Below are 54,573 nucleotides of genomic sequence, written 5' to 3' on the forward strand. Positions count from 1 at the left end.
GCAGGAGGTAGATCGTGGCGGTGTGGCCGTCGGCGGTGGGCTCCAGGACGAGCACGCCGTCCTGCGTCTGGTCGCCGGTGAGGTACGCGTACTCGGTGGAGGCGCGGAAGGAGTACTCGGTGTCGTTCGACCGGGTCTTCAGGTTGCCGGCCGGGATCACCAGGCGCTCGCCCGGGAAGCGCGCGGACAGCGCGGCGCGGCGGGCGGCGGTGTGGGCGGCCTGGGCGATCGGGGCGAGGCCGTGCAGCTCGGTGTCGGCCCAGCCGGACTTCATGCTGTCGGCGAGCTCGTCGGAGACGCCCCGGTAGAGGCCGTTCTTGCGCTGCTTGATCGCCTGCTCTTCGGACTCCTCCGGGGTCTCCGGGTTCTCCGTCGTGAGCTCCTCGGCCACGGGTCTGCCTCCTCTTGGTACGACACTGAACCTTCACCATCGTACGGGCGTGCGGTCAGGTGCCAAGAGGCCTTAGACCCATGACAGCTTTTGCTGACGGCCGTCACTCGAAACGGCCGTCACTCGAAGCGGGCGGCGAGCAGCACCACGTCCTCGCCGTCGGCCCCGCCCGTGTCCAGGCCCTCGGGCAGCACGGTGCGCAGCACGTGGTCGGCGACCGCGCCCGGATCGGACCGGTCCGCCTTGGGCACGCTCGCCGCGGCGGCGTGCAGCCGGGCGAAGGCCCGGTCCATGGCGTCGCCCGTCCGCCGCAGCAGCCCGTCGGTGTAGAGAAGCACCGTTTCTCCGGGGGCGGGCGACAGCTCGACGCTCGGCGCCTCCCAGCAGGACAGCATGCCGAGCGGTGCGGACAGCGAGGTCTCCACGTACTCGGTGCGCTGCTCGCCGATGACCAGCGGTGGGGTGTGTCCGGCCCCGGCGAGCACGATCCGGCGGGCGGCCGGTTCGCAGAAGGCGAAGAGCGCGGTGGCCGATCGGGCGGGCTCGGTGAGGCGGAGCAGCAGTTCCAGGTCGGAGAGGACGGCGACCGGGTCCTCGCCCTCCATCACGGCGTACGCGCGGAGGCTGGCGCGCAGCCGGCCCATGGCGGCCAGCGCGCTCGGCCCGCTGCCCGTGACGGAGCCGACGGCCAGGCCGAGGGCACCGTCGGGCAGCGGCAGCGCGTCGTACCAGTCGCCGCCGCCGCGCGGGCCGGTGCGGTGCCGGGCGGCGAGCTGCACGCCGGGGACCCGGGGGAGCCGGCTGGGCAGCAGCTCCTCGGCGACGGTGGCGACCCGGACGCGGGCCCGCTCGACCTCCAGGAGACGGGCCAGCTGCTCGGTGGCGAAGCGGCCGTACAGCCCGATGAGGTGGCGCTGCCGCTCGGTGGGCTCGGCCGGCTCGTCGTACAGCCAGACGACGGCGCCGAGCCTGCCGGCCTCCTCGGTGGCGAGCGGCAGGGCGTAGCTGGCGGCGTAGCCGAGGCGGGCGGCGACCTCGCGGTGGCGCGGGTCGAGGTCCTCCTCGGAGCGCAGATCGGGGTGGGCGACGGGGCGGGGCAGCGCGCCCTCGGGGAGCGGGTCGAGTCCGTCGAGGATCCGGCCGTACGAGGTGACGCTGCGCGGGACGGTCTCGATGGTGCCGAGCTCGGCGTGGGCGAGACCGAGGCCGACGGTGAGGGCGGGGCCCTGTCCGTCGGCGGGTTCGAGGACGGCCATGCCGCGGCGGGCGCCGACGAGGGCGGCTCCGGCGCGCAGTACCTCGCGCAGTGCGCCGTCGAGCGAGGCGGTCCTGATCAGGGACTCGGTGAGTTCGTGGAGGAGGGTGAGATCGGAGACCCAGCCGGCCAGCCGGTCCTGGAGGGCCACGGCGGAGGCGGGCGGGGGGAGCGGCGCGCCGAAGGGTGCCGCGGTGTGGGCCGCCGTGGGGGCGGCAGTGTGCGGGGGAGAGGGAACAGTGGAATCGATTCCGGCCACTTTCGGCGCACGCGGTGTACTCATGGCATTCCGCTTTCCGACCTGCGCGTTTCATGCAATAGCATCGCAAACCCCCAAGTCGTTCTGCGCCGCTACCCATCGATCCACATCTACACGCACATGTGGATCGATGTCCAGCATTGTCACCACGGGATTTCTGGTGTCCGTGGGATGCGGCGAGAGGGTTGAAGACTAGGGGAAGTTGGCCGAAAATTGACCTCGGTGTGCACCATTTGCGGTCGACTGGCGTCGTTTGAAAGCGCGTCATTTCGAGCGTGACGGGTACGTAATCGGTGACGGGCAGGGGCAGTTGGAGACGCCCCTGAATACGGACGCGGAACCCGAGCGTCCTCATCACCGCAGGCCGCACCCCTACCCCGAGTGGCGGGGAACGTGTTCCGGCAGGATCGCCGCCCGGACGCCCGCCGCACGCAGAGAGCGCCCGCAGGCAGCGCCCGTACGGGCCGGGCGAAGGCTCGTCGGCGCCAGGACGCGCAGTGAGTACGCGAGTGATACGCACGGTGAAAGCAACGCCACGTAGGGTGACATCCCTGTGATGCGTGGATTCGGCGTTCAACGGAAAGGAACGAGCGCTCATGCGCGAGATCCTCGGAAGGCGACGCAGGCTCCGGTTCGGACGCGGTGAGCGCGGGGCGGGCGCGGAGGCCATGCAGGGCATGCAGGGCACGCAGGGCACGGTGGATGTGCGGGCCTCGGCGCTGCTGTTCGGCACCGAGTGGGGCTGGCCGGTGGTGCCCGGCGTGGGCCTGCGGGTGGACGATGCGGCGCACGAGTCGGTGCAGGTCGAGCCGGTGCGGGCCGCCGAGGCGGTGCGGGCCGAGCCGGTGCGGGCCGAGGCGGTGCGGGTCGAGCCGGCCGCCGGAGAAGCCACCGGTGTCGTACGGAGCAGGGTGCCGTGGTGGGCCCGCGGGGCGCGGGCGGGCGCACGCGGGCGTACGCGGGAGCGCGCGCGGAACGGCGGGCTGTGGGCGGCGGTGGCCACCGGCTCCCTGTCGGGGGCCCTCACCGCGCCGCCGCCCGGGATGGTGTCCGGGGCGGCGTCCGGGGCCGGGCCGCTGTCCGCCGTGGTGGGCTGCGCGTGTCCCGACCCCCAGTGCGTCGTGCCCGGCGCGCACCCCCTCGACCCGGGCCTGCTCGCGGCCACCACCGACCCGCGCATGATCCGCTGGTGGTGGACCCGGCGCCCCGAGGCCCCGGTCCTCCTCGCCACCGGCGGCCGCGCCCCCTGCGCGGTCAGCCTCCCGGCCGTCGCCGGCGCCCACGCGCTCGCCGCGCTGGACGCGCAGGGCATGCGCCTCGGCCCGGTGGTGGCCACGCCCACCCGCTGGGCGATCCTCGTCGCCCCGTACAGCCTCGAACGGCTCGGCGAACTCCTCTACACCAAGGACAGCGTGCCCGCCTCGCTGCGCTTCCACGGCGACGGCGGCTATCTGCCGCTGCCGCCCTCGACCACCGGGACCGGCCAGGTGCGCTGGGAGCGCGCGCCGCTGGCGGGCTCGGCCCGGCCGTGGCTGCCGGACGTGGAGGCGGTCGTGGACGCGCTGGTCGAGGCGAGCACGAGCATGCCGGGGGGCGGCAGCCGGCTCGCGTACTGAGCCTCAAGCCTCGCGTACTGAGTCTCACGCGGTCGCCCAGGGCGGGCGTTCACCCGAACGGGTGTGGAACGGCCCGCCATCCAGGAGAAACGCGCGCGTGGCCGGACGGGAGCACACCGGCCGCGGATATCTTCGCGGGCAGGATCCGTTCCCGAGCGGGATCCGTTCCCGAGGAGCGAGCATGGGGCGCAAGAGTGGGCGCAGGACTCCGGCACGTATCGGTCCCGCGCGCCTGCGCGCCCTGGGGCTCGGCGCCGCCGTCCTGATCGCGGTCCTGGTGCCGGTCGCGGCGTCGGCGGGACCGGCGGGTGACGACGGTGCCGGGGTGCGCGGGGACGGGGACGCGAAGCCGACGGGGCTGCTCCGGGACCTGGGCCTCGACCTGGCTCCGTCCCGTACCGAGGCCGCGGCGGATCCCTCCGTCACCCGCTGCGGGCCCGAACTCGCCTCGCCCGACGGCGTGGAGGCCCAGACCTGTGTGGTGGCCGAGGGCCCGGACGTCTGGGCGCGTACGTACTACCGCAACGCGACGGGCCAGGAGCTCGACGCCGTCCTCACCCTGATGGCGCCCGGCGGGCGGACCGTCCAGGTGCGCTGCTCCATCGCGGCCCGGGACGAGCCGGGGACGTGCGAGACGCCGAGGGAGCGGAGCCGCGGCGCGGCCGACGCGTACACGGCGGTCGCGGAGTTCGCGGGAACGGGCGAGAACGGCAATGCGCCGTTGCTGCTGCGCTCGGGGAGCAACGCGGCGGAGCCGGAGAGCAGTTGATCACTTCTTGATCCGCAGAATACGGATCAAGATCTTCCGGATCAGGGGCGGTGTCGGTTACGGCATCCGTGTCCGGGCATGAGAACGCCCGGTCGCTGGCGACGGGGGATGCACCAGCGACCGGGCTTCAAGAACGGTAACAAGAGATTGGCCGTTCGCAAATTCGATCTCGGTTATTCGGACAGGGATTTCGCCCTTCCGAGGAGGGGTTGTGGCGGACATCACCGACTGGTCGGTCTGTCAGTCACGGATACCACCCCGGGTATCAGCTGAGCGTCACCTGACGGTTGGTGAGACCGCCGCGCGCCCGGCGCTCCTCCGTGGTGAGCGGAGCGTCCGAGGCGAGGGCCGTCGCGAGCCGCTCGGCGAACTCGGCGGCCGGCTTCTCGCAGTCCTCCGCCGTCATCGTGGTGGGCAGGTCCCACACCGGCACCATGAGCCCGTGGGCCCGGAAGGAGCCGACGAGACGGGTGTCCGGGCCGAGCGAGGAGGCGCCGGCGGCCTGCAGCCGGGCGAGCGCGTCGAGCAGCTTCTCCTCCGGGTGCGGCATGACCCAGCGCAGGTGGTTCTTGTCCGGCGTCTCGCACCAGTAGGCGGAGTCCACGCCGGTCAGCTTCACGGTCGGGATGGCGGCGGCGTTGGCCCGCTCCAGGGAGGCGGCGACCTCGGGGTTGGAATTGTCCGCGGACTCCGGAATCCAGAATTCGAATCCCGAGTGCACGACAGGCGAAAAATCGCCGTCGGCGTCGAGCAGATCCTGAAGTCGCGGACCCTCCGCCGGTACGCGGCGGGGCTCGACCGGCGTGCCCGGCTCGGCCACCAGGGCGCGCTCCAGCGTGTCGGCCAGGTCGCGGGCGAGGTCGCCGGAGGACGAGTCGTTCTGCAGCGCGAGCAGCACCGAGCCGTCGTCGCGGCGCAGCGCGGGCCAGGCCATCGGGAGCACGGTCGCGAGCGTCACCGACGGCACGCCCTCGGGCAGCCCGGCCTTGAGCGTCAGCGGGACGGTCGCGGCGGGCACCAGCTCGCGCAGGGCGACCCAGTCGCACTCGCCCGGCAGCCCCTCGAAGGGCCGCTGGACCAGCTCGGTCGCGGCGTGCGAGGCGGCCCGCCCGTGACACGCCTTGTAGCGGCGGCCGGAACCGCAGGGGCACGGCTCGCGCGCACCGACGACCGGGATCTCCCCGTTCGTGACCTGTGCCTGGCCGGTGCTGCCGGCCTTGCCGGGCTTCGTCTGGGGGCGCTTCTTGGCCATGGTGTGGCTTTCTCCCGATCGCGGCGGTGCTGTCTCGGCGCGAGCCTAGCCGTACGGGGAGCGCGACGCGGGTATGCCGGTGCGGCGTCCCCCGGGAGGGGCGGGAGCGGGGCGCCTGTCCCCTCGTTGCCGCTACATGCTGTCGCTACGTGCTGCTGCCCGCCCCGTACACCCGGCCGTACCCGCCGTGGCCGTACACCCGGCCGTACACGCCGTGGCCGTACATCCGGCCGTACACACCTTGGCCGTACGCACCCTGGCGTACACCCCGGCCGACATTCCAGGTCGTCATTCCAGGTCGTCGTACGCGTCGAGGAAACCGAATCCGGAGCCGCCGCCGACCCGGGCGGCGAAGTCCTCGCCGCGGTGGCCGCCGGTGACCTGCACCCAGACGGTGACCTCGCCGGTCGCGCTGTCCCGTACGCCCCAGTCCTGGGCGAGCGCGCTGATGATGTTCAGCCCGCGGCCGCCGCGCGCGGTGACCGACGGGGTGGCCGGAACCGGACGGGTGGGACCGCCGCCGTCCGTGACCTCCACCGTGAGTCCGCCGGACCGGTCGATGCTCCAGGCCGCTCGCACGTCTCCGTCGCCCACGTCCGCACAACCCAGCGGTCTGCCGTGCCGACAGGCATTGCTCAACAATTCGGAAAGGATCAGTACCGCGTCGTCGACGACCGATTCGGCCATTCCGCTGCGGCTCAACTGCTCCCGCATCCGGTGTCGCGCCGCACCCACGCCCGCAGGGCCATGGGGTACGGCCATGCTCGACGACGTGGGCACCTCCTGTGCCACCACCAACGCCACCCCCGAGACCTCCTTTGCCCCACGCCACGTGGTGAATGCCCCAATGGCCTGGACCGGAAACCGGCCAGTACGCCTCCGGTGACGCACTCGTGACGATCGCGTACGTCCCGAACGCGCCGGTGCACACCCCGCACCCGTGGGGAGGCTGGGGCAAAAGGGGTGTAACCGCACGGTTTCGGGGGTGGAGCCGGCGGGGTCAGGCGCGGCCGAGGTGGGCGAGGACCTGCTTGGGCCGGTTGGTGATGATCGCGTCCACGCCGAGCCGTACGCAGAGCTCCACGTCCTCCGGATCGTCCACGGTCCACACATGGACCTGGTGACCGGCGTTCTGGAGCCGCAGGATCACCGCCGGGTTGTGCCGCACGATCCGGACCGAGGGCCCGGCGATCCGCGCGCCGGCCGGCAGCCCGCCGACCCGCAGCCGCGGGGTGACGAACTGGGAGAGCGAGACGGTCGGCATGGTCGGCGAGGCGGTGGCGATGCGGTGCAGCGAACGCGCCGAGAAGCTCATGACGCGGACCGGGGAGTCCTCGGGCGTGGCCGGCTCGGCGAGGCCGAAGCGGCCGAGGAGCTGGAGCAGCTTCTCCTCCACCTGCCCCGCCCAGCGGGTGGGGTGCTTGGTCTCGATGGCGAGCTCGATCCGGCGGCCGGCGTCGGAGACGAGCTCCAGGAGGCGTTCCAGGGTGAGTACGGAGGTGGCCTCGGGGTCGCCCCAGTCAGGGCTCTCGCCCGCCTCGTCACGGCCCTTCCAGGTGCCGAAGTCGAGTGCGGCGAGGTCGGCGAGCTCCAGGGCGGAGACGGCGCCCTTGCCGTTGGAGGTGCGGTTGACGCGCCGGTCGTGGACGCAGACGAGGTGCCCGTCGGCGGTGAGCCGGACGTCGCACTCCAGGGCGTCGGCGCCGTCCTCGATGGCCTTCATGTAGGCGGCCAGCGTGTGTTCGGGGGCGTCCTCGGAGGCGCCGCGGTGGGCGACCACCTGGACGGGGCGGCGGCTGTTCGGCGGCTGCGGTGCGTGGGTCACCGCGACATGGTACGGGTGTCCGTTTGGCCCGAAGTAAACAATGGGGTGCGGACGCACAGCTCCGGCTTACAGTGGCCTGACGTGCTGTGGGAAAAGCTGTTCGCAGCACCATCGTCACCACCACCACCATTCCACCGCGACGGCCTGCGCAGTGAACGAGGAGAGAGCTGTGAGCACCGAGAACGAGGACGAGGGCACGGCGGCTCCGGCACCGGCTCCGGCAGCTCCGGCGGCTCCGGAAGCGGCTCCCGCACCGGCTCCGGCCGCTCCGGCACCGGCACCGGCTCCGGCCGCTCCGGCAGCGGCGGAGGCTGAGACCGCTGCCGCCCCGTCCGCCCCCGCGGCGCCTGCCACGCCTCCCGCCACGCCTCCCACCGCGCCTCCTCCGGTTCCGGCGTACACCGGAGCGGCTGCGGCAGCGGGAGCGCAGGGCGCCCAGGGCGCCGACGGCTGGCCGCCGGTCCCGCCGGTGACCCCCGCCTGGGGTGCGCCGCCGGTGCCGCCGGGCCCGGAGGCACCGCGCAAGCGCACCGGCGGACTGGTCGCGGCCGTCCTCGTCGCGGCGCTCGTCGCCGGCGGGGTCGGCGGCGGCATCGGCTACTGGGCCGCGTCCCAGCGGGACGGCGACACGACCGACTCGACCACCGTCTCCTCGGGCGACGCCCCGTCCTCCTTCAAGCGGGACCCCGGCACGGTCGCCGCGGTCGCGGCGAAGGCGCTGCCCAGCGTCGTCACCATCCAGGCCAAGTCCGGCGGTTCGGAGGGCGAGGGCGGCACGGGCACCGGCTTCGTCTACGACAAGGAAGGCCACATCGTCACCAACAACCACGTGGTGGCGTCGGCGGCGGAGGGCGGCACGCTGTCCGCGACCTTCTCCAACGGCAAGACGTACGACGCGGAGGTCGTCGGCCGTGCCGAGGGCTACGACGTGGCGGTCATCAAGCTGAAGAACGCGCCGTCGAACCTGACGCCGCTGCCGCTCGGCGACTCCGACAAGGTCGCGGTCGGCGACTCGACGATCGCGATCGGCGCGCCCTTCGGCCTGTCGAACACGGTCACCACGGGCATCATCAGCGCCAAGAACCGCCCGGTCGCCTCGGGCGACGGCGGCGGTGGCAAGAACTCGTACATGAGCGCCCTGCAGACCGACGCCTCGATCAACCCGGGCAACTCCGGTGGCCCGCTGCTCGACGCGAGCGGCGCGGTGATCGGCATCAACTCCGCGATCCAGTCGGCGGGCAGCGGCTTCGGCCAGTCCCAGGCCGGTTCGATCGGCCTCGGCTTCGCGATCCCGGTCAACCAGGCGAAGAACGTGGCCGAGCAGCTGATCAAGACGGGCAAGCCCGTCTACCCGGTCATCGGCGCCACGGTGAACATGCAGGACCGCGGCGAGGGCGCCGTCATCGCCGACTCGGGCTCCGGCGGCACCCCCTCCCTCACCCCCGACGGCCCCGCCGCCAAGGCCGGCCTGAAGCCGGGCGACGTCATCACGGGCTTCGGCGACCGCCAGATCGACAGCGGCCCGACCCTGATCAGCGAGATCTGGACCCACAAGCCCGGCGACTCGGTCAAGATCACCTACGAACGCAACGGCAAGCCCGCCACGACCACGGTCACCCTGGGCGAACGCACGGGCGACAGCTGACCTAGAGCTCCTCCACAGCACCAGGTCCGCCTCCCGAGCGGAGGCGGACCTGGCGGCACGCTCACGGGCTGGCAGTGCGGTTGAAGCTGGTGATGTTGAGCTTGATGCCCTTCACGGTCTTGAGCGTCGTGGGGAACTCCCCCTGGGCCGTCTGGCCGGGCTGCACGTTCGTCTCCAGTTCGGTGCCGTCCGCCAGCCGGGTACCGGCGGCGTCGACGGCCTCCCAGTCCCACGCGTAGTCGGACTTCTCGCTGCTGTTGTTCCTGATCGTCCAGACGACCCAGACGTTGGTCAGCCCGGCCACCGAGCGGTCGTCCAACTGGAAGCTGATCAGATCCGCCCGCTCGCCCTGCGGGGTCTCTGCGGCGGTGGTCGTACTCGGCGCGGGGGTCGTGTCCTGGTCGCCATCCCCCGCCGCGATGATGACGGTCACCACCACGACGATGGCGATCACTGCGGCCAGAGCGCCTGCGCACCCCCACAGACAGCCGCGCCCCCACCGCGTCTTCCGCGGCGGTTCCGGCGGAGACGGGTGTTGCCCGGGAACCGGTGGGCCGTAGCCCGGACTTCCCCACTGCGGCCTGCCCCCGGACGGCTCACTCGTCGGCATGTCGACCTCCTCCGCAATGGCTATCGCCAGGCTAGAAAGCGGGGCGAAACGCCGCGAACGGAGAGCAGCCACTCAGGCGACGCCCTCACCCGCCCGCCCGCCGTCGGCCGGACCCGCGCGAGCTCGTGGTCAACCTGTGGTCGGGCTTCCGTGCCCGCGCCGTCCAGCCGGTAGGCTGTAGCCCGCTCCCCGCCAGGTGAGGCGGGGCGAGGGTGGGTTGCCCGAGCGGCCTAAGGGAACGGTCTTGAAAACCGTCGAGGCAGCGATGTCTCCGTGGGTTCAAATCCCACACCCACCGCCAGGTCAGAGAAGCAGCAGGTCAGAGGGTGGGCCCCGAATCCCGGGGCCCGCCCTCTGCGTGCACCTTGTCTCACCCTGACTCGCCCGTATCCCGGTCCTGACCAGTGCGTGCGGGCCAGGGGCGGGCCAGGATCGGCGACTCAGCCGCCGTTGAGCCCCTGCTCGATGAGCGCGTTCGCCTTGTCCTGCTGCCCTCGCAGGATCTTGGCGTAGAACCGGAAGAGAACCGTGAGGCTGTGCCCCGCTCGCCGGGCGACTTCCACCGGATCCACTCCGGAGTTGATCCACAGGGACACCCCCGCGTGCCGCAGCGAGTACGGCACATCCGCAAGGGGCGTCTTGGCCTCTTTCGCCGAGAGTGCCTTGAGGCGGGCCGCGTCCCAGAGCGCGCAGTACTCGGTGGATGTGACACGTCCCTTCTCGACCGCCCGGAAGAGACGGCCGTCGTCCGCCACCCCGTACCGCTCGATGTGCCCCCGGAGCATCGTCGTGAGGACCGGAGGAATCGGTACCGGGCGGGTGGCCTTTCGCGCTCGCCTCTTCAGGCCGCGCTCGTCGTACGACTTCCCGTCGTCCGTCCAGCCGGACCCGACTTCGGGACGGCTTCCGGCGAGGACGAGTTCGCCCCACCCGGATTCCGGCAGCGTGCAGTCGGCCTCGCGCAAGGCCGCGATCTCCGAGGGGCGCATGGCGGCGTAGTAGAGGCACCCGAAGAACGCGGCCAGGTGCTCGCCGCGGTCGCTGATCTGCCTCACGGCCCCGATGAGGGCGGTGACCTGCTCTGGGTTGGGGACGTACCGGAAGTCGACTTCGTCGTCCTTCACCGGGGCCGCCCAGTCCACGCCACCCAGCGGGTTCGCGGGGAGGATCGTGCGCTCAACGGCGTACCGCAGCACGTTGCTCAGCACCATGCGCTTCCGGTTCACCGTGTTGTCGGCCGCAGGCTTCCCATCGAGCTTCCGGGAAATGGCGTCCAGGGCCGCGCGCAGCCGGTCCGACCGGGCGACCTCGGTCACCTTGTACGTGTGCTCAGAGATCCAGGCGAGCGCCTTGGCGACGTCGGCCGGCGGCTCCTCGACCTGGTGTCGCATGTGCAGGGTGCCCTCCGCGTCCCTCACCGCACGGAAGGCCCACCCATAGAGCGCCTTCCGCAGCACGGCGGCTTCCGGAGCCCCGCGTGAGCTGGACGCGAAGACCGGCGTGATGGTGGCCAAGGTCTCGGCGATGCTCGCGCGGTGCTTGGCCGCCGCGTTCGGCCACTTCATGAGCACGTACGCGGTGGCGTGCTCGTACCAGGTGGGCGTGGTCAGAACTTCAAGCTCAGAGACCGGCAGCCCGGTCTCCTCGTCGAACTGCTCGCGCTTGCGCAGCGCGGCCATCAGCTCGTTCTGGCGCCCTTCCGCCTGCGTCTTGAGCTTGAAGCTTCGGGAGTGTCGCTGCTCGCCGACCCGCCACCGCAGTTCGAACGGCTTCGGCCGGTTGCGTTGCCGGATAGCCCAGAATTCCACGTCGTACGTGAGCATGTCTCTCCAGATAGGTGAGGGGGCCCACCGGCGGTGGGCCCCCTCGATACGGGGTGGATCAGGCGGCGGCTTCCTCGCACTGGGACAGCCAGGCGTCCAGGTCCGAACGCCGAACGCGGAGCTGTCCGTTGGGGAGCTTGATCAGGCGCGGCCCCTTACTGCGGGCGCGCATCCGGTAGAAGGCGGCTCGGCTCATGTCGAGCTCGGCCAGAACCTCGGGGAGCTTGAGCATCGGCTGACGTGCCACGGGACTCCTCAGAGAAAGTTGGCGTGACATTGCTCTGAGTCGCGACTCATCGCGACTCAGAGCCGGGTTTCGGGGTCTTGAGTCGCGATGAGTCGCGACTCTCAGGAATGTGGCTCCGACGCGTTGAGCGTGATCCCGGCGTAGGTGGCGACCTGCCGGCCGTACGCATCGCGGGGCCGGGTGCGGTGGAGCTGGGGGACGACGGAGAGCAGGTTGCGGCCGAAGAGCTGCTTGGTGCCGATGGACTTCACGCCGTTGTCCTCGGCCCACTCCCGCCATGCGGCCCAGAGGATGTCCACGGGGACTTCGCGGGTGGGGCCGGTGGTGCAGCGCTCGCGGACGAACGCGGACGTGGGCGAAGCGGTGTCCTGCATGGTCATGACCGCGTCCTGCGAGGAAGCCGGTTCGGTGATCCGGCCGGTGCGCTGGAGGCGGATGAGGCCGTCGAGGGCCCAGTTGATGATGCCGGGCATCTCGGCGGCGAGCTTCTCCGTCAGGCCGGTGTCTTCCTTGCCGAGCCAGGAGACGGTCATGTTGAGGACGATGAAGCGGCGGGCGATGACGCCGGAGGAGTCGCCGAAGTTCGGCAGTTCGTTGGTGAGGACCATGAGCCGGGTGGGCAGCTTGCCCGTCCAGGGCTCGCGGTACTTCCGGTCGATGTCGATGGTGTCCTCGCCGGAGATGGTCAGCAGCCGCTCGACCACCTGCCCGCCGTCGCCGGACAGTCGGGCGTCGGAGATGACGGCGAGCGGCTTGCCGATGAGGGTGGAGAGCCCGAAGTTTGTGCCGAGACCGGCGAGGGTCGGCCCGGCCAGGTTCTCCTTGCCGACCAGTTCCTTCAGGATGCGGGCGATGGTGCCCTTTCCGGAGCGGGACGGGCCCTTCATCAGGAGAATCTTCTGCTGGTCGGTGCGGCCGGAGAGCACGTAGCCGAACCACTCCTGAAGGGCGGCGATGGACTCGGGGTCGTCCGGCCAGATCCCCGCCAGGAACGCCTCCCAGGCGGGGGCGGTCGCGTCGGGGTCGTAGTCGTACGGCACGGACACCAGGTTGAAGAACCCGGGCCCGTGGGGCAGCAACTCGCGGTCCCGGATGCGCAGCAGCCCGTTGCGGCACGCCACGATCGGGCTTGTGTCGTGCTTGCCGCGCTCGTGGTCGATCCACGCGGGGGCGTCGGTGTCAGTGGGCAGGAAGGTGATGGCGCTCAGCGCGTCGAGCAGGTTGCTGATTTTCGTCTTCGTCGGCGCCCACTCCCGCACCTCCCGCACCCCGGCTTTGTCGACGCCGGCGCAGAACGTGGCGTGCTCCAGGCGCTCGTAGAGTCCGGCGCGCATCTGCTGCTCGTCGTACTCCCGCCAACAAGTGCCCGTCCACTGCATCCACGACCCGCGCCACCGGCGCAGCCGCAGGCGGCCGTCCCCGGTATGCCAGTCGGGCACGATCCGCCGGGCGACGGCGAGCGGGTTGGACGGCGCGGGCAGTTCCTCCTCGGCGCTCACGCGGCGGTCCTCCCCTCGGACTGGAGCGGGCACGGGGTGCGGTGAGCGGTGTGAGCAGCGACCAGCGCGGCCACGGCGCGCTCGCCGCGCGCGGTCTCGTAGCGGCCACACGAGCAGAACGACGACGCGCTCGGCGACCCGCCCCGCGAGGTGGGGGCGGAGATCCGGAGCAACCCGACCACGCGGGGCCCGGTGGCTGGCTGCGGGTCAGAACCAGAAAGGACGCCTTCGGCGACGCCCTTCGGGGCGCCCACCGCCCGCAGCGGCCGGGGTCGGTTCGCGGCGGTCACGTCGTCGCTCCCAGGGCGAGGCCGTTGGCGACGGCGCGGCGCGCGTACGGCTCGGGTACGCCGACGCAGACGGCCGCGTCCACGAGGTGCTCGCCGAGCGTCTCCAGGCCGCACGGGCCGGGGCAGGCGGTGTGCTGCTTGGCGAGGAACGCGGCGGCCCCGTAGGCGGCCGTCCCGGCGCCCTGGTCGGGGTGGACCCTGATGTTGTCCAGGCCCCGGCTCAGGCCGGTCAGGACGTAGCGCTCGGTGTGGCGGCAGCCGGTGGCCACCGACCGGTCCCACCGGGCGCGGGTGGTCGAAGAGTCCACCCCCGCGCGGGGCCGGGTGGTTTCTTCCCTCTCCACCAGCGCGCGGACGACGGGCGGCAGGAGGGTCATGGTGCCGGTGCCGGGGCCGAGCCATCGGGCGTACTGCATCCGGGACTTGATGTCGATGCTGTCCCGGACGTGGTTGGCGGAGCGCATCACGCCCCGGTAGACCCAGTGCTCGCCGCGCGTCGTGGGCACGGTGCGGGTCGGCGGCAGGGTGGCGCGGGCCCAGTCGACGGCGTCGGCGTCGTCGAGGTCGACCACGGTCACTCCGGCGCCGCCGGGGTGGTAGGCGACGGCCCCGGCGCGGCGCCATGCGGCCGCCCATGGGCCGGAGGCGAGCACGGTGGGGTCGAGGGTGGCGGCGGCCCAGCCGTGGCACGGGCGCGGGCACAGGCACGGGCCGGGGGTCTTCATGTTCGGCCGCCCGCCGCATGCGTTGTCGGCGCAGTCGGGGCAGTTGCCGAACGGGCGCTTGTCGGCGCTCAGCGGCAGCACCGGCAGCCCGCCGGTCGCGAGTGTGAGCGCGAGGTCGAGCAGGGGGCCGGGCCGGGCGTCTCGCCGGACCGGGGTGGCATGGGTCATGCTGGATGTCTCCAGTTCTCTTGGGAGTGCTGGCAGATGAGGGCGGCCCCGGTTCTTGGCGGAATGGGGGGCCGCCCTTGGCGTTGCTAGAACGGCGGCTCGTCGCTGTAGCCGTTGCCCCACGGGTCGACGTGGGGCCGGTGGCGGCGCGGGACCTTGGGGAGCGGGAGCAGGACCCAGGAGCGGTCCTCGTTCCAGCAGGGGCACGGGTCCCACTCGGTGCCGGCGTACTCGCCGGTCTCGGAGTCGCCGTAGTCGTAGGCGTGTCCGCCCTCGCCCCGGCACTCGGCGCAGTTCGGGCGGGGCGTGTCGGTCAGGATCAGGGCCGGGCGGGGCCACGTGGTCCAGCGGATGCGGAGTCGGGGCACGGGGTCTCTTTCTGGTTGCTAGTCGCGGGGGAAGGTGACGGCCATGGCGCAGCCGCTCATGCGCTTGCCGGCGGCGGCGTGGGCGTCCTCGTGGGCGGCGTCCTTGACCTGGTCGCACACCAGGACGCCGGTGGGGGTCAGGGTCCAGCCGCTGCGCTCGTCGAAACCGCTGTCGACGGCGCACTCGATGGCCTCGCCGGGGCTGTCGTAGTGCGGGGTGAAACCCTCGTCGTGGGCGCTGTTGCCGCACAGGTCGCACACGGCGACGTAGCAGGAGACGCGTCGGGTGGCCAAGGCTGCTCCTACAGGTTGCGGACGGCGTCGAGGACGGCGTTGGCGAGCTGGTTGATGGGCTCGGCGGCGCCGGTGGAGGCGAGGAAGAAGCCGAACATGACGGCGATGAACGCGGAGCCGTAGCTGAGGCTGTTGGAGCGCAGGAGGAAGAACAGGACGAGTCCGAAGAGGAAGACCAGGGATATGGTCACGGCCATGCTGGTTACTCCTTGGCGGTTGGTCGGGGTGGCTGGGTAGGCTGCGCGGGTCTCGGGTGCTGACAAGCTCGGGGCATGGCCGACGGCTGCGTCCGCCTGGCTCCAGCTAGGAGCGGGGTACGTCTGATGACGGGCGCCGTCGGCCGCTTTCGTGTCCGGGGTCAGCGGGTGCCGGCGTGGTGGACGGCGCGGCTGTGGTTGTGCAGGCGGCGGCCGATCCGCAGGCGCTTGCCGCGGCCCTTGCAGCGGCGGCAGGGCTTGTCGCGCTTGGGGCGGTCCTTGCGGTCGAGGACGACCTTGTAGCCGAGTCCGCGGCACTTGCGGCAGTCAGCGAACGGCGACGCCATGCACAACAGTGCGTAACCGGCGAGGGCGAGCAGGACGAGCAGGCTAGCGAGGGCCATGGAGGGGCCTCCTTGCGTCTCAGGGGCGGTTTCCAGGGGTTTTCGCAGGTGGGCCGCTAGACGCTAGTGCGCAGGTCAGCGGCTCGATTGGGTGCTAGCGGGAGTGCTAGACCTAGCAGGCACGGGTGCTAGGTCTAGCAGTGCTGCTGAGTCAGGCCGCGTCCCGTTCCGCCTTACGCTGCGTGATGGCTGCGGTGATGGCGGAGCGGTCGACGCCGCGCCGGTTGGCGCCCTTGCCGTCGTCGGTGGTGCCCCAGACCTGGCCCGGCTTGATGCCGAACGGCTTGAGAGCGGCGGTGACGTTCTCGCCCTTCCACCCGGCGTAGGTGTCGGGGCGCCGCTCGGCCAGACGGGCGGCGATCCGCTCGCACCACACCGCCTTCTCGTCCTCGGCGATGGTGTCGAGGACGTCGGCGAGGATGTCGGTCCCGGCGGCCTTGTCGGGGCCCTTGCCGATGGCGTGGCCGGTGATGTTGCCGTACTCCTCGCGGACCTGGCGGGCGCGGGCTACGACCTGCTCGGCGGCGACGGCGTCGACGAACGCGGACGCGACGATGCGGGGGTCGTCTCCCTCGCCGGCCATCCAGCAGATGCCGCGGTCGGAGCGGGAGAACATCGTGGCCCGGTATCCGGCCTTGTAGGCGCCGGTGCCGAGGACCATGTCGTTGGCGGTGTGGCCCATGACCTTCAGGCAGAACCGCAGGACGGCGTTGGCGGAGATGCCGGTCGGCAGGGACTTGGCGTCGGGGCGCTGGGTGCCGAACATGCCGACGATGCCGAGCGCGGGACCGCGCTTGGTGATGTCGACGCAGATCTCCTCGATCTCGGCCCCGTACTTGTCGTGCTCGAAGGGGACCTGGCACTCGTCGAACCCGGCGATGATCGGGTGCAGCCCGAGGCTCTTGTCGTTCGCCAGCTCGGGGGTGACCTTCGACTCCGGGCAGCGGGAGCGGGGCAGGGACTTGATGACCTTCGCCCGGCGCCGCAGCTCCTCGCGCAGCTCTCGCAGGGAGGCGACGACGTATTCGATGTCCTCGTCGTCCTCGCCGGCGCGGTAGCGGTGGCAGACCGGCTCCAGGGCGCCGAAGTCGCCGGTGCCCTTGAAGTCGTACGCGTGGATCTCCGCGCGCGGGTCTAGGGCGGCGATCAGCAGGAGCAGCCGCATGAGGAAGGTCTTGCCCATGCGGGGGATGGAGCCGACAACGACCGAGGCGAACATGAGCGTCACCGACACGTCCCGCATGCGCTGGTCGTTGCCGAAGACGACCGGCTTGAACAGGTCGACCGTGCCCGTCTTCAGTAGCGGCCAGGCGGGCTTGGTGGTCTCGTTCATCGGCTTGTCCCCGACCCACAGGATCAGGCGGCCCTCGTGCTCGGCCGGGTCGGGCGAGGGCCACACGCAGCCGGTCTTGCGGCGCAGACCGGACGCGAGGGGCTTGCGGGCATCCATGATGTCCTCGGGCGTCACGCCGTAGGGAAGGTCGAGGTCGGCGCGGTATCCGGGCCCGTCCCGCACGATCTCCGAGACGAACCGCAGGCCGTTCATGTCGCCGCCCTTCTTGATGGCGGCGGAGATCTTCGCGTTGCCGATCGAGTCCAGACCGCGCAGCACGATCGACCCGGTGAGCTTCTGGACCTCGGTCTTCAGCACCGCCGGACCCACGACCGGGGCATCCGGCTGCTGACCGGCCAGGCCGAGCAGCAGCACCCCGCCGGCGGCGAACGCGTACAGGAACGCGGGGGCCATGACGTAGAGCCAGAGGCCGAAGCCGGTGCCGAACACGGCGGCCACGACGGTGACCAGACCGCGCAGCCGCACGCGCCCGGCCCGCAGCCGGGACAAGCGCATGTACTCCTCGACGTCCTCGGTCCGCACCGCGTAGTCCCGCAGCGGGGCCGCTTCGCGGTCCCACACCCACCGGTTCGTGGAGGCGACGAACCGGCAGGCTCCGCGCGGCGCCATCAGGGCCAGCCGCCCGGCATACACCGGGATCCGCACCCCGTGGAACAGGGCGGCGTAGCCGAGGTTCGCCCCGGTGTGGCGGGCGGTCGCAAGGAAGTCGCGCCGGTTGGTGAGCCACCCGGCGAGCACGGGCTTGCGCTTCTCGATCGTGACCTTCGGGTCGGGCAGGTTCGGGTTGTCGACGGCCACGGGGGCGGTGGGCGTCTCGTCGTCGGGCTCGATGTCGGGGACAGGACGCAGGTGCGCGGCCGTGGGCGTCTCGGTCATGCTGGTCTCCTGCTGCTGCTCGATACGGGGTAGTGGTGCAGAGGCCCGGGGCGGCCGGTGTGCTTGGCGGCTGTCGGCCACCCCGGGACACAGCTACTTGCGGTCCTTCTTGGCGTTCTTCTCGGCGCGGTCGCGGGCGCCGTCGACGATCCGCTCGAACTTCCGCTCCAGGTCGGAACGGTCGGCGTTCTCACCGGCCAGGCACCGCTTGGCCATACGGGCCACGGTCCAGCCGAGCCGGGCGGTCTCGCCGGCGGTGAGCTTGGGGAAGTCCTGCTCGGAGGTCTTCTTGTTGCTGGCCACGACGGGACCCCTTTCCGGGGCCGGGACTGTCCCGACTCCCCGCCCGCCCCAACCCGATGGGTGGGGCGGACAGGCAGGCGTCAGTCCTGCGTGTAGTCGACGGAGTCGGCGAGGATCGCCATGGCCACGGCCCGGCCGTTGGCTCCGGCTTCGGCGACGAGCCGGTCGGCGGGCTTGGTGTTGCCGCGGGCGAGCGCGCGGCCGGCGGCGGCGACCTCTTCCGGGGCGGGGGTACGCGGTTCGGACGGGGTGGACGTCTTCCGGCTGAACAGGCCCATCACTTTCCCTTCCGGCCCCGGCGGGCCTTGCCGATGGCGGCGGCGGCCTGCTGGCCGTCCTTGCCGCCGATGCTGCGGACGACGGTGACCACGCCCCACGAGAGGACGGCGGCGAGGAACGCGAGCAGGGCCAGGTTCGCGGCGATCGCGGTCAGCGCGCCGACCAGCAGCGGGCCGAAGTACACGCCTCCGGCGACCGCGCCGGCGCCGATGCCGGAGCCGAGCGCGATCCGCTGCACGGTGCGGTCCGGCGGCGCCTGGTGGATGTGCTGGTGGACCACCTGCGGCGCCCCGGGCTGGAACGTCGCAGGCAGGTGGTCGGCGTAGGTGTAGGTGCCGTCCGGGAGCTGCACCACCCGGACGGGCTCGGGGAGGTTGTTCATGTGGTTCACGTCCTTTCGTGGCTGCTCAGGCGGCGAGGGAGGGCGTGCCGATGGTGGGTTCGGTGCGGGCGAGCATGGCCCTGAGGGCGGCTTCGGCCTGTTGCGGGACGACCCCGTTGCCCAGTGCCTTGAGTTGCTGGGTGCGGGTGAGGTCGGGCACGTTCACGACGTGGCCGGCGGGCAGGCCCATGAGCCATTCGACGAACGGCGGGTTCAGTCGATGTCGATCGTCAGTTGCTCGTGGTGCAGTGCGTCCGAGGACGGCTTCCCAGCGGGCGACGGCGGGGAGGAAACGGCCCCACGCAGCGTCGGGTTGCCCCGGCTGTACGTCGGACTCGATCGGTCCCCGTCCGCCGCCACCGGCGTGGGCAGCAGGTGCACCACCGCCGACGGAAGAGCCAGGTCCCCCTTCGAGCCCCGCTGGTTCGGGCCGCCCTTCTCGCCGTCCGACGCCCGGGGGGGCGGCAGGAGCGTCACCGTGTGCCGCAGGTTCATCCCGCCCCGGCCGGCGTGGCCCGGGCCGGTCGCCTCCGACGCGGTCGGTGTCGGCAGCAGGGCCACCACGTTCGGCAAGGCGTCCTCGAAGCCCTTCCTGCGGCTGTCCCGGGCCCTGGGGGTCGGCAGGCCGGGCGAGGAGGAAGAGGCGGCGTCGGTCGTGGGCAGCGCCGACCTCCGACGCGCGTACAACGCACCACTCCGCATCGAACCCGAGGCGGGCAAGGTCGGCGAGGACGTCGGCAAACCCCAGTCGAAGGTGGTTTGCGACGTTCTCAAAGACCGCGTAGCGGGGTCGTAGAACGCGAAGGGCGTTCGCGATGTACGGCCAGATGTGCCGCTCATCAGTGGTTCCTTTCCGCTTGCCTGCCAGCGAGAACGGCTGGCACGGATACCCGCCGCACAGGACGTCCACCGGCGCCACGTCGGCCCAGTCGACGGCGGTGATGTCGCCGAGGTTCGGCACCTGGGGGTGGTGGTGGGTCAGGATGCGGGCCGCCCCGGGGTCGTTGTCCGCGACCCACGTGAGCGACCCGCCCATGACGGCCTGGACGGCCATGTCCAGACCGCCGTAACCGGTACACACCGAGCCGATCCGCAGCCCGCTCACGCGGCGCCCGTCCGCTCGGCCTTCAGGGTGTCGCGCAGCCACCGGCCGTTCGCCGGCGACGTGCGCAGGGCCTTGCGCAGCCGGTCACCGGTCAGGTGCTCGATGGGCCACGACTCGGTGAACTGCCGCGCCTCTGCCAGCAACTCTCCCTTGCTGCGGCGCGGCTGGACCGACTTCGCGGATTCGGGCACCCGGCGGGTCACCCGACGCGGGGCCGACTGCTCGGCCGCGACCGCCCGGACCACCGCCGGACCGGTCGACTCGACCGGCTCGGTGACGGCGGGCGGGGTGGACTCTTCACCCTCGAACAGGTCATACGACCACGGCTCGGCCGGGGCGGGTTCCAGGGCGGGAACGGCCTGCTCAGAGGTAGACCGTTCCATCATGGTCTGGGTCGATTCCTCCGGGTTTGCGGGGTGGATCGGTCGGGTGGACCGATCCACCTCCAGCTCCACCGTCACCGGCTCCGGCCCGGCGACCGGACCGGCCGAAAGCTCCGGCGCGGTCGGGGTGATGGAGTACATGGCGGCGAGGGCCGCGGTCGCGCCGTCGGTGAGCTGGGTGCGCTGGACGTCGAGCAGCCGCTCGCCGAGGGCGAGGTCACCGGCTCTGACCTTCCGCGCGAGCTTCCACGACGTGAGGTCCGACTTGCGCCGGACCTTGTCGTCGGGGTGGTTCGCGGCGCGGGCCCGGTGGTAGGCGAGGGCCTGGACGACCTCGGCGGCCCGACGCTCGGCTTCGGCATCCCGGCCGTCGCGGTAGACCACGATCCGCCGCGCCAGAAACGCAGCGCCCTCGGCCGACGCGGTCATGCCCAGCGGGGTCAGCGCGTAGATGACCATCTCGCCCGGCGTGGCGGCGGCCATCGCCGACATCGCCGACGCGGCGGCGGGAAGAGCCCACAACCCCGCCCGGATCACCAGCGGCGCGGACTGACCCAGCAGCGTCAGCCCGAGCAGCACGACCGCGAGAACCGCGGTGGCGCCCTCGCCGGCCGCGACCGCACCCACCGCCGTGCCCGAGCCGTAAGCGGCCTTGATGTTGGTGAAGGTGCCGAACGCGCCGGCGCCGCCCGTGGCGAGCATCGGCACGAACGCAACCCCAAGCACCCACTGCTGCACCCGGGACAGAGGCTTGCCCGTGGCGCTCATCCCTCGCCCTCCCGCTCCTCGAAGACGAACGGGGTGTAGGTGACGGGATTGCGTGCCGTCCAGCGCCGGATGTCCTCGATGGTGTCGTCCAGCACCCCGGGGTAGCGCAGCAGCGCGTGCAGGGCGATCCGCACGTCCGACGAGCGGGCCCGCAGCAGGCTGTAGTGCTCTCGCTGGTCCGCCCGGTCGATCGACGGCATCGGCACGTCCAGCGCTTCGACGATCGCCGCCAGCAGCTCGGCGACGTCACCGTGGAACTCAATGCGCTCGCTCATCACTCGCTCTCCCCGTTCTTGTGGGCCAGGTAGAGCAGCCGGGCGACGGCGATGACACCGAGGGCGGCGATGGCGCCGGCGTAGTGGACGTCCCGGCGGCCGGTGATCAGCCCCAGGACCTCCACGGCGACGCACAGGGCGAGCAGAGCCCAGAAGGTGAGGCGGTTCACGCGGCACCGCCCGACAGCGCCACGCCGGCGCGGTTGGTCAGGTCCCGGAGGGCCGCCAGCACCCGGTTGCGGTGCCGGCGCAGCCGCCGCTCGTCCAGCTCGGTGACCGGACGGTCCAGCAGGGAGATCTCCACGCCGAGCAGGTCGACCTCCGCCAGGATCAGCGGCATCTCCTGCTCAATCGCGTCCAGCTCCGCGTCCGTCGGCTCACCGTCGAACGGGATGGCCGTAACAACGGCCTGAAGTGCAGCGATGGACCTCATTGGGTCGTGCTCCCTTCGTAGCAAGGGGGTAGGAACGGCCCGAACCGAGCCCTCGGTGTTCCAGCACCGGGGGCTCACGCCGTTAGAACCAGGGGACTTCTCCGGCTCCCCACCGCCCCGCCCGTACAGCCCCAGAGGGACCGGACGGGCGAGGGAGGCAACCGGCCGCAGCCGAACGGCTGCGAAGGATGGGGAAGTGCTAGGCGGCCCCAGCGGGGCCCGTGATCTTTGCCCTTGTCTCACCGCACGTGTGAATCACTTGTCCGCCCTGTAGGGGCGGCATGGGAGAAGGTGCTTGCTGCTCGTGCGGCAGGGCCTGCGGCTTGTCGCAGATGCCTGTCGTTCTGATCTCACTGTTCAGTTCTCAAGCCAGCAGTCGCTTCCATCGAGCCGACCCGCCTAATGCGGAGCCCTCCGGGCGTGAGGTACATGTAGTACCTGTTCCTCAGGATGGGGTGGATGGTTCGCGACGTCAAGTCCTTCGGTTCTTTCGACTTCGCGCGTCCGCCCCGCTGAGGTACCTAAAGCGTGGCTTGATCAGGCACGACGATGAACCCCGTGCTTGCCCAACTCCCGGACGTCTTCGCTACGGTGAAGTCGTCCCAAGTCGTCCCTCAGGGGGGAGTGCACGGCATGGCCAATGAACGGTTGCGCGGCGCGATCGTCGAGAGCGGCATGACGCTCGATCAGATTGCGGAGCGACTGGGGGTGTCGGCGAAGACCGTGGAGCGCTGGGTCAATGAGCCCAAGCGCCAGCCGTACCGCCGGTACAAGTACGCGACGGCATCGCTTCTCGGGCGCGAGGTGTCCTTCCTCTGGCCGGAAGAGCGGACGTCGGCGGAGGTGACTGAGGCAGGCAATGCCGAGTTGGTCCAGCTCTACCCGCACCGCTCGGTCGTGCCGAACCGGCTTTGGCCGCAGCTCTACGCCGGCGCCAAGCGGCACTTCGACGTGCTGGTCTACTCAGGCTTCTGGCTTACCGAGGACGCTGCGTTCCATCAGGTGGTGAAAGAGAAGTCGGCCGATGGCTTACGGATCCGATTCATGCTCGGTGACCCCGACTCGGCCGCCGTCGCCGTGCGCGGCGAGGACGAGGGCATCGGCGGTGCGATGGCGAGCAAGATTCGCAATGCGCTGGTGAACTACGCGCCGCTGTTCAGGCTTCCTGGAGTGGAGTTCCGGCTACACTCCACCACCCTCTACAACTCGATCTACCGTGCCGATGACGTGATGCTGGCGAACGGACACCTGTACGGCGTCGGCGCCTACATGGCGCCGGTGCTGCACCTTCAGCGCGTCCCCGGAGGAGAGCTGTTCGACGCCTACGCGGAGAGCGTCGAACGCGTCTGGGAGAGCGCTCGCCCCATCTCCTCGCCCACCGACCTGCGAGGATCGGACGCATGAGCAGGATCGACTACTTCCGCGACCCAAAGGCGCCAAAGGCCAACTCGGTGGTGCCGTCCGTGACGGTCGTGGTCCGCGACGAGCGTGGGCACCTCCTCCTGATCCACAAGACGGACAACGACCTGTGGGCACTTCCCGGCGGCGGCCACGATATCGGGGAGCGGATCGGCGATACGGCCGTGCGTGAGGTCGAGGAAGAGACCGGGATTCGCGTCGAGGTCGACAACATCGTCGGGCTCTACACCGACCCTGATCACGTCCTCGCCTACGACGACGGAGAGGTGCGACAACAGTTCTCTATCTGCTTCCGGGCCCGCCCGGTCGGGGGCGCTCTCCGGACCAGCAGTGAATCGAAGGAGGTCCGCTGGGTGGACCCGGCGGACCTCGATGGCTTGGACATTCACCCGTCCATGCGGCTCCGCATCGCGCACGGCCTGGACGAGACCCGACGGGAGCCCTACATCGGTTGAGCGCTGGCCGCGGCGGAAGCCATCCGGAGCTCTACGCGCTCGTTCGCGGCGTAGATCTCCGGCGCAGCCCGCTGGATGAAACGGCCGACGATCGTGTCCGGCCCGTACCGCTGCACGATCTCGTCCAGCCGGGCCGCCGGCGTCGTGTGCTCGCCGTCCGGCGTCGTCGTCATGTCGGAGACGATGAGCGCGTCCACCAGCTCCGGCCGCTCCAGGGCGAACTCGGACTCCAGCTCGTGCCGGAGCCCCCGCTCCTCGGCCTCCAGGAGCGCGCAGGAGTGATGGGCCACGAGCCGCACAACCCGGTCGTCGGCACCCTCCTGGTCGCGGAGGAACCGCGCGCCGTCGAGCGGGTGGAAGCCCGTGGTGGCGATGGAGGGGGAATAACCGACGTCGTGCAGGACGGCCGCGGCCTCCAACAGTTCAGCGTCCTGGCCGAGGATCGGGCTCAGGGAACGGGCCCGCTTGGCGACTCCAAGGGAGTGCGCCCAGCGGCGCGGCAGCGGTTCGGACAGCATCGATTCAGAGAGCGAGTACGCCCACTCGGTAAGCCCCATGGGTGCCAAGGCTACGTATCCTCCAGGTTCGTCGGGAGAGCGCGAACGGTGCGGCCCTTGCCGTGGACCGTGGCGAGCAGGCCGGTTCCCTCCATCTGAGCGAGGGCGCGCCGGACCGCCGTACGCGAGGCGCCGAAGCGTTCGCACAGCTTCGACTCCGACGGGTAGGCGTCGCCCACCGTCAGCGACTCTTCCGTGATCAGATCGGTCATGCGGTCGATGAGCGGCCTGATGGGCTTGCTGGACACTCGCCAGCCGGCGCCGGGGACGGAGGTGACGAGCTTCTCCGCCTCCAACGTCTTGAGCGCGCGCCGGATGGTGTTGCGCGAGACATCGTGCGTCCGCATGAGAGCGGCTTCGGACGGTAGTGCGTCTCCGTCCAGCCCCTCCTCGATGTCCTTTCGCAGCGCATCGGCGATGAGCAGATAGGTTCCGCGCGGGCTGGCCTCCGGCACGGCACCCCCTTTCGTGAGCGTCGGTTGCTGCCAGGGTCGCACGTGGCGGTCACGGGGTAGGCAGGTAGCGCCGGAGCTGTTCCGTACGCCTTTGCGGCCTTCGTGATCGTGGTCTCAGCTCCAGTATCAAATCCCCGTCGTTCCGGGTCCGTCTGTGACCGTTCGCCAATGATCGACTGAGAGGCTGGTCAATGGATTCGAGCCTGAAGCACGCGAGTTCCTGACGGTGGGTTTAGTCGGGAGGGGACAAGTCGATTGTCGCGGGCTGCCTAGCCGGACCAGTGCCAGGAATGGATGAGAGATTGATTAGGATCTGCGTCTGCGGTTCCAGATTCAGCGTGACACTTCCGTTGGCGTCTGCCCGCTTGCTCAAGAGCTCGTAGGTGTGGGGTGGGAGTGCGAGTCGCTCTTGTCGCGCGTCACCTCCTACGCCAAAGCTCAATCTAAGCGGACGAGCATTAGTGTTTCCACGCCCCGGCATGCGTGGTCGGCGAAGGGTGGGAAACAGGACCGCGTAGAAGTCGGCGAATCGGCGTACATGGTCGCGGCCCGCGCCACTAAGCTGCAGACCAGGGAGTCCTCGGAAGTCCCGTCGGCGGACGAGGGAGGGGGGAAGAGCGGACGCTGACTGTGGGTTTGCGAGGAGAGCGGTTAGAACCCAAGGTCCATCCGTGCCGTAGGCATCCGCATCTGAGAGGTCGATCAACGCTTGCCATCCCTCGGATAGCTGGGCACTCCGATGGAATCGCTCAATATGGTCCGGAATCAAGAGCAGGTCTCTGTTGAATAAATCTGCCCACGTCTCGACGGCTGAATGTGCGCGCTGTTGTCGAGATGGATCCGGGTCGTACTGTGCAATGATTTCTTCCCTTCGCATTCGCAGGTACTTGTGGCGAAGTTCCTGAAGCGAATACGAAAGCAATCGACGGATCCTCTGTGCGGGACGTCCGTAGAGCGTGGCGAGCTCGGCGATCTCTGCGTCATCTGCCGCCGGACCCGTCCAAAGGCCGGGCGGGTATACATAACTCTCTGCCAGCCGCCAGATCAGCTGGACCGATCTCCTTCGCCGCGCCCTTACTGCGGGGATATTGCTTACTGCCTTATCGAGATCGTTGTGCGAGATGCGTAGGGCGGCGGCAACGTCGTCAAGGAATCGCGGCTTTCGTGCGGGAACTATGCCTTGCACCTCGAAGCGTCGGTAGGACTTCGGCGACACTCCAACGACCGAGAGGATGTCCTGCGCACGCAGTCCGCTCGCGCGGCGCACGTCAGCCACGCCCCATGTCTCGCGATCCTCTTGCTGCATCAGTAGCTCAGGCTCCACGCGGAGAGCGCCGGCCAGTGCAAGGACTCGTTGGGGGTCTGGCGTGTGGCGACCGTGCTCATAGTCCAAGATCTGCGACTTACTGGCCCCAACCATGGCACCGAGTGCCTCAGCGCTGAGGGGGCGTGGGACCCCTTCCCCATCCGCGTAGCTGGCGCGCAGGGTGCGTAGGGCTTCCGGGTCGAAGCGAGTCAGGCCGCGTGCCATGTCTCTCCCTGCTGGCCAAGCCCCTCAAGGGACTGATTTAGGGGCACGTACACTGGACACGTCAGAGCTTGTCTCCAGTGGACAACAAGCGCTGAACTGGGCATCATCGTAAAACAGTGGCCCAACCGCTGGATGCGCCAGCGGAAATGCGCGACTTTGTAGTCCGCAGCGAGCACCCTTGCACTCGTGCAAGGAGCGCCTCTGCAACTAAGAGTGGCCCCGTACCCCTTTGGCTAGCTAGACCAAGAACAGGGGTACGAGGCCGGCGTAGGGAGCTTCGGTTCCGCGAGACCCCCTGTTGCAGCAGGGGGTCTTCGTCATTACAGGTCCTGCAGCAGGCGACGCATGAGCTCAGCGAGCCCCTGCAATGTCAGCCAACCCAGGGCCCGCTTGACGAACTTGCGGTACCGGTCCTCCCCGCCCGAGGGCGGGGTAGCTTCCATGCGCGACACCTCCCTTCTCGGAGCGGTCGGCTCCGATCGGATGCGCCGACCGAGAACCACTCGAATGGAGGTGCTGACCATGAACTCTACCGGGTCCGGAGAGACGTGGCGGGCGGCTCCTCGGTGCTCCGCGTCAACTGGCGTGACGTCAACAAGAAGTGACGGCAGAACGGGAGCCGGCCCGAAGGCATCGGCCCGCTAGCTACTCGCGAGTTTCCCCCAGTTTCCTTGGTGCGACTTGGTGGTACCCGCCCCGGGTGCACACTCCAAACCCCCTCATCAGGGGGGCCATTCTCGGTGCCATGCCGCTTCGTCGGTCTCGGCAGGTGGCGCTTTGCGGGACGCCCAGAATCTGGTGGCCAGCTGGCCCGGCCGATTGGTCTGCACCAGTTAAGGGGCCCTCTCGCTGAACGTGGAGTGATGCACACCACATTGGCACTTGACGGGGTGTCGAGGTATCGCCGGGCGCGCCTTCGGCTTTATGGACTAGCCGGAGCGTCGCTCCCGGACTCGGGTCCGTAGTCGAGGACACCCAGCCAGGTCGGTGGCACGCCATGCCTCCAAGGAGAGCGGTCAGCCCTCTGCGGGCCATGCGCGGGCCAGTGCTTGCTCTGAGCGCTCCGAACTCAAGAAAGAGGCAGGTGGGAAGGGTAATGGCGTCTGCGTGCCCACCGGCCTTGAAAACCGTCGAGGCAGCGATGTCTCCGTGGGTTCAAATCCCACACCCACCGCGCGAGATGCAGAACGGCCCCTGACCGGGACTTCCGGTCGGGGGCCGTTCTGCGCGCGTGCCGGGGCTGGAGCTCGTAGTCCTCCGTCAACGAGTCCCAGTCCAGGGCGTGGAAGACGGTGTGCGGGGTGTCCGGGGGCGGGAGGGTGGGTGGACCGGGGACGAGCGGAGGAGGGCCGTGCAGAGGACCGAGGGAGGTGCTCGACCGGGCCGAAGGCGCTGGCGGCGGGGGTGTCCTCGCGGGTCCGCGACTGCGGGATCAGGTGGACCGGAACCGTGGAAGGCGCGTTCGGCGCGGAGACGGGCGGCGGCGAGCAGCCTGTCGTTGATCGGGGCGCAGGGGGTAGCCCTCCAGGAACGTGCCGTACGTCGTGCGGAAGGAGACCTCCACGAGCTCGACGCGGCGGATGTTCGCGGGGGCGGTGAGGGTGTACTCGGCCAGAGGTACGGGGTGTTCGTGCTCTCCGTCGGGGAGGTGATCGAACGGTTCGCCGTTCGTGAGCGGTGCGTCGTTCGACTTCGTTCAGGGGCCGATCGTCGTCCGCGCCGTGATCGACGCCGCCGACGTCAGCGTCGCGCGGATCTCGGCCTCCGGCAGGCCGGTCGCCAGGGCCGCCTGGGTGAGGGCGGCCAGGAGCGGCGGGGGTGCGGGGGACTCGTAGGCGCGGCAGGCTGCCCAGAACAGGCGCGTGTTGCGCTGGCCTCGTGGGGAGGCGAGGACGAAGGCCGTGAGGGAGGCGGCGGAGGCGGTTCCGGTGCGGGCCGGGTGCGGGGGCGGGGGCTCCGGTGGGGCCGCCAGGGCCAGGAGGGGTGGCGGGCACGGGGCCGGTGAGAGGTGCTCCGTGCCCGGGGCCAGGCGGTACGTGCCGCGTGCGCTGAGCGAGCCCGGGCCGACCAGATAGCCGCCCGCGCCCCGGATGTCGACGCCGGGCGCGAGGCGGCTCGCCGAGTTCGGGACCACCGTGTCCGGCGGGCCCGTCAGCCAGAGGTGCCGGCCGCCGCCGGGGGTGAGGACCGTGACCGTGGGCGGGACGGCGAAATCGTGCCGCCGCGCCAGCGCGTCGAGCCCCGCCACCCCGTCCGGGCCGCCCTCCCGTACGTCCAGGTCCACCCCGATCAGCCGGTGCGGCGGACGCCCGCACGCGATCCCGTACCCCGTCGCCCACGGCGCCGCCGCGAACAGCGCCCGTACCGCCGCCGGATCCGTCGTCGCGTCGTACACACCGTGGCCCGGCCGGCCGCACTCGCCCCGGCAGGGCACTGGTTGCCGTTCGCCCCGGTGCGGAGAGCGGAGGGCCGGGAGCTTGGTGCGGGACAGGGGGATGACGGGGAGCCCGCGCTCCGCCGCCGTCAGGGCGTGCGCGAGAGCCAGGGCGGCGGTCTGCCGGGCAGAAGCGGCCATGGATTCATTTTCGTACACAAGTTCGATAAAGGGAAGAGGGAGCCGGCGATCCCGGGCTCGACCTGAAGGATCGAGGCGGTGGCGGGTGGATCGACCGGAACGATGCCGAAACGCTTCGTCACTTGCGACGCGCGGCCTCCTCGGCTCCACCCCGACTGAGCTGCGCCGTTCCTTTCGCTGAGGGGGTTTATCGACATGTCCTCACGCTTGCGAGGGAATCGACCACTCCGGGGTGGTTCGCCGGGGATTCGGTGGGCAACTCTGGTCTCGCGACGTCGAGCACAACGACCCGGGCGGTCGGCCAACTGCCCAGGTGAATGCAGTAGTTGACGCAGTTCAGAGCTTCACAGCCGCAGAGCTTCAGTTCCTGGAGGAACAGACATGGCAAGCATCCGTACCGCCCGCGTTCTCGCCGCTGCCGCCGCCCTGCCCCTCGCCGCCGCGCTGTTCACGGGGGTGGCCCAGGCCGACAACGGTGGATTCGCGAACGACGGATCGAATGCGAGCGTCGCCACGATCATCGGCAGCGGTGTCGGTGGCAACAACCACGGCAACTCCACCACCACCCAGCAGGTGGCGACCGGTTCCGGCGCCTCCAACCAGAACAACACCGCGAGCGTGAACGGCTCCGCCTTCACGCACATCGACCAGTCCAACGCGGTCGTCAACTTCTTCCCGTGGTGGTGACCGGCCCGACGGGGGGATGGTGACAGGGGGAATGACGGCAGGGTGAACGGCGGCCCGCACGGCGGTACTTCGGTACCGGCCGTGCGGGCCGCTCCCGTATGTCCGTGCTCCCGTATGTCCGTGCTCCCGTATGTCCGTGCGCGCGTGTGCCCGGTGGGTCCGGCGCGCCCTCGTCCGCCCCTATGTCTGCGTGCCCGTGGGTCCGCGCGCCGCGTGCTCCTTGACAGTGGTCCGTCGCCTGAAGGAATCTGACGGATAGTCAGAAACCTTACGAGAGGTCGTCGCCGTGCACCTCGCCCCGACCGAACGGCAGCTTCGGCTGCGCGCCGAGCTCCGCGCGTACTTCCGCGACGTGATGCCCGACGGCCCCCCACCCCCCGGCGGCGATGCCCCCGCCGCCCAGCGCGACCTGCTGCGTCGCATCGGCGCCGACGGATGGCTGGGGCTCGGCTGGCCCGAGGAGTACGGCGGGCAGGGCCGCGGGCCCGACGAGCAGTTCGTCTTCTTCGACGAGGCCTACCGGGCCGGCGCCCCCGTGTCCATGGTCACGCTCAACACCGTCGGCCCCACCCTCATGAAGTACGGGACCGAGGAACAGAAGGCCACCCTCCTCCCCCGCATCCTGCGCGGCGAGGCCGTCTTCGCCATCGGCTACAGCGAGCCCGAGGCCGGCACCGACCTCGCCTCGCTCCGTACCAAGGCCGTCCGGGACGGCGACTCCTGGGTGATCGACGGGCAGAAGATCTTCACCTCCAACGCCCAGAACGCCGACTGGATCTGGCTCGCCTGTCGCACCGCGCCCGACCCCGACACCCCGCGCCACCACGGCATCTCGATCATCCTCGTGCCCACCGACGCGCCGGGCTTCTCCTGGACCCCCATCGACACCGTCGGCGGGCTGACCACCACGGCCACCTACTACGACTCCGTGCGCGTCCCGGCCGGAAACCTCGTCGGGCCCGAGAACGGCGGCTGGGGACTCATCACCAACCAGCTCAACCATGAGCGGGTCGCCCTCGCCGCCATCGGCATGCAGGCCGAGGACTTCTACGATGCCGCCCTCCGCGCCGCCCGCACCCCCGACCCGGGCACCGGCCGCCGCCGGATCGACGAGCCCTGGGTACGGCTCCGGGCCGCCGAGGCGCACGCCCGGCTCGCCGCCACCCGGCTGCTCAACTGGCGCCTGGTCGCGGATGTGGGGGCCGGGCGGCTCGCAGCCGGCGACGCGAGCGGGGTGAAGTTCGCCGGCACCGAATCGGCCGTCGAGGTCTACCGCATGTGCCAGGAGATCGCCGGTCCGGCCGCCCTGGTCCGCACCGGCTCGCCGGGCGCCTTCGACGGCGGCGAGCTGGAGCGGATGAACCGGGCCGCCCAGATCAACACCTTCGGGGGAGGAGTGAGCGAGGTGCAGCGCGAGATCGTCGCCATGATGCGGCTCGGCATGAAGGGGAGGGGGCGGCGATGAGCCCGGAACCGGCGGATTCCCCAGCGGTGGATTCCCCAGCGACAGATTCCCCATCGGCGGATTCCCTGTACGAGGCGCTCAAGGTCTTCGAAGGGCGCACCACCTCCGCCGCCTCCGTCGGCAAGGACCCGGTCAACGAGCCGATGATCCGGCACTGGTGCGAGGCCATGGGCGACGCCCACCCCGCCTATCGCGGCCCCGACGCCGTCGCGCCGCCCACCATGCTCCAGGCGTGGACCATGGGCGGCCTCTCCGGACACCCCACGGACGGCGCCGGCCGCTCCAGCGCGTACGAGGAACTCTCCGCCCTCCTCGACGCGGCCGGCTGCACCTCGATCGTCGCCACCGACTGCGAGCAGGAGTACCTCCGTCCCCTCCGCCCCGGGGACACGATCACCTTCGACGCCGTCATCGAGTCCGTCTCGCCGCGCAAGACCACCAAGCTCGGCACCGGGCACTTCATCACCACCCGCATGGACATCCGCGCCGCCGGCGAACTCGCCGGCACGCACCGATTCCGCGTCCTCAAATACGCCCCCGCCCCCGCGCCCGCCCGACAGCAGTCCGAGCCGAAACCCCGGCGGCCCCGGCCCGTCGTCAACCGCGACAACGCCGGCTTCTGGGCGGGCGTCGCCGAACACCGCCTCCTCGTCCAGCGCTGCGCCGACTGCGCGACCCTCCGTTTCCCCTGGCTGCCCGGCTGCAACGCCTGCGGCTCGCGCGCCTGGGACACCGTCGAGGCGAGCGGCCGCGGGACGGTCTACTCGTACGTCGTCATGCACCACCCGCCCTTCCCCGCCTTCGACCCGCCCTACGCCGTCGCGCTCGTCGAACTCGCCGAAGGAGTCCGGATGATCGGCAACGTCATCGGCGTCCCGTACGACAAGGTCCGCATCGGCATGCCCGTCCGGATGGAGTTCGCGAAGGTGGACGAGGATCTCGAACTGCCCATGTGGCGAGCGGGAGTCGAGGAGGACTGACATGGACTTCGATCCCACCGAGGAGCAGGCCGCCGCCCGCGATCTCGCCGCGCGCGTCTTCGGCGACCTCGCCACCCACGAGCGGCTCGCGGCCGCCGGTACCGGCTCGGACGCCGAGCTGTGGAAGGCGCTGTGCGCGGCCGGGCTCGTCGAGGCCGTCGAGGAGACCGGGCTGCTCGGCCTGGTGCTGCTGGCCGAGGAGCAGGGGCGGACGACGGCGCAGGTGCCGTTCACGGCGAGCGCGGTGTACGGGCTGCTCGCCGTCGCCCGGCACGGCACGGAGGAGCAGCGCGCCCGGCTGCTGCCCGGGCTGCGGGCCGGTACGACGGTCGTGACCGGCGCCTTCCCGTCGTACGAAGGTCAGGGCGGCTGGATCCCGTGGCTGCGGGACGCCACCCACGTCCTGGTGCCCGACGAGACCCGTACCCTCCACCTCGTCCCGGTCCTCCCGGACGCCGTCGAGCCCGTCGAACTCACCGCGCCCTGGGCCGCCGGGCGTGCCCTGCTCCCGCCCGGCTCCGGGGAGCGGATCGGCGGCTCGGGACCGGAGGCGTACGAGGACGTGCTCGCCGCCGCCCGGATCGCCTTCGCCGGGCTCCAGGCGGGGGTCTGCGCCGGGTCGCTGGCGCGCGCCGTCGCGTACACCTCCGTACGCGAGCAGTTCGGGCGCCCGCTCTCCTCGAACCAGGGCGTCCAACTCCGTGCCGCCGACGCCTACATGGACACCGAGGCGATCCGGGTCACGGCTTACGAGGCGGCGTGGCGGTACGACGAGGGCCTGCCGGTCGCCGAGCACGCGCTGACCGCAGCCTGGTGGGCCGCCGAGGCGGGGAAGCGGGTCGTGCACGCCGGGCAGCATCTGCACGGCGGGACGGGCGCGGACCTCGACCACCCCGTCCACCGGCACTTCCTCTGGGGGCGGCAGCTCGACGCGTACCTGGGCTGCGGCACCGAACTCCTCGCCGAACTCGGCAACACGATCGCCAAGGGAGAGGGAGAGGGAGAGGCGTGATGACACCCGCACCCGGAGACGAGCTGGAACCGCTCACCATCCCCATCACCCGCACCCTCATCGTCGCCGGCGCCATCGCCTCCCGCGACTACCAGGACGTGCACCACGACGCCGAGCTGGCGAGGGAGAAGGGTTCCCCGGACATCTTCATGAACATCCTCACCACCAACGGCCTGGTCGGCCGCTACATCACCGACCGGCTCGGCCCGACCGCCGTGCTCCGCAAGGTCGCGATCCGGCTCGGCGCGCCCAACTACCCCGGCGACACGATGACGTTGACCGGGACCGTCACGGAGGTCGACGGCACCATGGTCCACCTGAAGGTCGTCGGGGCCAACAGCCTGGGCCACCACGTCACCGGCACCGTGACGGCGGAGGTCGCCCGATGAGCCTCCACTCCCCCGACGCGCTCGGCGGGCGCGCCGCCATCGCCGGCATCGGGGCCACCGAGTTCTCCAAGGACTCCGGCCGCAGCGAGCTCACCCTCGCCGTGGAGGCCGTGCACGCGGCCCTCGACGACGCCGGGCTCGTCCCCGCCGACGTGGACGGCCTGGTCACCTTCACCATGGACACCAGCCCCGAGATCACCGTCGCCCAGGCGGCCGGCATCGGCGAGCTGTCCTTCTTCTCCCGCGTCCATTACGGCGGGGGCGCGGCCTGCGCCACCGTGCAGCAGGCCGCCCTCGCCGTGGCCACCGGGATCGCCGAGGTCGTCGTCTGCTACCGGGCGTTCAACGAACGCTCGGGTCGCCGTTTCGGCTCCGGAGTGCAGCGGCGCGAGCCGTCCGCCGAGGGCGCGGCGCTCGGCTGGCAGCTGCCGTTCGGGCTGCTCACCCCGGCGTCCTGGGTCGCGATGACCGCACAGCGCTATCTGTACGCGTACGGGCTGACGCCGGAGGCCTTCGGACACGTGGCCGTGACCGACCGCCGCCACGCCGCGACGAACCCCGCCGCGTACTTCTTCGGCAAGCCGATCACCCTCGCCGACCATGCCGCCTCGCGCTGGATCGCCGAGCCGCTGCGGCTGCTCGACTGCTGCCAGGAGACCGACGGCGGGCAGGCGATCGTCGTCACCTCCGCCGAACGGGCCCGCGACCTGCGCCGTCCGCCGGCCGTGATCGTGGCCGCCGCCCAGGGCGCCGGGCGCAATCAGGAGGCGATGACGAGCTTCTACCGGGACGGGCTCACCGGCCTGCCCGAGATGGGCGTGGTGGCCCGGCAGCTCTGGCGGACCTCCGGGCTCGCGCCCGGCGACATCGACGTCGGCATCCTCTACGACCACTTCACGCCCTTCGTGCTGATGCAGCTGGAGGAGTTCGGCTTCTGCGGGCCGGGCGAGGCGGCGGACTTCGTGGCGGCGGGGGCGCTGCCCCTGAACACCCACGGCGGCCAGCTCGGCGAGGCGTATCTGCACGGCATGAACGGCATCGCGGAGGCCGTCCGGCAGGTGCGCGGGACCTCGGTGAACCAGGTCCCGGGGGCGTCCCGGACGTTGGTGACGGCCGGCACCGGCGTTCCCACATCCGGGTTGATCCTGGGCACGGACGGCTGACGACACGGCGTCAGCGGTGGCCGGTCGGGCCGGGGCGATCTTCACTCGCGCCATGAGCAACACCTCGCCCCGGGCGGACCTTCGCACCCGGATCCGCCCCCGCCGGCCGCGCCGTGCCCTCCGTACCACCGCCATGGCCCTCGTCGCGGCCGCCGCCCTCCTGACCGCGCCCGCCCACGGGAGCCCGCCCGCCCAAGGGAGCCCGCCCGCGCACGGGACCGCGGCGCGAGAGGGGACCCCCGGGGCTCCCGCCGCCGCGCCCCGCTACTTCACCGGCCGGGCCTTCGACACCTGCGAGGCGCCGTCCCTCGCCGTGATGCGGGCCTGGCGCTCCTCCCCGTACCGTGCCGTCGGCGTGTACTTCGGGGGCCGCGGCCGGGGCTGCCGCGCCCAGCGGGAGCTGAACCGGGGGTGGGTCGCCGCCGTGCACGCGCAGGGCTGGCGGATGCTGCCGCTGTTCGTCGGCTCGCAGCCGCCGTGCGTGCTCGCCGAGGCCAAGCGGCGTTACGCGATCGGGCGCAGCCCCTGGCTCCAGGGCACCCGGGAGGGCGCGGAGGCGGTGCGGGCGGCCCGGGGCGTCGGCTTCGCGGCCGGCAGCCCGCTCTACCTGGACATCGAGGCGTACCGCGCGGGCGACGCCCGCTGCGCCGCGACGACCGTGCGGTTCGTCCGGGCGTGGAACCGCGAGGTGCGGCGGCTCGGCTATCTGCCCGGCTTCTACAGCAGCGCCGAGACCGGCATCCGGCAGATGGAGCGGGAGCGTGCGGCGGGCACGAAGGACCTGCCGGCGGCCGTCTGGTTCGCGCGCTGGCGGGTCCCGCCCGCGCTGGACACCGAGCGCACCCTCCACCCGCGGGCCTGGCGCCCGCACGGCCGCATCCACCAGTACGCCGGCAACGTCACCGAGACGTACGGCGGGCGGCGGATGCGCGTCGACCGCAGCGTCGTGGACGCACCGGTCGCCCGCGTGGCCCGCTGAGAACCCCCCACCCAGCCCCCTACCCGGCCCCTTACCCGGACCCCCACCCGGCCCCGGGGGACCCTGACACCGCGTCCCCGGGGCTCCACCCTCAGGAGGTCCAGCCATCCCCACCCCTACAACCTGAGGGGGAGTGCGGTTCGGGACCTGGGGCCGATCCCCGGACGGGGGCCCGCTCATAGCGTGGAAGCATGACTCCGCCGCCTTCCGGCCCCGTCTGCGCCGGCGCCTCCACGGCCGCCGGCCGCCGGGCCGCCACCGGACCCGCGCCGTTCGCCGCGTACCCGTCGTTCACCTCGTACGTACGGGCCCGCGGCCCCGTCCTCCTGCGCACGGCGCGCTCGCTGACCGCGAGCCACTCGGACGCCGAGGACCTGCTGCAGACCGCGCTCGCCAAGACCTTCGTGGCCTGGGAGCGCATCGAGGACCACCGGGCCCTGGACGGTTACGTCCGCCGCGCGCTGCTGAACACCCGTACCTCGCAGTGGCGCAAGCGCAAGGTCGACGAGTACGCGTGCGGCGACGAGCTGCCGGAGCCGGCCGGGCTGCCGGAGGGCGACCCGGCGGAGCGGCAGGTGCTGCACGACGCGATGTGGCGGGCGGTGATGAAGCTGCCGGACCGCCAGCGGGCGATGGTCGTCCTCAGGTACTACGAGGACCTGAGCGAGGCGCAGACCGCCGAGGTGCTCGGGGTCTCGGTCGGGACGGTCAAGAGCGCCGTCTCGCGGGCGCTCGGCAAACTCCGGGAGGACCCGGAACTCTCCCCCGTACGGTGACCCGGATCACCTTGCCACGTCCGTCCCGGTGGGCAGGGGTGGAGTTACCCTCAGTTACGCCAGTAATCACTGGCGATTTCAGTACTCTCGGGTAGTGACATACCGCGCGGTACGGGCGCAGAATCTGGGCACCACTTTTGCCACGTAGCGCCCACCGGGAGGACGCCGTGCTGAGCACCATGCAGGACGTACCGCTGACCGTGACCCGCATCCTGGAACACGGGACGAGGATCCACGGGAAGTCCGTCATCACCACCTGGACCGGGGAGGCGGAGCCGCAGCGCCGCACCTTCGCCGAGACGGGCGCCCGCGTCGGACAGCTGGCGAACGCCCTGCGCGACGAACTCGGCGTGACCGCCGACGAGCGGGTCGCCACCCTCATGTGGAACAACGCCGAGCACGTCGAGGCGTACTTCGCGATCCCCGCCATGGGCGCGATCGTCCACACCCTCAACCTGCGCCTGCCCGCCGAGCAGCTGGCCTGGATCGTCAACCACGCCGCCGACCGCGTCGTCATCGTCAACGGCTCCCTGCTGCCGCTCCTCGCGCCGCTGCTGCCGCACCTGCCGACCATCGAGCACGTGGTCGTCGCCGGCCCCGGCGACCGCTCCGTCCTCGACGGCGTCACGCCGCGCGTGCACGACTACGAGGAGCTCATCGCCGGACGCCCGACCACGTACGACTGGCCCGAGCTCGACGAGCGCAGCGCCGCGGCCATGTGCTACACCTCCGGCACCACCGGCGACCCCAAGGGCGTCGTCTACTCCCACCGCTCCATCTACCTGCACTCCATGCAGGTCAACATGACGGAGTCGATGGGCCTCAACGACAAGGACACGACCCTGGTCGTGGTCCCGCAGTTCCACGTGCTGGCCTGGGGGCTGCCGCACGCCACCTTCATGACCGGCATCAACATGCTGATGCCGGACCGCTTCCTCCAGCCGGCCCCGCTCGCCGAGATGATCGAGCGCGAGAAGCCGACCCACGCCGCCGCCGTCCCCACCATCTGGCAGGGCCTGCTCGCCGAGGTCACCGCCAACCCCCGCGACATCAGCTCGATGTCCCAGGTCACCATCGGCGGCGCCGCCTGTCCGCCCTCCCTCATGGAGGCGTACGACAAGCTGGGCGTCCGCCTCTGTCACGCCTGGGGCATGACCGAGACCTCCCCGCTCGGCACCATGGCCCACCCGCCGGCCGGGCTCACCCCGGAGGAGGAGTGGCCCTACCGCGTCACCCAGGGCCGCTTCCCGGCCGGCGTCGAGGCCCGCCTGGTCGGCCCCGGCGGCGAGATCCTGCCCTGGGACGGCGAGTCGGCGGGCGAGCTGGAGGTCCGCGGCAACTGGATCGCCGGCGCCTACTACGGCGGCGCGGACGGCGAGCCCTTCCGCCCCGACGACAAGTTCAGCGCGGACGGCTGGCTCAAGACCGGCGACGTCGGCGTCATCAGCACCGACGGCTTCCTCACCCTCACCGACCGCGCCAAGGACGTCATCAAGTCCGGCGGCGAGTGGATCTCCTCCGTCGACCTGGAGAACGCCCTCATGGGCCACCCGGCCGTCGCCGAGGCCGCCGTCGTCGCCGTCCCCGACGAGAAGTGGGGCGAGCGCCCGCTCGCGACCGTCGTCCTCAAGGAGGGCACGAGCGCCGACTACGAGGAGCTGAAGGCCTTCCTCGCCACCGAGGGCGGCATCGCCAAGTGGCAGCTCCCGGAGCGCTGGGCGATCGTGCCGGCCGTCCCGAAGACGAGCGTCGGCAAGTTCGACAAGAAGGTGATCCGGAAGCAGTACGCGGACGGCGACCTGGACGTCACGCAGCTGTAGCAGGTACGGACACCACGGCGGCGATCGGCATCAACCGGCCCGGCTCAAGGGCTAGTTGGTGCCGATCTTCGCGAGCAGGTCCACGATCCGGGCCTGCACCTCGTCGCTCGTCGAGCGCTCGGCGAGGAACAGCACCGTCTCGCCCGAGGACAGCTTCGGCAGCTCGGCCTCGTCGAGGTCGGTCGAGGTGTAGACGACCAGCGGCGTGCGGTTCAACTGCCCGTTCGCGCGCAGCCAGTCGATGATTCCGGCCCGGCGGCGGCGCACTTGCATGAGGTCCATCACCACCAGGTTCGGACGCGTCTGCTGGGCCAGCGCGACCGCCTCGGTGTCGGTCGCCGCCCGCGCCACCTGCATCCCGCGCCGCTCCAGCGTCGCCGCGAGCGCCTGCGCGATGTCCTCGTGCTCCTCGATGACCAGGACACGGGACGGGTGCTGCTCGCTGTCCCGGGGCGCCAGCGCCTTGAGCAGGACGGCCGGATCGGCGCCGTACGCCGCCTCCCGGGTCGCCTGTCCGAGTCCGGCCGCGAGCAGCACGGGCACCTCGGCCGCCACGGCGGCCTGCCGCAGCGACTGGAGCGCGGTCCGGGTGATCGGCCCGGTCAGCGGGTCGACGAAGAGCGCGGCCGGGAAGGCGGCGATCTGCGCGTCGACCTCCTCGCGGGAGTGCACGATCACCGGCCGGTAGCCGCGGTCGCTCAGCGCCTGCTGCGTGGACACGTCCGGCGCGGGCCAGACGAGCAGCCGGCGCGGGTTGTCCAGCGGCTCCGGGGGCAGTTCGTCGTCGACCGGCTGCGGCAGCGGCTGGTTCGACACCTCCACCGCGCCTCCCGGCCCGTCCAGCGGCTCCGGTCCCTCCGCCGAGCCCTCGGCGGGCGCCTCTATGGCGTACGCACGGCCCTCGGACGCCGGGGCGGGTGCGGGAGCCGGTACGGGCACGGGCACCGGCACAGGAGAGGGCAGGGGCGGCTCCACCGGCGGGTGGGCCTTCGCGGGCGCCGTCGCCTCCTCGGGTGCGGGCGCGGGCTGTCGGCCCTCCGCCGCCGGGTTGCCGAGCTTCCGCCGCCGGCCGGAGGGCGTGGCGGGGGCGGCCGGTGTGGCCGGTGTGGCCGCGGGCAGCGGGGCGGCGGGCGTTGGCGTGGCGGACTTCGGCATGGCGGGTGCCGGCATGGCGGACGCCGGCTTCGCGGGCTGGACGAAGGGCACGCCCTGGCCGAGCGTCCGCACGCTGAACGCACGTCCCTGCGTCCCGCCGTCCCGCGCCGCGGGAGCCGCGGGTACCTCGGGCGGCAGCGGTACGGAGCCGGTGCCGGTCGCGGTGGGCAGGGGGTGCGGCTGCGGCGGGGTGTGGTCGTCCTCCGGGAGCGTCCGTACGGCCTCGTGCGCGTCCTCGTGTACGGCCACGGGGGCGCCGGCCTCGCGGCTGCCGGTCTCGTGCGGTTCGGCGCGGTCGGCCTCGGCGGGCGGCAGCGCGAACGGCGTGCGCGGTCCGGCCTCGGCCGCCGCGGCCCGCTCCTGCGCGGCCGCGAGCGCCCGGCGGCGCCGGCCGGTGGGCTGCGGGCTGCCCTGGGGGGTGCCCTGCGGGGTCGGCTGTTCGGCCCCGGGTGCCTCCTGCGGCGCGGACGCGACGGCGGGCAGCGCGAGGGCGGCGGGGGCGTAGGTGACCGGGGCCTGGGTGACCGGGGCCTGGGCGGCGGGGGCCTCCACCGGGACGCCCTGCGGCGGCACGGTGTCGCCGAGTGCCGGACGGCCCTGCGCGCTCTCGGCGGCGGTCAGGACCGCGCCCTCGGCGGGCCGGCCGCGCCGCCGGCCGGTGCCGGAGGCGGCAGCGGCGGCCGGCTCCGGGACGGGGGCGCTCTGCGCGGGGATCAGCTCGGCCGGGGTGCCGGTGGCGGGGGTGTCGCCGGCGCGGCCCCGGCGGCGGCCGGTCGGCTGCGGCACCGGCGCGCCCTCGGGCGCCATCGGGCTCTCCAGGAACGCGTCCGTGGACGCCCGGCGCGCCCGGCGCCGTCCGCCGCCCTGGGTGTCGGCGGGAGTGTCGGCGGGCGCCAGTTGCGCGGGCAACGCCGGAAGTTCACCGGCGACGGACTGTTCGGTCGCGGACTGTTCGGCGACGGGCTGCTCGGCGACCGGCGGGGCCGATACGGGCCCGGGTACGGGTACAGGCCCGGGTACGGGCTGCTCGACCGCCGGCTCGGCCCTGGTCTCCTCCGGCTCGGCGCGCTCGGACAGGACCGGCGCCTCGGGCACGGTGCCGCGCCCGGCGCCGAGCGGCAGCTCGACGACGTACGCGCCGCCCGCCGTCCCCGGCACCTCGTGGGTCTGCAGCACACCGCCGTGCGCGGCGACGATCCCGCGCACGATCGGCTGGTGGACGGGGTCGCCACCCGCGTACGGGCCGCGGACCTCGATCCGTACGACGTCACCGCGCTGGGCGGCGGCGACCACGATCGTCGAGTCGGCGTAGCCGCCGCCCTGCGGCGGCGCGGCCTTGCTCTTGCCGGTGGCGTCGACCCCGGCCACGTCGGCGACCAGGTGCGCGAGCGCGGTGGTGAGCCGGTTGGTGTCGACCTCGGCCTCGATCGGCGGCGCGTGGACGGCGAACTGCGCCCGCCCGGGGCCGATCAGCTCGACGGCCCCGTCGATGCCGCCGGTGACGATCCCGGAGAGCAGCACGACGTCCTTGTCGAGTGCCTCCGCGCCCGCGTCGAGGCGCTGGAAGCCGAGGACGTTGTCGACGAGGGCGGTCATCCGGCCGTAGCCGGCGAAGAGGTGGTGGAGCAGCTGGTTGGCCTCGGGCCACAGCTGTCCGGCGTCGTCGGCGGCGAGGCTGCCCAGTTCGGCGCGCAGCTCCTCCAGGGGCCCGCGCAGCGACTCGCCGAGGACGGCCGTCAGCTGCTCGTGCCGGGCGGTCAGCGCGGCGACCCGCTCCTTCTGCTCGGCGAGCTCCGTCTCGTACCGCTGCTTCCGCTCGGCCAGCTCCGCCTCGTACCGCTCCTTCTGCTGTTCGCGCTCGGCGGTGAGCCGCTCGGTGAGGTCGGCGAGCTCGGTGGCGTGCGACTCGACGAGCTGCTCGTGCGGCCGGCGGTCGGTGAAGGTCATGACGGCGCCGACGAGCTGGTCCCCGTCCCGTACCGGCGCGGTGGTCAGGTCGACCGGCACCCGGTCGCCGTTCTTCGCCCACAGCACCTGCCCGCGGACCCGGTGCTTGCGGCCCGACTTGAGGGTGTCGGCGAGCGGGGACTCCTCGTACGGGAAGGGCTCGCCGTCCGCGCGCCTGGGGAGGATGAGCGGGTGCAGCTCGGCGCCGCCGAGCTCGCCGGCCCGGTAGCCGAGGATCTGCGCGAAGGCCGGGTTCACGAGTACGACCCGGCCGTCGGTGTCGGTGCCGACGACGCCCTCGGACGCGGCGCGCAGGATCATCTCGGTCTGGCGCTGGGAGCGGGCGAGTTCGGCCTCGGTGTCCACGGTGCCGGTGAGGTCGCGGACGACGAGCATGAGGAGCTCGTCGCCGGTGTAGCCGCTGTACGAGTCGTAGGCCTCGCGCCCGTCCTCCAGGCTGGCGCTGGTCACCTCGACCGGGAACTCGCCGCCGTCGGTGCGCCGGGCCGTCATCCGGGTCGGGCGGGTGCGGCCCCGGTCGTCCGCCGCCTCGGGGCGGCGCATCGAACCGGGGATGAGCCGCGAGTCGAAGTCCGGCAGGAGGTCGAGCAGCCCGCGCCCGACGAGGGCGGTGCCGGGGGTCTCGAACATGCCGAGGGCGATGGTGTTGGCGTTGACGACCGTGCCGTTGCAGTTGACGAGCACGAGGCCGTCGGGGAGGGCGTCGAGTATGGCTGCGAGGCGAGCAGCGCCTCGGGACGGCCTGCTGCTCACGAGACGCTTCCTCCCTGAACCCACTGCCACCGCACTTGCCCGCCCATTTTGCCGTTCGGGCCGCGGCCTGTCACGGAGGGAGTCTAAGGGAGGGCGGGCCTCCGCCTCTGGAGACGGGGTGGAGGTTCGGTGACCCGGTCGTCCCTGACCTGCCGATCCTCGTTCCGGTCGTCTTCCGGTCAACCTTGCTCATCCTCGACCAGGTCATCCCGTCACGCGGGGGAGGACGGGCCGCAGGTTCTCCCAGCGGTCGATCTCGCAGCCGTTGGCGCGGGAGAAGCGGGCGTCGACGCTGCGGCCGTGCCACGTCCCGGTGATGTGGGCGGTGGCCGGTCCGCCGTACTGCTGGGTGCAGATCCCGTCGGCGGGCACGGGCACGAAGGGGTCGTCGCCGGCCTGCGCGAGCTGATCGAGCCGCTTGCAGGCGTTCGCGGCGGCGGGATGCGTCCCCCCGGGCTTGCCGCCGCACTCCAGCCGGAACGTCCCGTCGGCCTCGGCGTGCCCGGTCTTCTCGATGCTCACGGTGAGCGAGTCGGGCCCGGAGAGCAGCGGCAGCGGCGGCAGGGGTCCGAGCCCCCCGAGCCCGGTGAGGCCGGCCATGCCGGTCATGCCGGTCAGGGCGCTGGTGGCGACGGTCGCGAGGAGGAGGGGGCGCAGCATGACGTACTCCCGTGGTGTTCCGTGTGGCGGTGCGTGCCTTGGCGTTTCCCTGACTAACGCTCCGGGCCCCGGCGCGTTGCGCAACGCGGGCTGCGCCGGGCGGGGGGACGGACGCGGCGGACGGGGGCGCGCGAGGTGCGTCGAGGGCTTTGCCCCGGCACCCCGGGTCCGAGTACGGTGATAAGCGATTGGTGGCACACGGCACGTCTGTGTCATCATCTTCCACGCACCACCCGCGCCCGCGCGGGGAGTGAAGGAGGCGTCGCCTAGTCCGGTCTATGGCGCCGCACTGCTAATGCGGTTTGGGCCTTAAAGCCCATCGAGGGTTCAAATCCCTCCGCCTCCGCCCCACCGAAGCCCCGGTCCCCAGGACCGGGGCTTCGTCCGTTCCCGGACCCATCCACCCGTCGGTGTGACCCCGGTCTCTTTTCGCCCCTCCCGGGCCCGCCGACGCCGCCGGGGCGCACGGCGCGGCCCCACCCAGAGGCGGTGATCGTTTGACATTTCCGCAGGTCACAAGGGGTGGACCTAATGGATTTCACATGACGGCGGCAGTCATGTAATGTTCTTCCTGTCGCCGCGAGCGGGCCGAAAGGCCGGGGAGCGGAGGCGGAAAACAAAACAAGCACTCGTAGCTTAACGGATAGAGCATCTGACTACGGATCAGAAGGTTGCAGGTTCGAATCCTGCCGAGTGCACACAGATGAGAGGCCCGGACGAGAGTCCGGGCCTCTTGCGTTGTCGGGGTTCGGTCTCGGCGCGCTCGATAAGGTGCCAGCCTCGAGTGGGACGAGTGGAGGGGGATATCGATGAGGTTCGTATGGCGGCGTGTGGGTGGAATAGCCGTCGGGGTGGGGCTGCTCGTGGGGTGCGGGGCGGCGGGCGAGCCGGGGGCCGTGCCCAGCGCGGCTCCTACTGCGGCTGCGACTGCCACCGTCACCGCTACGGGTACCGCCGCTGAGTTGGTGGACGCGGAGTTGCAGGGGCGGTGGTGGTCGTGGGCCGCTACCGAGCCCGAGCGGACGAATCCCGTGGCCGACTCCGACGGGAAGCTGTGCGACCGGAATCAGCCGCGGGACCTCTGGTTCTTGGCGGGGACGTTCGGTGGGCGGGTGAAGCGGGCCTGTGAGGTGCCCGGGGGCCGGCCGGTCGTTCTTCCTCTCGTCAACAGCACCGGCAGCGTGGCGGATTGCGCGGAGTTCATGAAGGGGGCCAAGGGGACCGCGACCCTGGACGGGCGAGCCGTCGAGCCGGAGCGCCGGGTCGACGACTCCATCCGCATACGCGGCGCCCGCGGCAACGCCGTCACAGGGGAGGCGGGGCGCCTGCGGACGACGGGGTGCGGGCTCTGGGTGCGGCTGGCGCCGCTCGCTCCCGGCACGCACACGCTCGTCATCCGCGGCGAGGTACCGGGGTTCTCGACCGGCGTCGACTACGAGCTGACCGTCCCGGCGGCCTGACAGGGCCGAAGCGTGGGTCAGGCGGCGAGCAGGGGGACGAAGCCGCCGCGGGTCGTGGGGAAGTCGGGGAGGGCGGGGAGGTCGGTGGGGAGGGGGAGTTCCGGGGTGGAGAGGACGATGGCGCCGCCCGCGCGCTCCGCGTCCGCGCACCAGTCGGCCAGGGTGCCCTCGCCGACGACCGGGGCCACGAAGGACGGGATCATCACGCCGTGCTCGCCCGGGCCGTCCACCACGCAGAGGGTGAGGCGCGGGACGAGGCCCCAGCCGGACAGGGCCAGCGGCTGGGTCAGGGGCGCGGGCGGCGCGTAGGGCGGGAGCGCGTCGTGGAGCGGGGAGTCCGCGAGGACCAGGACCGGGACCGTGGCGCGGACGAAGAGCGTGGACTCGGGGGGCTGCAGCATGGGGCCACCCTCTCAGGGCGCATCAGCGGCGCGCCGGGCGCCCGTACCGTCCGCGGCGGAACTGTCGGCGCCGGTAACGTCCGGGGATGGACGTCTGGTACGCCGCCTACGGGTCCAACATGCACCGGGAACGGCTCGGGCGGTATCTCGCCGTGTGCCGCGACCGCACCGAGCCGCGCGTCTCGCGCGCCGTCGAGCTCGGCGGGGTGCTGTACTTCGCCACCGAGTCCGCCGTGTGGGGCGGTGGGCGCGGCTTTCACGATCCCGACAGCGACGGGCGCACGTTCGCCCGCGCGCATCTCATCAGCGCCGGGCAGTTCTCGGACATCGCCGCCCTGGAGATGTACCGCGAACCCGGGCCCGGCACCGAACTCGACCTCGCCGAGGCCGTCGCGCGCGGGCGCCTCGCCTTCGGGCCGGGGCGGTACGAGACGGTGGTGTACGCCGGTGAGCTCGACGGGCTGCCGCTGCTCACCTTCACCGCGCCCTGGGCCGTCGCCGACGTCGAGCTGCGCGCGCCCTCGGAGCCGTATCTGCGTCATCTCGCCGCCGGACTCCGCGAGTCGGGCGCATGGACCGACCACGAGATCGCCCGCTACCTCGCCGACAGCCCCGGCGCCGCCGGGACCTGGACCGAGACGGAGGTCCTGGGCCTTCTCCCGGCAGAGGCTTCGGAGGGCTGGGATTCGTCGAACCAGTAGAACCAGTCGAACCAGTAGAGGGGCCTCGAACGACCGAATCGCCACCCCCGTCACAGGCGGCCCGACTACCCCGAAACACCCCACCCACACCCACCTCACCCCCGAAGCGGGCTTTTCCCACACCTTCGGGTGAACCGGGCTGATTTCCATGTCAGTTGAATATGCCCTCGGCTTAGCGTGCAGGTGGAGGTGACGCCAAGATGAACGCCATCGACGCCATCGACATCGACGACTTCGTGTACGCCGCCACGGGGGCGCGGCTGCGCAGGCTCACACTGCCGGACGGCACGCACTGGTTTCCGGCCGTGGACGCGGCCCGGCAGCTCGGGTACGGGAGCGCGCGGCAGGCGCTGCGCGCGCATGTCGGGGACGCGTTGCACACCACGATCGACGAGCTGCCGATCGAGTTGTCGAGCAACCGCGGGCTGCGGAACGGCCTGCGGAAGTCCACGCGGATGGTGTGTCTGGAAGGACTCGTGCAGCTGGTGAACGCCTCCGGACGGGCGGCCGCCGGGCCGTTCCGGGCCTGGGTCGCCGACCTGGTCGTCGGCGTGCAGCGGGACGGATCGTACGGGCTCGACCCCGCCCCCGCGGCCGACGGGTTCGTCCTCCCGCAGCCGCTCCTCGACGTGCTCGTCCGCCTGGAGGAGGCCGCCCTGCGGCCCGACGCCGAGTGGGGCGAGCTGCTGCGCGAGGCCGGGCAGGACCTGCACCGGCTCGCCGAGTCACTGGACCGGCTCTCCCTCCCCGTCCAGCGCACCGGCCCGGACCCCGGGCCCGGCGCGGAGGCGACGGCCCCGGTCGCCCGCACCCCGCAGGAGCTGCTCGACTCCTGGTGCGCGCGGAACGCCGTCGTCGGCGCCGACGTGCACGCCGTCGCCGCCTACCTCGCCCCCGCCCTCGTCCGCGGCGGGGTCCGCTACCGCCTGGAGGAGGTGGCCCGCCGCACCGGGCTCACCGCCGAGCGGGTCCGCGACTGCGTCCGCACCCTCGTCGAGCGCGGCTGCATGCGGCACGCCGGCGGCGCCGGCACGGACGGCGGGCTGCTCTACGCCCTGCCCTGAGCCGGCCGCACGGTACCGGTCCGGTCTCCGGCTGTCAGTGGGGCGTACGACACTGGGGGCATGGTGTGGCGAAGTGGCGGCGTCTCCTGGCAGGGCGGCGCGCCCCGGCTCCGCTGGGCGGGGGCCGGCGGGCGCGTCAGCGCGCTGTCGTACGGGCGCGAGCTCGGCTTCCGGGCCGTCGGCGGCGCGCGGCGCTGCTCCGGCGCGCGCGGCAACCCCTGCCCCCTGGCCGCCGCCGTGCCCGCGCGCAGCACGGGCGGGCGGTGCGCGGAGTGCGCGCGGCTCGACCGGGCGCACTCGGTGGCCGCCGACACGATCGCCGACGACCCCCGGCCGTACCGCGTGTACCTCGCCTGGTTCGGGCCCGGGATGGTGAAGGTCGGCATCACGGGCGAGGAGCGCGGCTCCGCCCGCCTGCTCGAACAGGGCGCCGTCGCCTTCGCCTGGCTCGGCCGCGGTCCGCTGATGGCCGCCCGCCGGACCGAGGAGGTGCTGCGGCACGCCCTCGCGGTCCCCGACCGCATCCCGTACGCCCGGAAGCGCGCCGTGCGGTACGCGCTGCCGCCCGCCGAAGAGCGCGCCCGCGAGCTCACCGAGCTGTACAGGCAGGCCGCCGGCGTGCCCGCCTGGGCCGAGACCCTCCAGGCGCTGCCCTGCCAGGTACACGACCACGCCGAAGCCTTCGCCCTCCACGCTCTGGCGTCCGCACCGCCCGGCCGGGTCGTCACCGAACTCGTCGCCGACGGCGTCATCGCCGGCCGGCTCACGGCCGCCGCCGGGCCCGATCTGCACCTCCTCGACGCCGACGCCCGGCCCCTCGTCCTCGACACCCGGCTGCTCACGGGCTGGGAGCTCGTCGCCGCGCCCGCCGGGCACCCGGTGACCGTGCCCACCGCCGAGGCCCCCGCCCCGACCTGCGAGGACGCCGACGCCCAGGCCCCCCTCTTCTGACGGGAAGCCGACCGGACAGGCCCCAAGCTCCGAACCCCGAGCTCCGAACCGCGAGTTCCGAACCCCGAGCTCTGAACCCCGAGCTCCGAACCCCGAGCTCCGAACCCCAAGCTCCGAACCCCAAGCTCCGAACCGTAAAGTCTTGGATCCCTTCGGGCGTGATCCATGGACAGCCCAGGTCGTGCCCCCGCAGGGTGATCACATGACCCCGAACCTCGTGGGCGGCCTCGAACCGCCCTACTACACCGCTGTCTTCACCTCGATCCGGCCCGACGCACCCGAGGGCTACGCCGAGACCTCGGCCCGGATGCAGGAGCTCGTCCAGGACATCCCCGGCTTCCTCGGTTACGAGTCCGCCCGCACACCCGGCGGCATCGGCATCACCGTGGCGTACTTCCGCGACCTGGACGGGCTCGCCGCGTGGCAGCACCACCCCGAGCACATGGCCGCCAAGCGGCACGGGCGCGAGCACTGGTACGACAGCTACCGCGTGCACATCGGGAAGGTCGAGCGGACCTATGGCTTCGAGCGAGGCTGAACGCATCCGGGGCTTCGCGGCCCGCCTCGGACTGCCCGGGCTCGTCGACGTCCACACCCACTTCATGCCGCGCAACGTCCTCGACAAGGTGTGGGCCTACTTCGACTCCGCCGGGCCGCTGACCGGCCACCCCTGGCCCATCACGTACCGGGAGGAGGAGGGACGACGCGTCGAGCTCCTGCGGGAGTTCGGGGTCCGGGCCTTCACCGCGATGCTCTACCCGCACCGGCCCGGTATGGCCGGCTGGCTCAACGACTGGGCCGCCGACTTCGCCGCCCGCGTTCCCGACTGCCTGCACACCGCGACCTTCTTCCCCGAGCCCGGCGCCGCCGCCGACGTCTCGCGCGCCCTCGACCGCGGCGCCCGGGTCTTCAAGGCGCACGTCCAGGTCGGCGCCTACGACCCCGGCGATCCGCTGCTCGACGGCGTGTGGGGCGCGCTCCAGGACGCCGGCACCCCGGTGGTGATCCACTGCGGCTCCGGGCCGGCCCCTGGGCCGTACACCGGTCCGGGACCGATCGGGCGACTGCTCGCCCGGTATCCGCGGCTTCGGCTCGTCGTCGCGCACATGGGCATGCCGGAGTACGGCGACTTCCTCGACCTCGCCGAGCGGTACGAGCACGTCCACCTCGACACCACCATGGCCTTCACCGACTTCAGCGAGCGCCTCGCGCCCTTCCCGGCGGCGGCGACGGCGCTGAAGCGGCTCGACGGGCTGCGCGAGCGGATCCTGCTCGGCACCGACTTCCCCAACATCCCCTATTCGTACGGGCACCAGCTCGACGCCCTCGAACGGCTCGGGCTCGGCGACGACTGGCTCCGCGCCGTCTGCCACGACAACGGTGCCCGGCTGTTCCGTCTCCCGCCCGGATGACGCCCACGCGGCCCTACGCGGCCCCACGCGGCCCCAGCAGTCCCACGCGGTCCCGGCCTTTCTCAGGGAATTCACAGACAAGGGAAAGGCGGGTCTCACCCGGGCCGGGTTCCGTGATCCCATGACTGCGACCACTGCCCGTTCGCGTACCGAACTGCTGCGGCCCGACGGCTCCGCCGTCCGCGTCCTCGTCGTCGACGACGAGGCCTCGCTCGCCGAACTGCTCTCCATGGCCCTGCGCTACGAGGGCTGGCAGGTGCACAGCGCGGGCGACGGGGCCGGGGCGCTGAGGCGGGCCCGGGAGTTCCGGCCCGACGTCGTCGTGCTCGACATGATGCTGCCCGACATGGACGGCCTGGCCGTCCTCGGGCGGCTGCGGCGCGAGCTGCCCGAGGTGCCGGTGCTCTTCCTGACCGCGAAGGACGCGGTCGAGGACCGGATCGCCGGGCTGACGGCGGGCGGCGACGACTACGTCACCAAGCCGTTCAGCCTGGAGGAGGTCGTGGCCCGGCTCCGCGGCCTCATCCGGCGTTCCGGCGCCGCCGCGGCGCGCGCCGAGTCGCTGCTCACGGTCGGCGACCTCACCCTCGACGAGGACAGCCACGAGGTCACCCGGGACGGCGAATCGATCCATCTCACCGCGACCGAGTTCGAACTGCTCCGCTTCCTGATGCGCAACCCGCGCCGAGTGCTCAGCAAGGCGCAGATCCTGGACCGGGTGTGGTCATACGACTTCGGCGGGCAGGCGAACGTCGTCGAGCTCTACATCTCCTACCTGCGCCGGAAGATCGACGCCGGGCGCAGCCCGATGATCCACACCCGGCGCGGGGCGGGATATCTGATCAAGCCGGGGGAATGAGCCGTGGGGAATGAGCCGTGAGGAACGCGCTGTGAGCGCCCGCCGCCGGCCGTGGTCGCGGCCCCGGTCGCAGCCTCGCCGGCCCTGGTCGCGGCCGTGGTCGCTCCGTACCCGGCTCGTCGTCTCCGCCGTCGCCCTGATCGCCGTCGTCTGCGCCGTCATCGGCACGGTGACGGCGATCGCGTTCCGGTCCTATCTGTACGGCCAGGCGGACACGCGTCTGCAGGAGGTCGCCAACCGGGCCGCCGGGCCGCCGCCGAACTCCGGCGGGCCCTCGCCGGCCGGCTTCGACACGCCCCTCGGCTTCGTCATCGGGCCCGGCGCCCCGCTGGGGACGGTCGGGGCCCGCGTGGTGGACGGCGAGCTGACCTCGGCGGACGTCTCCAAGCCCCCGGAGGACGGGGTGTACGGGCCGAGGTACCGGTCGGAGATGCTCAGCTCCGCCCAGACCGCCGCCCTCGCCTCCGTCCCCCGCGACGGCGACCCGCACACCGTCTCCCTGCCGGGCGGGCTCGGCGACTACCGGGTCCAGTACGCCACCGGCAAGAACGGCGACTACCTCATCGGCATCCCGCTGACCGAGGTCCAGGACGCCCTCTCCACCCTGATCGTCGTCGAGTTGAGCGTGACCGCCGCCGGGCTCGTCGCCGCCTCGATCGCCGGTACGGTGCTCGTACGGGTGGCCCTGACGCCGCTCCGCAGGGTCGCCGTGACCGCCGCGCAGGTGTCCCGACTGCCCCTGCACAGCGGCGAGGTGGCGCTCGACCACCGGGTGCCGGAGGCGCAGGCCGATCCGCGTACCGAGGTCGGGCAGGTCGGCGCGGCCCTCAACCGGATGCTGGACCACGTCCATTCGGCGCTCGACGCGCGGCAGCGCAGCGAGACCCGGGTGCGGCAGTTCGTCGCGGACGCCAGCCACGAGCTGCGCACACCGCTCGCCTCCATCCGGGGGTACGCGGAGCTGACCCGGCGCGGCCGGGAGGAGTGCGGGCCCGACACCCGGCACGCGCTCGGGCGGATCGAGTCCGAGGCGACCCGGATGACGGGCCTGGTGGAGGACCTGCTGCTGCTCGCCCGGCTCGACACCGGACGCCCGCTCTCGTACGAGAGCACCGACCTCTCCCTCCTCGTCGTGGACGCCGTCTCCGACGCCCGCGCGGCCGGCCCCGAGCACCACTGGCGCCTCCGGCTCCCGGAGGGCGACGGCGCGGTGAAGATCTCGGCCGACCCCGCCCGCCTGCACCAGGTGCTCGTCAACCTCCTCGCCAACGCCCGTACCCACACCCCGCCCGGTACGACGGTGACGGCGCGGTTGTACGAGCAGGGTGCCCGTGCGGTCATCGAGGTCGAGGACGACGGGCCCGGCATCCCGCCCGAGCTCCTGCCCTCCGTCTTCGAGCGCTTCGCGCGCGGCGACGCCTCCCGGGCGCGCAGCACCGGCAGTACGGGCCTCGGGCTCGCCATCGTCCGGGCGGTCACCCTCGCCCACGGCGGCGAGGTGACCGTCGACAGTGTGCCCGGCCGCACCCTGTTCGCCGTACGGCTGCCGAAGCAGCGCTGAACTCACGGCCCTGACTCACGGCCCTGACTCACGGCCCTGACCCACAGCCCTGACTCACAGCCCGGCCACAGCCTCACCACACCGCCGTGACAGCGCGCCCGGCGAGCGTCTGTGTCATGCGAACGCTTCCCGCGCGGGAACACCTCCCGGTGGGCGCGGCCGGCCCCCGCCCGCCCGTCCTCGACGTGGTGATTCCCGTCTACAACGAGGAGAAGGACCTGGAGCCGTGCGTGCAGCGGCTCCACGACCACCTCTCCCGCACCTTCCCGTACGCCTTCCGCATCACGGTCGCCGACAACGCGTCCACCGACGCCACCCCCCACGTGGCCCGGGCGCTCGCCGCCCGCCTCCCGGACTCCGTGCGCTCCGTGCGCCTGGAGGAGAAGGGCCGGGGCCGGGCGCTCCGTACCGTCTGGACGGCGTCCGACGCCCCCGTCCTCGCGTACATGGACGTGGACCTGTCCACCGACCTCAACGCGCTGCTTCCGCTGGTCGCCCCGCTGATCTCCGGGCACTCCGACCTCGCGATCGGCTCGCGGCTCAGCCGCTCCTCGCGCGTGGTCCGGGGTCCGAAGCGGGAGTTCGTCTCCCGCGCCTACAACCTGATCCTGCGCGGCTCGCTCGCCGCCCGCTTCTCGGACGCCCAGTGCGGTTTCAAGGCGATCCGGCGGGAGGTGGCCGAGCAGCTCCTGCCGATGGTCGAGGACACGGGGTGGTTCTTCGACACCGAGATGCTGGTGCTCGCCGAGCGGGCCGGGCTGCGGATCCACGAGGTGCCGGTGGACTGGGTCGACGACCCGGACTCGACCGTGCACATCGTCCGCACCGCCACCGACGACCTGAAGGGCGTGTGGCGGGTGGGACGGGCGCTCGCGACCGGTTCGCTGCCGCTCGACCGGCTCGCCCGGCCCTTCGGCGACGACCCGCGCGACCGCGAACTCAGCGGTGTGCCGGGCGGGTTGGCGCGCCAGCTGGTCGGCTTCTGCGTGGTCGGCGCCCTGTCGACGGTGTTCTACCTCGCCCTCTACTCCCTCTTCCGGCTCGGCATCGGCCCCCAACTCGCCAACGCGGCCGCCCTCCTGGTCTCGGCCGTGGCCAACACGGCCGCGAACCGCCGGCTCACCTTCGGCGTACGGGGCCGGGAGCGGGCCGCCCGCCACCAGGCGCAGGGACTGGTCGTCTTCGCCATCGGCCTGGCCCTGACCAGCGGCTCGCTCCTCGCGCTCGGCGCGGCGACCGGCGAGCCCTCCCACTCCACCGAACTCGCCGTGCTGATCGTCGCCAACCTCGCCGCGACCGTCGTGCGCTTCCTCCTCTTCCGCCTCTGGGTCTTTCCGGCCCCGGAGCGTTCCAACGGCACAAGGACCACTCGATGAACTCCCCGAATGCGCTCGTACGGCGCTGGCTGCGCGGGCGGGCCGAGGACGCGCCCTGGGTGCGGCCCGCCTTCCTCGGCCTGCTGCTCGCCACCGCCGCCCTCTACCTCTGGAACCTGAGCGCGAGCGGCTACGCGAACTCCTTCTACTCCGCCGCCGTGCAGGCGGGCGGGGAGAGCTGGAAGGCCTTCTTCTTCGGCTCGCTCGACTCCGCCAACGCCATCACCGTCGACAAGCCGCCGGCCGCGCTGTGGCCGATGGCCCTGTCGGTCCGGCTCTTCGGGCTCGGCTCGTGGCAGATCCTGGTGCCCGAGGTGCTGATGGGCGTGGGCACGGTCGCCGTCCTGTACGCGGCCGTCCGGCGCCGCTTCGGGGCGGGCGCCGGGCTGATCGCGGGCGCGGTCCTGGCCCTCACGCCGGTCGCCGCGCTGATGTTCCGCTTCAACAACCCGGACGCGCTGCTCGCGCTGCTCATGACGGTCGCCGTCTACTGCGTCCTGCGCGCCCTGGAGCTGGACGAGGGCGCGGGGCGATGGCTGGTGTGGGCGGGGGTCGCGCTCGGGTTCGCGTTCCTCGCGAAGACCCTGCAGGCCTTCCTGATCCTGCCGGCGCTCGCCCTGGTGTACGTGGTGTGCGCGCCGGGCGGCCTGGGCCGGCGGCTCGGCCGGCTCGGGCTCGGCGGGCTCGCGCTGCTCGTGTCGGCGGGCTGGTGGGTGGCCCTGGTGGAGCTGTGGCCGAAGTCCTCGCGGCCGTACGTCGGCGGCTCGCAGAACAACAGCTTCCTTGAACTGACCTTCGGCTACAACGGCCTTGGCCGGATCAACGGCGACGAGGTCGGCAGCGTCGGCGGCGGGGGCGCCCGGGGCGGCGGTCAGGGCGGCCGCATGACGACGGAGCTCCCGGGGGGCCTGGAGCTGCCCGGCGGCGCCGGCGGTCCGGGCGGCGGGCGCGGGGCCGGGGGCGGCGGCTGGGGCGAGACGGGCCTCGGCCGGATGTTCGACGAGCAGATCGGCGGCCAGATCTCCTGGCTGCTTCCGGCCGCGCTGATCCTCCTGGTGGCCGGGCTCGTGGTCACCTGGCGGGCGGCGCGCACGGACACGGCGCGCTCGGCGTTCCTGGTGTGGGGTGGCTCGCTGCTGCTGACGACGGGCGTCTTCAGCTTCATGGCGGGCATCTTCCACGAGTACTACACGGTGGCGATGGCCCCGTACATCGCGGCTCTCATCGGGATGGGCGCCGCCGTGCTGTGGGAGGAGCGGGCGCATCCGCTCGCCTCGGCGGCGCTGGCCGGCACGGTCGCGGCGACCGCGGTGTGGGGCTGGGTGCTGCTCGGACGGACGCCGGACTGGCTGCCGTGGCTGCGCTGGGCGGTGCTCGTCGCCGGGTGCGCGGCGGCCCTCGGTCTGCTGCTCGCGGGCCGGCTCGACCGGCGCCTCGGGCTCGCCCTGGCGGGGCTCGGCCTGGCCGCCGGGCTCGCGGGGCCCTTCGCGTACACCGTGGCGACGGTCGCCGAGGGGCATCAGGGTTCGATCGTGACGGCGGGCCCGAGTGGCGCGGCGCGCGGCGGCCCCGGCATGGGGGGCGACGGCCGGATGTTCGTCCTGTACGGGCCGGGGCCGGGGCCGGGCGGCGGCCAGGGGCAGCCTCCTGCGGGCGGCCGGGCGCCGGGTGGGCCCGGCGGCCAGGTGCCGGGCGGTCCGGGCATGGGTCAGGCCCCGACTCGTAACGGCGGGGGACCGGGCGGCATGGGCGGCCTCCTCAACGGCGCGAGCGTCGGCACCGAGGCCAGGCAGAGGCTCCTCGCCGACGCCGACTCCTACACCTGGGTCGCCGCCGCCGTCGGCGCCCAGAACGCGGCCAGTTACCAGCTCGCCACCGAGAAGCCGGTGATGGCGATCGGCGGCTTCAACGGCAGCGATCCGTCGCCGACCCTCGCGCAGTTCAAGCAGTACGTGGCCGAGGGGAAGATCCACTACTTCATCGCGTCCGGCGGCGGTGGCGGATCGCAGATCAGCTCCTGGGTCGAGGAGACCTTCGAGAAGGTCACCGTCGGCAACGCGACGTTCTACGACCTGACCAGCCGGAAGCAGGTGGCTTAAAAAAAATCCCTATACAGCGTAAGAGGGCTCCTTTACGGTGTACGAGTACTCATCCTCGTACACCGTAAAGGAGTGTCCATGACGGCGACGACCGC

At 72.1% G+C, this 54,573-nt stretch carries 57 protein-coding genes, 4 tRNA genes and 1 pseudogene (2 of these 62 running past the window's edge); 29 read left to right on the forward strand and 33 right to left on the reverse strand.

Going from position 1 to position 54,573, the window contains the following annotated elements; genetic code table 11:
• Both AB0M18_RS27640 and AB0M18_RS27645 read right to left on the reverse strand, forming a co-directional pair.
• Positions 1-391, reverse strand: partial view of an aminopeptidase P family protein gene (locus tag AB0M18_RS27640; RefSeq protein WP_365762592.1) — the 5' portion only. 1,079 nt of this gene lie to the left of the window's left edge; the window shows 391 of its 1,470 coding nt (coding positions 1-391); its start codon is at positions 389-391; the stop codon falls past the left edge of the window.
• A 119-nt stretch (positions 392-510) separates the two neighbouring features.
• Entirely contained in the window at positions 511-1,929 is a 1,419-nt protein-coding gene (locus tag AB0M18_RS27645) for a PP2C family protein-serine/threonine phosphatase (RefSeq protein ID WP_365762594.1), read from the reverse strand.
• A 1,019-nt stretch (positions 1,930-2,948) separates the two neighbouring features.
• On the opposite strand from AB0M18_RS27645, the gene AB0M18_RS27650 reads away from it, so the two are divergent.
• Positions 2,949-3,521, forward strand: coding sequence for a bifunctional DNA primase/polymerase (locus AB0M18_RS27650; protein ID WP_365762726.1), 573 nt, complete (start codon positions 2,949-2,951; stop codon positions 3,519-3,521).
• A gap of 181 nt (positions 3,522-3,702) precedes the next feature.
• The gene (locus tag AB0M18_RS27655) at positions 3,703-4,290 is read left to right on the forward strand and encodes a hypothetical protein (RefSeq protein ID WP_365762596.1); all 588 of its coding nucleotides are present in this window, start codon (positions 3,703-3,705) and stop codon (positions 4,288-4,290) included.
• Positions 4,291-4,555: 265 nt separating this feature from the next.
• On the opposite strand, the gene AB0M18_RS27660 is transcribed toward AB0M18_RS27655, so the two are convergent.
• From AB0M18_RS27660 to AB0M18_RS27675, 4 genes are all read right to left on the reverse strand, one after another.
• Positions 4,556-5,542 carry a DUF5926 family protein gene (locus AB0M18_RS27660; protein WP_365762598.1) on the reverse strand — a complete coding sequence of 329 codons (987 nt, stop codon included), beginning with the start codon at positions 5,540-5,542 and terminating at the stop codon, positions 4,556-4,558.
• 145 nt (positions 5,543-5,687) lie between these two features.
• Positions 5,688-5,834: a hypothetical protein gene (locus tag AB0M18_RS27665; protein ID WP_365762600.1), complete on the reverse strand. Its 147-nt coding sequence runs from the start codon at positions 5,832-5,834 to the stop codon at positions 5,688-5,690.
• Complete coding sequence (locus AB0M18_RS27670) at positions 5,831-6,433, reverse strand: ATP-binding protein (RefSeq protein ID WP_365762603.1); 603 nt, start codon at positions 6,431-6,433, stop codon at positions 5,831-5,833. Before AB0M18_RS27670 ends, AB0M18_RS27665 begins: the two co-directional genes overlap by 4 nt.
• 109 nt (positions 6,434-6,542) lie before the next feature.
• A complete protein-coding gene (locus tag AB0M18_RS27675) occupies positions 6,543-7,367 on the reverse strand; it encodes a glycerophosphodiester phosphodiesterase (protein WP_365762605.1) in 825 nt (274 codons plus the stop codon).
• 169 nt (positions 7,368-7,536) lie between these two features.
• Between AB0M18_RS27675 and AB0M18_RS27680 the strand changes: the two genes are divergently transcribed.
• Entirely contained in the window at positions 7,537-9,012 is a 1,476-nt protein-coding gene (locus AB0M18_RS27680; protein ID WP_365762607.1) for a trypsin-like peptidase domain-containing protein, read from the forward strand.
• Between the two features lie 61 nt (positions 9,013-9,073).
• Here AB0M18_RS27680 and AB0M18_RS27685 read toward each other — a convergent pair whose 3' ends face one another.
• On the reverse strand, positions 9,074-9,466 hold the full coding sequence (locus AB0M18_RS27685) for a hypothetical protein (protein ID WP_365762609.1): 393 nt from the start codon (positions 9,464-9,466) through the stop codon (positions 9,074-9,076).
• A 367-nt stretch (positions 9,467-9,833) separates the two neighbouring features.
• Here AB0M18_RS27685 and AB0M18_RS27690 point away from each other — a divergent pair.
• A tRNA-Ser gene (locus AB0M18_RS27690) sits at positions 9,834-9,923 on the forward strand.
• Positions 9,924-10,062: 139 nt separating this feature from the next.
• On the opposite strand, the gene AB0M18_RS27695 is transcribed toward AB0M18_RS27690, so the two are convergent.
• The 19 genes and pseudogenes from AB0M18_RS27695 to AB0M18_RS27785 all read right to left on the reverse strand — a co-directional run bounded on the left by AB0M18_RS27695 (position 10,063) and on the right by AB0M18_RS27785 (position 21,795).
• Complete coding sequence (locus AB0M18_RS27695; protein WP_365762610.1) at positions 10,063-11,445, reverse strand: site-specific integrase; 1,383 nt, start codon at positions 11,443-11,445, stop codon at positions 10,063-10,065.
• A gap of 58 nt (positions 11,446-11,503) precedes the next feature.
• On the reverse strand, positions 11,504-11,692 hold the full coding sequence (locus AB0M18_RS27700) for a helix-turn-helix domain-containing protein (RefSeq protein ID WP_365762612.1): 189 nt from the start codon (positions 11,690-11,692) through the stop codon (positions 11,504-11,506).
• A 101-nt stretch (positions 11,693-11,793) separates the two neighbouring features.
• Positions 11,794-13,191: a phage/plasmid primase, P4 family gene (locus AB0M18_RS27705; protein ID WP_365762614.1), complete on the reverse strand. Its 1,398-nt coding sequence runs from the start codon at positions 13,189-13,191 to the stop codon at positions 11,794-11,796.
• A 286-nt stretch (positions 13,192-13,477) separates the two neighbouring features.
• On the reverse strand, positions 13,478-14,374 hold the full coding sequence (locus tag AB0M18_RS27710) for a DNA primase (protein ID WP_365762616.1): 897 nt from the start codon (positions 14,372-14,374) through the stop codon (positions 13,478-13,480).
• Positions 14,375-14,460: 86 nt separating this feature from the next.
• Positions 14,461-14,742, reverse strand: a complete 282-nt coding sequence (locus tag AB0M18_RS27715; RefSeq protein WP_365762618.1) for a hypothetical protein — start codon at positions 14,740-14,742, stop codon at positions 14,461-14,463.
• An 18-nt stretch (positions 14,743-14,760) separates the two neighbouring features.
• The gene (locus tag AB0M18_RS27720; protein WP_365762620.1) at positions 14,761-15,036 is read right to left on the reverse strand and encodes a hypothetical protein; all 276 of its coding nucleotides are present in this window, start codon (positions 15,034-15,036) and stop codon (positions 14,761-14,763) included.
• Between the two features lie 8 nt (positions 15,037-15,044).
• Positions 15,045-15,233, reverse strand: coding sequence for a hypothetical protein (locus AB0M18_RS27725; protein WP_365762622.1), 189 nt, complete (start codon positions 15,231-15,233; stop codon positions 15,045-15,047).
• 161 nt (positions 15,234-15,394) lie between these two features.
• Positions 15,395-15,637: a hypothetical protein gene (locus tag AB0M18_RS27730; protein ID WP_365762624.1), complete on the reverse strand. Its 243-nt coding sequence runs from the start codon at positions 15,635-15,637 to the stop codon at positions 15,395-15,397.
• Between the two features lie 151 nt (positions 15,638-15,788).
• Positions 15,789-17,867 carry a cell division protein FtsK gene (locus AB0M18_RS27735; protein ID WP_365762626.1) on the reverse strand — a complete coding sequence of 693 codons (2,079 nt, stop codon included), beginning with the start codon at positions 17,865-17,867 and terminating at the stop codon, positions 15,789-15,791.
• Positions 17,868-17,960: 93 nt separating this feature from the next.
• Positions 17,961-18,170, reverse strand: coding sequence for a DUF6257 family protein (locus AB0M18_RS27740; RefSeq protein ID WP_365762628.1), 210 nt, complete (start codon positions 18,168-18,170; stop codon positions 17,961-17,963).
• Positions 18,171-18,250: 80 nt separating this feature from the next.
• Positions 18,251-18,448 carry a hypothetical protein gene (locus AB0M18_RS27745; RefSeq protein WP_365762631.1) on the reverse strand — a complete coding sequence of 66 codons (198 nt, stop codon included), beginning with the start codon at positions 18,446-18,448 and terminating at the stop codon, positions 18,251-18,253.
• Positions 18,448-18,831: a DUF6251 family protein gene (locus AB0M18_RS27750; protein ID WP_365762633.1), complete on the reverse strand. Its 384-nt coding sequence runs from the start codon at positions 18,829-18,831 to the stop codon at positions 18,448-18,450. The genes AB0M18_RS27745 and AB0M18_RS27750 overlap by 1 nt, the downstream gene beginning before the upstream one ends.
• 25 nt (positions 18,832-18,856) lie before the next feature.
• Positions 18,857-19,021 carry a hypothetical protein gene (locus AB0M18_RS27755; protein WP_365762728.1) on the reverse strand — a complete coding sequence of 55 codons (165 nt, stop codon included), beginning with the start codon at positions 19,019-19,021 and terminating at the stop codon, positions 18,857-18,859.
• Positions 19,022-19,044: 23 nt separating this feature from the next.
• Positions 19,045-19,518, reverse strand: coding sequence for a hypothetical protein (locus tag AB0M18_RS27760; protein WP_365762730.1), 474 nt, complete (start codon positions 19,516-19,518; stop codon positions 19,045-19,047).
• A gap of 1 nt (position 19,519) precedes the next feature.
• A pseudogene (locus AB0M18_RS27765) lies at positions 19,520-19,885 on the reverse strand (DNA cytosine methyltransferase); the annotation flags it as partial.
• A 47-nt stretch (positions 19,886-19,932) separates the two neighbouring features.
• Positions 19,933-21,087: a conjugal transfer protein gene (locus AB0M18_RS27770; RefSeq protein ID WP_365762635.1), complete on the reverse strand. Its 1,155-nt coding sequence runs from the start codon at positions 21,085-21,087 to the stop codon at positions 19,933-19,935.
• On the reverse strand, positions 21,084-21,362 hold the full coding sequence (locus tag AB0M18_RS27775; protein ID WP_365762637.1) for a hypothetical protein: 279 nt from the start codon (positions 21,360-21,362) through the stop codon (positions 21,084-21,086). Before AB0M18_RS27775 ends, AB0M18_RS27770 begins: the two co-directional genes overlap by 4 nt.
• A complete protein-coding gene (locus AB0M18_RS27780; RefSeq protein WP_365762639.1) occupies positions 21,362-21,532 on the reverse strand; it encodes a hypothetical protein in 171 nt (56 codons plus the stop codon). The genes AB0M18_RS27775 and AB0M18_RS27780 overlap by 1 nt, the downstream gene beginning before the upstream one ends.
• Positions 21,529-21,795, reverse strand: a complete 267-nt coding sequence (locus AB0M18_RS27785) for a DUF6284 family protein (protein ID WP_365762641.1) — start codon at positions 21,793-21,795, stop codon at positions 21,529-21,531. Before AB0M18_RS27785 ends, AB0M18_RS27780 begins: the two co-directional genes overlap by 4 nt.
• Positions 21,796-22,428: 633 nt before the next feature.
• Between AB0M18_RS27785 and AB0M18_RS27790 the strand changes: the two genes are divergently transcribed.
• Positions 22,429-23,199 (forward strand): helix-turn-helix domain-containing protein, encoded by a 771-nt coding sequence (locus AB0M18_RS27790; protein WP_365762643.1) that lies wholly within the window; start codon positions 22,429-22,431, stop codon positions 23,197-23,199.
• Positions 23,196-23,669: an NUDIX domain-containing protein gene (locus AB0M18_RS27795; RefSeq protein WP_365762645.1), complete on the forward strand. Its 474-nt coding sequence runs from the start codon at positions 23,196-23,198 to the stop codon at positions 23,667-23,669. Before AB0M18_RS27790 ends, AB0M18_RS27795 begins: the two co-directional genes overlap by 4 nt.
• Here AB0M18_RS27795 and AB0M18_RS27800 read toward each other — a convergent pair.
• The 3 genes from AB0M18_RS27800 to AB0M18_RS27810 all read right to left on the reverse strand — a co-directional run bounded on the left by AB0M18_RS27800 (position 23,657) and on the right by AB0M18_RS27810 (position 26,212).
• The gene (locus tag AB0M18_RS27800) at positions 23,657-24,226 is read right to left on the reverse strand and encodes an HD domain-containing protein (protein ID WP_365762647.1); all 570 of its coding nucleotides are present in this window, start codon (positions 24,224-24,226) and stop codon (positions 23,657-23,659) included. The genes AB0M18_RS27795 and AB0M18_RS27800 overlap by 13 nt on opposite strands.
• An 11-nt stretch (positions 24,227-24,237) precedes the next feature.
• On the reverse strand, positions 24,238-24,681 hold the full coding sequence (locus tag AB0M18_RS27805; RefSeq protein ID WP_365762649.1) for a winged helix-turn-helix domain-containing protein: 444 nt from the start codon (positions 24,679-24,681) through the stop codon (positions 24,238-24,240).
• 232 nt (positions 24,682-24,913) lie between these two features.
• On the reverse strand, positions 24,914-26,212 hold the full coding sequence (locus AB0M18_RS27810) for a helix-turn-helix transcriptional regulator (RefSeq protein WP_365762651.1): 1,299 nt from the start codon (positions 26,210-26,212) through the stop codon (positions 24,914-24,916).
• A 1,083-nt stretch (positions 26,213-27,295) separates the two neighbouring features.
• On the opposite strand from AB0M18_RS27810, the gene AB0M18_RS27815 reads away from it, so the two are divergent.
• Positions 27,296-27,386, forward strand: a tRNA-Ser gene (locus AB0M18_RS27815).
• 522 nt (positions 27,387-27,908) lie between these two features.
• On the opposite strand, the gene AB0M18_RS27820 is transcribed toward AB0M18_RS27815, so the two are convergent.
• Complete coding sequence (locus AB0M18_RS27820; RefSeq protein WP_365762653.1) at positions 27,909-28,787, reverse strand: bifunctional DNA primase/polymerase; 879 nt, start codon at positions 28,785-28,787, stop codon at positions 27,909-27,911.
• A 381-nt stretch (positions 28,788-29,168) separates the two neighbouring features.
• On the opposite strand from AB0M18_RS27820, the gene AB0M18_RS27825 reads away from it, so the two are divergent.
• The 9 genes from AB0M18_RS27825 (at position 29,169) to AB0M18_RS27865 (ending at position 38,058) form a co-directional block, all read left to right on the forward strand.
• Positions 29,169-29,474, forward strand: coding sequence for a hypothetical protein (locus tag AB0M18_RS27825; protein ID WP_265861292.1), 306 nt, complete (start codon positions 29,169-29,171; stop codon positions 29,472-29,474).
• Between the two features lie 286 nt (positions 29,475-29,760).
• On the forward strand, positions 29,761-30,939 hold the full coding sequence (locus AB0M18_RS27830; RefSeq protein WP_365762655.1) for an acyl-CoA dehydrogenase family protein: 1,179 nt from the start codon (positions 29,761-29,763) through the stop codon (positions 30,937-30,939).
• A complete protein-coding gene (locus tag AB0M18_RS27835; protein ID WP_365762658.1) occupies positions 30,936-31,919 on the forward strand; it encodes a bifunctional MaoC family dehydratase N-terminal/OB-fold nucleic acid binding domain-containing protein in 984 nt (327 codons plus the stop codon). Before AB0M18_RS27830 ends, AB0M18_RS27835 begins: the two co-directional genes overlap by 4 nt.
• A 1-nt stretch (position 31,920) precedes the next feature.
• Complete coding sequence (locus AB0M18_RS27840; protein WP_365762660.1) at positions 31,921-32,931, forward strand: acyl-CoA dehydrogenase family protein; 1,011 nt, start codon at positions 31,921-31,923, stop codon at positions 32,929-32,931.
• The gene (locus tag AB0M18_RS27845; RefSeq protein WP_365762662.1) at positions 32,931-33,320 is read left to right on the forward strand and encodes a MaoC family dehydratase; all 390 of its coding nucleotides are present in this window, start codon (positions 32,931-32,933) and stop codon (positions 33,318-33,320) included. The genes AB0M18_RS27840 and AB0M18_RS27845 overlap by 1 nt, the downstream gene beginning before the upstream one ends.
• Complete coding sequence (locus AB0M18_RS27850) at positions 33,317-34,483, forward strand: lipid-transfer protein (protein ID WP_365762664.1); 1,167 nt, start codon at positions 33,317-33,319, stop codon at positions 34,481-34,483. The genes AB0M18_RS27845 and AB0M18_RS27850 overlap by 4 nt, the downstream gene beginning before the upstream one ends.
• 52 nt (positions 34,484-34,535) lie before the next feature.
• Positions 34,536-35,462, forward strand: coding sequence for a DUF1906 domain-containing protein (locus tag AB0M18_RS27855; protein ID WP_365762666.1), 927 nt, complete (start codon positions 34,536-34,538; stop codon positions 35,460-35,462).
• Between the two features lie 191 nt (positions 35,463-35,653).
• Positions 35,654-36,238: a SigE family RNA polymerase sigma factor gene (locus AB0M18_RS27860; protein ID WP_365762667.1), complete on the forward strand. Its 585-nt coding sequence runs from the start codon at positions 35,654-35,656 to the stop codon at positions 36,236-36,238.
• A gap of 167 nt (positions 36,239-36,405) precedes the next feature.
• Positions 36,406-38,058, forward strand: coding sequence for a long-chain fatty acid--CoA ligase (locus AB0M18_RS27865; protein ID WP_365762669.1), 1,653 nt, complete (start codon positions 36,406-36,408; stop codon positions 38,056-38,058).
• Positions 38,059-38,109: 51 nt separating this feature from the next.
• Here the strand turns inward: AB0M18_RS27865 and AB0M18_RS27870 are convergent, their stop codons facing one another.
• Together AB0M18_RS27870 and AB0M18_RS27875 are read right to left on the reverse strand one after the other, a co-directional pair.
• A complete protein-coding gene (locus tag AB0M18_RS27870; RefSeq protein WP_365762671.1) occupies positions 38,110-41,934 on the reverse strand; it encodes a PAS domain-containing protein in 3,825 nt (1,274 codons plus the stop codon).
• Positions 41,935-42,138: 204 nt separating this feature from the next.
• Positions 42,139-42,594 carry an SSI family serine proteinase inhibitor gene (locus AB0M18_RS27875; RefSeq protein WP_365762673.1) on the reverse strand — a complete coding sequence of 152 codons (456 nt, stop codon included), beginning with the start codon at positions 42,592-42,594 and terminating at the stop codon, positions 42,139-42,141.
• Between the two features lie 255 nt (positions 42,595-42,849).
• Between AB0M18_RS27875 and AB0M18_RS27880 the strand changes: the two genes are divergently transcribed.
• The 3 genes from AB0M18_RS27880 to AB0M18_RS27890 all read left to right on the forward strand — a co-directional run bounded on the left by AB0M18_RS27880 (position 42,850) and on the right by AB0M18_RS27890 (position 44,054).
• A tRNA-Ser gene (locus AB0M18_RS27880) sits at positions 42,850-42,940 on the forward strand.
• A 279-nt stretch (positions 42,941-43,219) separates the two neighbouring features.
• A tRNA-Arg gene (locus AB0M18_RS27885) sits at positions 43,220-43,292 on the forward strand.
• A 504-nt stretch (positions 43,293-43,796) separates the two neighbouring features.
• Positions 43,797-44,054 (forward strand): hypothetical protein, encoded by a 258-nt coding sequence (locus AB0M18_RS27890; RefSeq protein WP_365762675.1) that lies wholly within the window; start codon positions 43,797-43,799, stop codon positions 44,052-44,054.
• Between the two features lie 17 nt (positions 44,055-44,071).
• On the opposite strand, the gene AB0M18_RS27895 is transcribed toward AB0M18_RS27890, so the two are convergent.
• Positions 44,072-44,455, reverse strand: coding sequence for a hypothetical protein (locus AB0M18_RS27895; RefSeq protein WP_365762677.1), 384 nt, complete (start codon positions 44,453-44,455; stop codon positions 44,072-44,074).
• Between the two features lie 86 nt (positions 44,456-44,541).
• Between AB0M18_RS27895 and AB0M18_RS27900 the strand changes: the two genes are divergently transcribed.
• From AB0M18_RS27900 to AB0M18_RS27945, 10 genes are all read left to right on the forward strand, one after another.
• Positions 44,542-45,156 (forward strand): histone deacetylase, encoded by a 615-nt coding sequence (locus AB0M18_RS27900; RefSeq protein WP_365762679.1) that lies wholly within the window; start codon positions 44,542-44,544, stop codon positions 45,154-45,156.
• 200 nt (positions 45,157-45,356) lie between these two features.
• The gene (locus tag AB0M18_RS27905; protein WP_365762681.1) at positions 45,357-46,220 is read left to right on the forward strand and encodes a Bro-N domain-containing protein; all 864 of its coding nucleotides are present in this window, start codon (positions 45,357-45,359) and stop codon (positions 46,218-46,220) included.
• A 60-nt stretch (positions 46,221-46,280) separates the two neighbouring features.
• Positions 46,281-47,171 (forward strand): DUF2797 domain-containing protein, encoded by an 891-nt coding sequence (locus AB0M18_RS27910; protein WP_365762683.1) that lies wholly within the window; start codon positions 46,281-46,283, stop codon positions 47,169-47,171.
• Positions 47,172-47,373: 202 nt separating this feature from the next.
• Positions 47,374-47,709, forward strand: coding sequence for an antibiotic biosynthesis monooxygenase (locus tag AB0M18_RS27915; RefSeq protein WP_365762685.1), 336 nt, complete (start codon positions 47,374-47,376; stop codon positions 47,707-47,709).
• Positions 47,690-48,583 carry an amidohydrolase family protein gene (locus AB0M18_RS27920; RefSeq protein ID WP_365762687.1) on the forward strand — a complete coding sequence of 298 codons (894 nt, stop codon included), beginning with the start codon at positions 47,690-47,692 and terminating at the stop codon, positions 48,581-48,583. Before AB0M18_RS27915 ends, AB0M18_RS27920 begins: the two co-directional genes overlap by 20 nt.
• 121 nt (positions 48,584-48,704) lie before the next feature.
• Positions 48,705-49,442, forward strand: a complete 738-nt coding sequence (locus tag AB0M18_RS27925; protein ID WP_365762689.1) for a response regulator transcription factor — start codon at positions 48,705-48,707, stop codon at positions 49,440-49,442.
• 10 nt (positions 49,443-49,452) lie between these two features.
• The gene (locus tag AB0M18_RS27930) at positions 49,453-51,003 is read left to right on the forward strand and encodes an ATP-binding protein (RefSeq protein WP_365762691.1); all 1,551 of its coding nucleotides are present in this window, start codon (positions 49,453-49,455) and stop codon (positions 51,001-51,003) included.
• Between the two features lie 116 nt (positions 51,004-51,119).
• Positions 51,120-52,379 (forward strand): bifunctional glycosyltransferase family 2/GtrA family protein, encoded by a 1,260-nt coding sequence (locus AB0M18_RS27935; protein ID WP_365762693.1) that lies wholly within the window; start codon positions 51,120-51,122, stop codon positions 52,377-52,379.
• The gene (locus AB0M18_RS27940; protein WP_365762695.1) at positions 52,376-54,478 is read left to right on the forward strand and encodes a glycosyltransferase family 39 protein; all 2,103 of its coding nucleotides are present in this window, start codon (positions 52,376-52,378) and stop codon (positions 54,476-54,478) included. The genes AB0M18_RS27935 and AB0M18_RS27940 overlap by 4 nt, the downstream gene beginning before the upstream one ends.
• 78 nt (positions 54,479-54,556) lie before the next feature.
• Positions 54,557-54,573, forward strand: partial view of an MFS transporter gene (locus AB0M18_RS27945; protein ID WP_365762697.1) — the start only. The gene runs 1,531 nt beyond the window's last position; 17 of the gene's 1,548 nt are visible here — the first part of the coding sequence; it begins with the start codon at positions 54,557-54,559; the stop codon falls past the right edge of the window.

The organism is Streptomyces sp. NPDC051909, from assembly GCF_040681095.1.
GTDB lineage: Bacteria > Actinomycetota > Actinomycetes > Streptomycetales > Streptomycetaceae > Streptomyces.

Excerpts from the sequence above, each read along its gene's own strand:
- AB0M18_RS27645 (WP_365762594.1), bottom strand. The coding sequence starts at position 1,929 with ATGAGTACACCGCGTGCGCCGAAAGTGGCCGGAATCGATTCCACTGTT.
- AB0M18_RS27650 (WP_365762726.1), top strand. The coding sequence starts at position 2,949 with ATGGTGTCCGGGGCGGCGTCCGGGGCCGGGCCGCTGTCCGCCGTGGTG.
- AB0M18_RS27655 (WP_365762596.1), top strand. The coding sequence starts at position 3,703 with ATGGGGCGCAAGAGTGGGCGCAGGACTCCGGCACGTATCGGTCCCGCG.
- AB0M18_RS27660 (WP_365762598.1), bottom strand. The coding sequence starts at position 5,542 with ATGGCCAAGAAGCGCCCCCAGACGAAGCCCGGCAAGGCCGGCAGCACC.
- AB0M18_RS27665 (WP_365762600.1), bottom strand. The coding sequence starts at position 5,834 with ATGACGACCTGGAATGTCGGCCGGGGTGTACGCCAGGGTGCGTACGGC.
- AB0M18_RS27695 (WP_365762610.1), bottom strand. The coding sequence starts at position 11,445 with ATGCTCACGTACGACGTGGAATTCTGGGCTATCCGGCAACGCAACCGG.
- AB0M18_RS27710 (WP_365762616.1), bottom strand. The coding sequence starts at position 14,374 with ATGACCCATGCCACCCCGGTCCGGCGAGACGCCCGGCCCGGCCCCCTG.
- AB0M18_RS27725 (WP_365762622.1), bottom strand. The coding sequence starts at position 15,233 with ATGGCCGTGACCATATCCCTGGTCTTCCTCTTCGGACTCGTCCTGTTC.
- AB0M18_RS27730 (WP_365762624.1), bottom strand. The coding sequence starts at position 15,637 with ATGGCCCTCGCTAGCCTGCTCGTCCTGCTCGCCCTCGCCGGTTACGCA.
- AB0M18_RS27735 (WP_365762626.1), bottom strand. The coding sequence starts at position 17,867 with ATGACCGAGACGCCCACGGCCGCGCACCTGCGTCCTGTCCCCGACATC.
- AB0M18_RS27745 (WP_365762631.1), bottom strand. The coding sequence starts at position 18,448 with ATGGGCCTGTTCAGCCGGAAGACGTCCACCCCGTCCGAACCGCGTACC.
- AB0M18_RS27750 (WP_365762633.1), bottom strand. The coding sequence starts at position 18,831 with ATGAACAACCTCCCCGAGCCCGTCCGGGTGGTGCAGCTCCCGGACGGC.
- AB0M18_RS27755 (WP_365762728.1), bottom strand. The coding sequence starts at position 19,021 with ATGGGCCTGCCCGCCGGCCACGTCGTGAACGTGCCCGACCTCACCCGC.
- AB0M18_RS27770 (WP_365762635.1), bottom strand. The coding sequence starts at position 21,087 with ATGAGCGCCACGGGCAAGCCTCTGTCCCGGGTGCAGCAGTGGGTGCTT.
- AB0M18_RS27775 (WP_365762637.1), bottom strand. The coding sequence starts at position 21,362 with ATGAGCGAGCGCATTGAGTTCCACGGTGACGTCGCCGAGCTGCTGGCG.
- AB0M18_RS27785 (WP_365762641.1), bottom strand. The coding sequence starts at position 21,795 with ATGAGGTCCATCGCTGCACTTCAGGCCGTTGTTACGGCCATCCCGTTC.
- AB0M18_RS27790 (WP_365762643.1), top strand. The coding sequence starts at position 22,429 with ATGGCCAATGAACGGTTGCGCGGCGCGATCGTCGAGAGCGGCATGACG.
- AB0M18_RS27795 (WP_365762645.1), top strand. The coding sequence starts at position 23,196 with ATGAGCAGGATCGACTACTTCCGCGACCCAAAGGCGCCAAAGGCCAAC.
- AB0M18_RS27800 (WP_365762647.1), bottom strand. The coding sequence starts at position 24,226 with ATGGGGCTTACCGAGTGGGCGTACTCGCTCTCTGAATCGATGCTGTCC.
- AB0M18_RS27810 (WP_365762651.1), bottom strand. The coding sequence starts at position 26,212 with ATGGCACGCGGCCTGACTCGCTTCGACCCGGAAGCCCTACGCACCCTG.
- AB0M18_RS27820 (WP_365762653.1), bottom strand. The coding sequence starts at position 28,787 with ATGGCCGCTTCTGCCCGGCAGACCGCCGCCCTGGCTCTCGCGCACGCC.
- AB0M18_RS27825 (WP_265861292.1), top strand. The coding sequence starts at position 29,169 with ATGGCAAGCATCCGTACCGCCCGCGTTCTCGCCGCTGCCGCCGCCCTG.
- AB0M18_RS27835 (WP_365762658.1), top strand. The coding sequence starts at position 30,936 with ATGAGCCCGGAACCGGCGGATTCCCCAGCGGTGGATTCCCCAGCGACA.
- AB0M18_RS27840 (WP_365762660.1), top strand. The coding sequence starts at position 31,921 with ATGGACTTCGATCCCACCGAGGAGCAGGCCGCCGCCCGCGATCTCGCC.
- AB0M18_RS27845 (WP_365762662.1), top strand. The coding sequence starts at position 32,931 with ATGACACCCGCACCCGGAGACGAGCTGGAACCGCTCACCATCCCCATC.
- AB0M18_RS27850 (WP_365762664.1), top strand. The coding sequence starts at position 33,317 with ATGAGCCTCCACTCCCCCGACGCGCTCGGCGGGCGCGCCGCCATCGCC.
- AB0M18_RS27855 (WP_365762666.1), top strand. The coding sequence starts at position 34,536 with ATGAGCAACACCTCGCCCCGGGCGGACCTTCGCACCCGGATCCGCCCC.
- AB0M18_RS27860 (WP_365762667.1), top strand. The coding sequence starts at position 35,654 with ATGACTCCGCCGCCTTCCGGCCCCGTCTGCGCCGGCGCCTCCACGGCC.
- AB0M18_RS27875 (WP_365762673.1), bottom strand. The coding sequence starts at position 42,594 with ATGCTGCGCCCCCTCCTCCTCGCGACCGTCGCCACCAGCGCCCTGACC.
- AB0M18_RS27890 (WP_365762675.1), top strand. The coding sequence starts at position 43,797 with ATGAAGGGGGCCAAGGGGACCGCGACCCTGGACGGGCGAGCCGTCGAG.
- AB0M18_RS27895 (WP_365762677.1), bottom strand. The coding sequence starts at position 44,455 with ATGCTGCAGCCCCCCGAGTCCACGCTCTTCGTCCGCGCCACGGTCCCG.
- AB0M18_RS27900 (WP_365762679.1), top strand. The coding sequence starts at position 44,542 with ATGGACGTCTGGTACGCCGCCTACGGGTCCAACATGCACCGGGAACGG.
- AB0M18_RS27905 (WP_365762681.1), top strand. The coding sequence starts at position 45,357 with ATGAACGCCATCGACGCCATCGACATCGACGACTTCGTGTACGCCGCC.
- AB0M18_RS27910 (WP_365762683.1), top strand. The coding sequence starts at position 46,281 with ATGGTGTGGCGAAGTGGCGGCGTCTCCTGGCAGGGCGGCGCGCCCCGG.
- AB0M18_RS27915 (WP_365762685.1), top strand. The coding sequence starts at position 47,374 with ATGACCCCGAACCTCGTGGGCGGCCTCGAACCGCCCTACTACACCGCT.
- AB0M18_RS27920 (WP_365762687.1), top strand. The coding sequence starts at position 47,690 with ATGGCTTCGAGCGAGGCTGAACGCATCCGGGGCTTCGCGGCCCGCCTC.
- AB0M18_RS27925 (WP_365762689.1), top strand. The coding sequence starts at position 48,705 with ATGACTGCGACCACTGCCCGTTCGCGTACCGAACTGCTGCGGCCCGAC.
- AB0M18_RS27930 (WP_365762691.1), top strand. The coding sequence starts at position 49,453 with ATGAGCCGTGAGGAACGCGCTGTGAGCGCCCGCCGCCGGCCGTGGTCG.
- AB0M18_RS27935 (WP_365762693.1), top strand. The coding sequence starts at position 51,120 with ATGCGAACGCTTCCCGCGCGGGAACACCTCCCGGTGGGCGCGGCCGGC.
- AB0M18_RS27940 (WP_365762695.1), top strand. The coding sequence starts at position 52,376 with ATGAACTCCCCGAATGCGCTCGTACGGCGCTGGCTGCGCGGGCGGGCC.